General features: G+C 64.3%; 45 protein-coding genes (1 of these 45 running past the window's edge). 14 read left to right on the forward strand and 31 right to left on the reverse strand.

Going from position 1 to position 57,671, the window contains the following annotated elements:
• Nucleotides 1–109 precede the first annotated feature (109 nt).
• Nucleotides 110–2,293, forward strand: coding sequence for an acyltransferase family protein (locus tag N2K98_RS12080; RefSeq protein WP_255865156.1), 2,184 nt, complete (start codon nucleotides 110–112; stop codon nucleotides 2,291–2,293).
• Between the two features lie 39 nt (nucleotides 2,294–2,332).
• Here N2K98_RS12080 and prfB read toward each other — a convergent pair whose 3' ends face one another.
• A complete protein-coding gene (gene prfB, locus N2K98_RS12085) occupies nucleotides 2,333–3,451 on the reverse strand; it encodes a peptide chain release factor 2 (RefSeq protein WP_255797204.1) in 1,119 nt (372 codons plus the stop codon).
• 175 nt (nucleotides 3,452–3,626) lie between these two features.
• On the opposite strand from prfB, the gene N2K98_RS12090 reads away from it, so the two are divergent.
• Complete coding sequence (locus N2K98_RS12090) at nucleotides 3,627–3,911, forward strand: hypothetical protein (RefSeq protein WP_255865154.1); 285 nt, start codon at nucleotides 3,627–3,629, stop codon at nucleotides 3,909–3,911.
• Nucleotides 3,912–4,091: 180 nt separating this feature from the next.
• Here the strand turns inward: N2K98_RS12090 and N2K98_RS12095 are convergent, their stop codons facing one another.
• The 8 genes from N2K98_RS12095 to N2K98_RS12130 form a co-directional block, all read right to left on the reverse strand.
• Nucleotides 4,092–5,216: a glycosyltransferase gene (locus tag N2K98_RS12095; RefSeq protein ID WP_255865153.1), complete on the reverse strand. Its 1,125-nt coding sequence runs from the start codon at nucleotides 5,214–5,216 to the stop codon at nucleotides 4,092–4,094.
• 270 nt (nucleotides 5,217–5,486) lie between these two features.
• Complete coding sequence (locus tag N2K98_RS12100; protein ID WP_255797201.1) at nucleotides 5,487–5,960, reverse strand: pilus assembly protein TadG-related protein; 474 nt, start codon at nucleotides 5,958–5,960, stop codon at nucleotides 5,487–5,489.
• Nucleotides 5,957–6,412, reverse strand: a complete 456-nt coding sequence (locus N2K98_RS12105; RefSeq protein ID WP_255797200.1) for a hypothetical protein — start codon at nucleotides 6,410–6,412, stop codon at nucleotides 5,957–5,959. The genes N2K98_RS12100 and N2K98_RS12105 overlap by 4 nt, the downstream gene beginning before the upstream one ends.
• Nucleotides 6,396–6,830 carry a TadE/TadG family type IV pilus assembly protein gene (locus N2K98_RS12110; RefSeq protein WP_370646377.1) on the reverse strand — a complete coding sequence of 145 codons (435 nt, stop codon included), beginning with the start codon at nucleotides 6,828–6,830 and terminating at the stop codon, nucleotides 6,396–6,398. Before N2K98_RS12110 ends, N2K98_RS12105 begins: the two co-directional genes overlap by 17 nt.
• Complete coding sequence (locus N2K98_RS12115) at nucleotides 6,827–7,099, reverse strand: hypothetical protein (protein WP_257794403.1); 273 nt, start codon at nucleotides 7,097–7,099, stop codon at nucleotides 6,827–6,829. Before N2K98_RS12115 ends, N2K98_RS12110 begins: the two co-directional genes overlap by 4 nt.
• Nucleotides 7,100–7,180: 81 nt before the next feature.
• Complete coding sequence (locus N2K98_RS12120; protein WP_255797199.1) at nucleotides 7,181–8,077, reverse strand: type II secretion system F family protein; 897 nt, start codon at nucleotides 8,075–8,077, stop codon at nucleotides 7,181–7,183.
• A gap of 38 nt (nucleotides 8,078–8,115) precedes the next feature.
• Nucleotides 8,116–8,973: a type II secretion system F family protein gene (locus N2K98_RS12125; RefSeq protein ID WP_255797198.1), complete on the reverse strand. Its 858-nt coding sequence runs from the start codon at nucleotides 8,971–8,973 to the stop codon at nucleotides 8,116–8,118.
• Nucleotides 8,970–10,196: a CpaF family protein gene (locus tag N2K98_RS12130; protein WP_255797197.1), complete on the reverse strand. Its 1,227-nt coding sequence runs from the start codon at nucleotides 10,194–10,196 to the stop codon at nucleotides 8,970–8,972. The genes N2K98_RS12125 and N2K98_RS12130 overlap by 4 nt, the downstream gene beginning before the upstream one ends.
• Nucleotides 10,197–10,525: 329 nt before the next feature.
• Here N2K98_RS12130 and N2K98_RS12135 point away from each other — a divergent pair, with 329 nt between their 5' ends.
• A complete protein-coding gene (locus N2K98_RS12135; RefSeq protein WP_255865152.1) occupies nucleotides 10,526–13,339 on the forward strand; it encodes a GH25 family lysozyme in 2,814 nt (937 codons plus the stop codon).
• Nucleotides 13,340–13,430: 91 nt separating this feature from the next.
• Here N2K98_RS12135 and N2K98_RS12140 read toward each other — a convergent pair whose 3' ends face one another.
• Nucleotides 13,431–13,922 carry a GtrA family protein gene (locus N2K98_RS12140; RefSeq protein WP_255865151.1) on the reverse strand — a complete coding sequence of 164 codons (492 nt, stop codon included), beginning with the start codon at nucleotides 13,920–13,922 and terminating at the stop codon, nucleotides 13,431–13,433.
• A gap of 137 nt (nucleotides 13,923–14,059) precedes the next feature.
• Here N2K98_RS12140 and N2K98_RS12145 point away from each other — a divergent pair, with 137 nt between their 5' ends.
• Genes N2K98_RS12145 through N2K98_RS12155 form a run of 3 tightly spaced genes read left to right on the forward strand, consistent with a single transcriptional unit; the run spans nucleotide 14,060 to nucleotide 16,787 of the window.
• Nucleotides 14,060–15,640, forward strand: coding sequence for a DUF2142 domain-containing protein (locus N2K98_RS12145; RefSeq protein ID WP_255865150.1), 1,581 nt, complete (start codon nucleotides 14,060–14,062; stop codon nucleotides 15,638–15,640).
• Nucleotides 15,631–16,365, forward strand: a complete 735-nt coding sequence (locus N2K98_RS12150) for a glycosyltransferase family 2 protein (RefSeq protein ID WP_370646375.1) — start codon at nucleotides 15,631–15,633, stop codon at nucleotides 16,363–16,365. The genes N2K98_RS12145 and N2K98_RS12150 overlap by 10 nt, the downstream gene beginning before the upstream one ends.
• A gap of 2 nt (nucleotides 16,366–16,367) precedes the next feature.
• Nucleotides 16,368–16,787 (forward strand): DUF2304 domain-containing protein, encoded by a 420-nt coding sequence (locus N2K98_RS12155; RefSeq protein ID WP_255797192.1) that lies wholly within the window; start codon nucleotides 16,368–16,370, stop codon nucleotides 16,785–16,787.
• A 94-nt stretch (nucleotides 16,788–16,881) separates the two neighbouring features.
• Here the strand turns inward: N2K98_RS12155 and rfbA are convergent, their stop codons facing one another.
• Nucleotides 16,882–17,751 (reverse strand): glucose-1-phosphate thymidylyltransferase RfbA, encoded by an 870-nt coding sequence (gene rfbA, locus N2K98_RS12160; RefSeq protein ID WP_255797191.1) that lies wholly within the window; start codon nucleotides 17,749–17,751, stop codon nucleotides 16,882–16,884.
• Between the two features lie 56 nt (nucleotides 17,752–17,807).
• Here rfbA and rfbB point away from each other — a divergent pair, with 56 nt between their 5' ends.
• Nucleotides 17,808–18,806 (forward strand): dTDP-glucose 4,6-dehydratase, encoded by a 999-nt coding sequence (gene rfbB / locus N2K98_RS12165; protein ID WP_255865149.1) that lies wholly within the window; start codon nucleotides 17,808–17,810, stop codon nucleotides 18,804–18,806.
• On the forward strand, nucleotides 18,803–20,236 hold the full coding sequence (rfbD, locus tag N2K98_RS12170; RefSeq protein ID WP_255865148.1) for a dTDP-4-dehydrorhamnose reductase: 1,434 nt from the start codon (nucleotides 18,803–18,805) through the stop codon (nucleotides 20,234–20,236). The genes rfbB and rfbD overlap by 4 nt, the downstream gene beginning before the upstream one ends.
• 77 nt (nucleotides 20,237–20,313) lie before the next feature.
• Here rfbD and N2K98_RS12175 read toward each other — a convergent pair whose 3' ends face one another.
• The 4 genes from N2K98_RS12175 to N2K98_RS12190 form a co-directional block, all read right to left on the reverse strand.
• Nucleotides 20,314–22,281, reverse strand: a complete 1,968-nt coding sequence (locus N2K98_RS12175; RefSeq protein WP_255865147.1) for a DUF7657 domain-containing protein — start codon at nucleotides 22,279–22,281, stop codon at nucleotides 20,314–20,316.
• Nucleotides 22,282–22,322: 41 nt separating this feature from the next.
• On the reverse strand, nucleotides 22,323–23,180 hold the full coding sequence (locus N2K98_RS12180) for a glycosyltransferase family 2 protein (protein ID WP_255865146.1): 858 nt from the start codon (nucleotides 23,178–23,180) through the stop codon (nucleotides 22,323–22,325).
• Nucleotides 23,177–23,623 carry a GtrA family protein gene (locus N2K98_RS12185; protein WP_255797186.1) on the reverse strand — a complete coding sequence of 149 codons (447 nt, stop codon included), beginning with the start codon at nucleotides 23,621–23,623 and terminating at the stop codon, nucleotides 23,177–23,179. The genes N2K98_RS12180 and N2K98_RS12185 overlap by 4 nt, the downstream gene beginning before the upstream one ends.
• 68 nt (nucleotides 23,624–23,691) lie before the next feature.
• Nucleotides 23,692–25,968 (reverse strand): YfhO family protein, encoded by a 2,277-nt coding sequence (locus N2K98_RS12190; RefSeq protein ID WP_260553703.1) that lies wholly within the window; start codon nucleotides 25,966–25,968, stop codon nucleotides 23,692–23,694.
• 167 nt (nucleotides 25,969–26,135) lie between these two features.
• Here N2K98_RS12190 and N2K98_RS12195 point away from each other — a divergent pair, with 167 nt between their 5' ends.
• Complete coding sequence (locus tag N2K98_RS12195) at nucleotides 26,136–27,176, forward strand: glycosyltransferase family 2 protein (RefSeq protein ID WP_255797184.1); 1,041 nt, start codon at nucleotides 26,136–26,138, stop codon at nucleotides 27,174–27,176.
• Nucleotides 27,177–27,251: 75 nt separating this feature from the next.
• Here the strand turns inward: N2K98_RS12195 and N2K98_RS12200 are convergent, their stop codons facing one another.
• The 5 genes from N2K98_RS12200 to N2K98_RS12220 all read right to left on the reverse strand — a co-directional run bounded on the left by N2K98_RS12200 (nucleotide 27,252) and on the right by N2K98_RS12220 (nucleotide 34,209).
• Nucleotides 27,252–27,977, reverse strand: coding sequence for an ABC transporter ATP-binding protein (locus tag N2K98_RS12200; protein ID WP_255797183.1), 726 nt, complete (start codon nucleotides 27,975–27,977; stop codon nucleotides 27,252–27,254).
• Between the two features lie 3 nt (nucleotides 27,978–27,980).
• Nucleotides 27,981–28,859 carry an ABC transporter permease gene (locus N2K98_RS12205; protein WP_255865166.1) on the reverse strand — a complete coding sequence of 293 codons (879 nt, stop codon included), beginning with the start codon at nucleotides 28,857–28,859 and terminating at the stop codon, nucleotides 27,981–27,983.
• Nucleotides 28,856–30,742 (reverse strand): glycosyltransferase, encoded by a 1,887-nt coding sequence (locus N2K98_RS12210; RefSeq protein ID WP_255797220.1) that lies wholly within the window; start codon nucleotides 30,740–30,742, stop codon nucleotides 28,856–28,858. Before N2K98_RS12210 ends, N2K98_RS12205 begins: the two co-directional genes overlap by 4 nt.
• Before the next feature lie 113 nt (nucleotides 30,743–30,855).
• On the reverse strand, nucleotides 30,856–32,043 hold the full coding sequence (gene glf, locus N2K98_RS12215; protein WP_255797181.1) for a UDP-galactopyranose mutase: 1,188 nt from the start codon (nucleotides 32,041–32,043) through the stop codon (nucleotides 30,856–30,858).
• A 99-nt stretch (nucleotides 32,044–32,142) separates the two neighbouring features.
• On the reverse strand, nucleotides 32,143–34,209 hold the full coding sequence (locus tag N2K98_RS12220) for an acyltransferase family protein (protein ID WP_255865144.1): 2,067 nt from the start codon (nucleotides 34,207–34,209) through the stop codon (nucleotides 32,143–32,145).
• Between the two features lie 187 nt (nucleotides 34,210–34,396).
• On the opposite strand from N2K98_RS12220, the gene N2K98_RS12225 reads away from it, so the two are divergent.
• Nucleotides 34,397–38,419 carry an FtsK/SpoIIIE domain-containing protein gene (locus tag N2K98_RS12225; protein WP_255865143.1) on the forward strand — a complete coding sequence of 1,341 codons (4,023 nt, stop codon included), beginning with the start codon at nucleotides 34,397–34,399 and terminating at the stop codon, nucleotides 38,417–38,419.
• A gap of 76 nt (nucleotides 38,420–38,495) precedes the next feature.
• On the opposite strand, the gene N2K98_RS12230 is transcribed toward N2K98_RS12225, so the two are convergent.
• Nucleotides 38,496–38,918, reverse strand: coding sequence for a hypothetical protein (locus tag N2K98_RS12230; protein ID WP_255797178.1), 423 nt, complete (start codon nucleotides 38,916–38,918; stop codon nucleotides 38,496–38,498).
• Nucleotides 38,919–39,322: 404 nt separating this feature from the next.
• On the opposite strand from N2K98_RS12230, the gene N2K98_RS12235 reads away from it, so the two are divergent.
• Entirely contained in the window at nucleotides 39,323–39,571 is a 249-nt protein-coding gene (locus N2K98_RS12235; RefSeq protein WP_055239553.1) for a WhiB family transcriptional regulator, read from the forward strand.
• 87 nt (nucleotides 39,572–39,658) lie between these two features.
• Here the strand turns inward: N2K98_RS12235 and N2K98_RS12240 are convergent, their stop codons facing one another.
• The 4 genes from N2K98_RS12240 to N2K98_RS12255 form a co-directional block, all read right to left on the reverse strand.
• On the reverse strand, nucleotides 39,659–41,140 hold the full coding sequence (locus N2K98_RS12240; protein ID WP_229949673.1) for a sensor histidine kinase: 1,482 nt from the start codon (nucleotides 41,138–41,140) through the stop codon (nucleotides 39,659–39,661).
• A 12-nt stretch (nucleotides 41,141–41,152) separates the two neighbouring features.
• Nucleotides 41,153–45,994 carry an NAD-glutamate dehydrogenase gene (locus tag N2K98_RS12245; RefSeq protein WP_255865142.1) on the reverse strand — a complete coding sequence of 1,614 codons (4,842 nt, stop codon included), beginning with the start codon at nucleotides 45,992–45,994 and terminating at the stop codon, nucleotides 41,153–41,155.
• Between the two features lie 83 nt (nucleotides 45,995–46,077).
• The gene (locus N2K98_RS12250; protein WP_255865141.1) at nucleotides 46,078–47,382 is read right to left on the reverse strand and encodes an AAA family ATPase; all 1,305 of its coding nucleotides are present in this window, start codon (nucleotides 47,380–47,382) and stop codon (nucleotides 46,078–46,080) included.
• Nucleotides 47,379–48,038 carry an SAF domain-containing protein gene (locus N2K98_RS12255; RefSeq protein ID WP_255865140.1) on the reverse strand — a complete coding sequence of 220 codons (660 nt, stop codon included), beginning with the start codon at nucleotides 48,036–48,038 and terminating at the stop codon, nucleotides 47,379–47,381. The genes N2K98_RS12250 and N2K98_RS12255 overlap by 4 nt, the downstream gene beginning before the upstream one ends.
• Nucleotides 48,039–48,307: 269 nt before the next feature.
• Here N2K98_RS12255 and N2K98_RS12260 point away from each other — a divergent pair, with 269 nt between their 5' ends.
• Entirely contained in the window at nucleotides 48,308–48,541 is a 234-nt protein-coding gene (locus N2K98_RS12260) for a helix-turn-helix domain-containing protein (protein WP_227918361.1), read from the forward strand.
• Between the two features lie 69 nt (nucleotides 48,542–48,610).
• Here the strand turns inward: N2K98_RS12260 and N2K98_RS12265 are convergent, their stop codons facing one another.
• Complete coding sequence (locus N2K98_RS12265; protein WP_255865139.1) at nucleotides 48,611–49,177, reverse strand: hypothetical protein; 567 nt, start codon at nucleotides 49,175–49,177, stop codon at nucleotides 48,611–48,613.
• 206 nt (nucleotides 49,178–49,383) lie between these two features.
• Here N2K98_RS12265 and N2K98_RS12270 point away from each other — a divergent pair, with 206 nt between their 5' ends.
• Together N2K98_RS12270 and N2K98_RS12275 are read left to right on the forward strand one after the other, a co-directional pair.
• Nucleotides 49,384–50,175, forward strand: a complete 792-nt coding sequence (locus N2K98_RS12270) for a LysM peptidoglycan-binding domain-containing protein (protein ID WP_255865138.1) — start codon at nucleotides 49,384–49,386, stop codon at nucleotides 50,173–50,175.
• Between the two features lie 123 nt (nucleotides 50,176–50,298).
• Nucleotides 50,299–50,898 carry an Rv3235 family protein gene (locus N2K98_RS12275; protein ID WP_255797172.1) on the forward strand — a complete coding sequence of 200 codons (600 nt, stop codon included), beginning with the start codon at nucleotides 50,299–50,301 and terminating at the stop codon, nucleotides 50,896–50,898.
• Between the two features lie 20 nt (nucleotides 50,899–50,918).
• Here the strand turns inward: N2K98_RS12275 and secA are convergent, their stop codons facing one another.
• The 5 genes from secA to N2K98_RS12300 form a co-directional block, all read right to left on the reverse strand.
• Nucleotides 50,919–53,669 (reverse strand): preprotein translocase subunit SecA, encoded by a 2,751-nt coding sequence (gene secA, locus N2K98_RS12280; RefSeq protein WP_255865137.1) that lies wholly within the window; start codon nucleotides 53,667–53,669, stop codon nucleotides 50,919–50,921.
• An 89-nt stretch (nucleotides 53,670–53,758) separates the two neighbouring features.
• Entirely contained in the window at nucleotides 53,759–54,973 is a 1,215-nt protein-coding gene (locus tag N2K98_RS12285; protein ID WP_255865136.1) for a winged helix-turn-helix domain-containing protein, read from the reverse strand.
• Nucleotides 54,974–55,007: 34 nt separating this feature from the next.
• The gene (hpf, locus tag N2K98_RS12290; protein WP_229949691.1) at nucleotides 55,008–55,712 is read right to left on the reverse strand and encodes a ribosome hibernation-promoting factor, HPF/YfiA family; all 705 of its coding nucleotides are present in this window, start codon (nucleotides 55,710–55,712) and stop codon (nucleotides 55,008–55,010) included.
• Between the two features lie 126 nt (nucleotides 55,713–55,838).
• Nucleotides 55,839–56,804, reverse strand: coding sequence for a ComF family protein (locus N2K98_RS12295; RefSeq protein WP_255865135.1), 966 nt, complete (start codon nucleotides 56,802–56,804; stop codon nucleotides 55,839–55,841).
• Nucleotides 56,805–56,919: 115 nt separating this feature from the next.
• A protein-coding gene (locus N2K98_RS12300; RefSeq protein ID WP_255865134.1) for an LpqB family beta-propeller domain-containing protein crosses the window boundary here: on the reverse strand, nucleotides 56,920–57,671 show its final stretch. 982 nt of this gene lie beyond the right edge of the window; 752 of the gene's 1,734 nt are visible here — the last part of the coding sequence; its start codon lies off the right edge, out of view; its stop codon occupies nucleotides 56,920–56,922.

The following is a 57,671-nucleotide window of genomic DNA, read 5'->3' on the forward strand; positions in this document are numbered from 1 at the left end:
CACCGGCCTCTCGACTATAGCCAGCTTCCGACGCAGTGAGCCACAACCTAACAGCGCGTGTCGGACTGCACACCGCGTCCACAGGGTGAAGATGCGGTACAGTCCTGCGGTGCCCACAGATTCCGCCGGACTGTCCCCCGATGCCGTCGCCCTTGCGGATATTCGGCGTTCCCCGCGTACATCGACGGATACCCGCGCGTCCCGCCGCGGACGCCGGGTCCTTCGCAGCAGCGGCACCCACCCCGGTTTCCGCCGCGACGTCCAAGGGCTGCGGGCCCTCGCCGTCGTACTGGTGCTTCTTTACCATGTCTGGCCTGAGGCACTGCCGGGGGGCTTTATCGGCGTGGACGTTTTCTTTGTTATTTCCGGCTACCTGATTGTCGGTTCCCTGGTGCGGGAACTGCGCTCCACGTCCACTATCGCGTTGGCGCCCTTTTACGCCCGGCGGATCCGCCGGCTACTTCCCGCAGCTGCAACGGTTGTGCTCTCGACCCTGGGCGCAACAGTGCTGCTCTTCCCGGAGGGGCGCTGGCAGGGCGTTGGCCGGGATGCCGCGGCCGCCAGCTTGAATGTCCAAAACTGGAACCAGGCCTTCAGCACCACCAGCTACGCGGGTGCGACAGCCGCTGTATCTCCGCTGCAGCATTACTGGTCCCTCTCTGTGGAGGAACAGTTCTATCTTGTGGTTCCCGTGCTCCTGCTCGGCGCTGCTGCCGCGGTCCGTGCCATGGGGCTCCGCGCCGGCATACCTGCTGCCGCACTGGCAGTCATCTGCGGTATCTCCGTGTTGTCCTTCATCCACTCGGTCCAGTTCTCGATGTCGGCCCCCGATCTTGCCTATTTCTTTACCACTACCCGAATCTGGGAACTCGGTCTGGGCGGGATCCTGGCCCTCGCGACCGCGGGACGAAGCGTGCAGCTGCGCCTATCCATCGCCAGCGGGTGGGCCGGGATTGTACTGATCAGCGCGGGAGCCATCGGTCTCTCCACCGCGATGCCTTTTCCCGGCTGGGTGGCACTCGTTCCCACGGCTGGAGCTGCGCTGTGCATCCTTGCAGGCAGGGCCGCTGATGCTGCCGTACCGTGGATTTCGTCCGTCTGGTGGCAGTCCCTTCGCCCGGTCACCTATCTAGGCGACATCTCCTACTCCCTGTATCTGTGGCATTGGCCGGTCACCGTCTTCACCGTCCATATTCTCGGGCACGGCCCTGACCTGGTTGCCGGTGCCGCCATCATCTCCACAAGCGTTCTTCTGGCCGCACTGTCCACCCGGTTTATCGAGAAGCCGTTCCGCCGGTTCCAGGGGAAAGCCGGCTCCGTGGGCCGCCACGGCGCTGAGAGGGTGACGCACCGGCCCGTGTATGCACTGGCAGCGGTCCTGATCGCAGTTCCGGTAGCAGTTGCCGCCGTCCCGTATGGGGTTGTCCAGCAGAAAATCAACAACCTGACCAAAGAGTACGATTCCGGTTCCTACCCAGGCGCCACAGCGTTCGATTCCAGCAACCCCGCAGCAGTGCCGGAAGGCCAGCCGCTGCGCCCGGCACCTGCGGCGGCCATGGCCGACATGCCATCGCTGGATGAGGCCTGCACTGTCTACGATCCGGCGGAAACACCCTACGCCGAGTGTATGTTCGGTGACCCCGGCGGAGCCAAAGCAATAGTCCTGGTAGGGGATTCCCATGCTGCCCAATTCATGGCTCCCCTCGACGCCATTGCCCGGGACGGCGGGTACCGGCTTTACGTCCTCACCCGCAACGGATGCCCGTTCAATGCCGAGCCGTTGCACAGCGACACCTATACCTACGCTCTCTGCCCTTCCCAGAACCTTGAGACCGTGAAGGACATCCTCGAGATCGAACCCGAACTCGTAGTCACGTCGGCCATGCGGCCGGCCAGCTACGATCATGCGCTTGGCTGGACCTGGGATTCCCCGCGCAGTGCCGTGGACGGTTATCTGGAGGTGTTGGAGCCGCTGGAGCAGGCCGGCATCCACATCGGCGTCATCGCAGACATCCCCTATCCGACGTTTAGCGTCCCCGACTGTGTGCTGGAAAAAGACAGCATCGACGACTGCAATGTTCAGCGCCCCGACGCAATCGGAGCGACCGACCCCCTGGTCGAGGCAGCCATGCGGCTGAACAACAGCCGGCAGGTGGACCTGACGGACTATTTCTGCGATGACCAGCGATGCCCTGCCGTAGTCGGCAATGTCCTGGCCTACCGGGACAACCACATCACCAATACCTTCGCCCGGACCCTGGTCCTGCCGCTGCGGAAAGGGCTCGGCTTCTAGCCGAACCACCTGCCTGCAGGCAGCGACCGCAGGAGCGGCCTATTTGCGGGCGGAAACGCTGCCGTTCGCACGCCAGCGGATGCCAGCGTCGATGAAGTCGTCAATTTCGCCGTCGAACACCGCGGAGGTGTTGCCTACCTCGTGCTCTGTACGGAGGTCCTTGACCATCTGGTACGGGTTGAGCACGTAGGAGCGCATCTGGTCGCCCCAGGAAGCCTTGACGTCGCCGGCAAAGGCCTTCTTCTCGGCGTCCTCCTGCTCCTTTTTCAACAGCAGCAGGCGGGACTGGAGCACGCGCATGGCGGCGGCGCGGTTCTGCAGCTGCGACTTTTCGTTCTGCATGGAGACGACCGTGCCGGTGGGAAGGTGCGTGAGCCGGACGGCGGAGTCGGTGGTGTTCACGGACTGGCCGCCCGGACCGGAGGAGCGGAAGACGTCCACGCGGATTTCGTTGTCCGGAATGTCGATGTGGTCCGTGGGCGCGATCAGCGGAATGACCTCGACCGCGGCAAACGAGGTCTGCCGGCGGCCCTGGTTGTCGAACGGGCTGATGCGGACCAGACGGTGCGTGCCGGCCTCCACTACCAGGGTGCCGTAGGCGTAGGGCGCCTTGACCTCGAAGGTGGCGGATTTCAGGCCGGCCTCTTCGGCGTAGGAGGTATCCAGGACGGTGGTGGGGTATCCGTGCCGTTCGGCCCAGCGCAGGTACATACGCAGCAGCATCTCGGCGAAGTCGGCTGCATCCACTCCCCCGGCACCGGAACGGATGGTCACCACGGCTTCACGTTCGTCGTATTCACCGGAAAGCAGGGTGACGACTTCCAGCTGGGACAGGGACCTGCGGAGGGACTCCAGTTCCGTCACGGCCTCTGCCTTGGAATCCGCGTCGGCCTCGTCCTGGGCCAGTTCCACCAGGACCTCGAGATCATCGATGCGGGATTCGATGGTCTGAAGGCGTTCCAGCTCCGACTGGCGGTGCGAGAGCTTGGAGGTGATCTTCTGCGCCTCGGAGGGGTCGTCCCAAAGATCGGGGACGCCGGCCATCTCGCTCAGCTCTTCGATGTCCTCTTTGATCTTTGCCACGTCCGAGACCTCTTCAATGGAGGCGAAAGTGGAGCGGAGGGCGCGGATTTCTGCGGGAAAATCTATTTCTGCCATGGTGCTTACAGACTACGCCATGTCCCTGCGCCGCCGCCCGCCGCCGTCGTGCCGGGACGCGCCGGCTCCGGGACGCGCCGGGACGCGCCGGGGCGGATGCGCACGGCGGTGTCCGTGGGCGGCGTTAGATTAAGGGAACGGATATGGAATGTACGCCCTTTCGAAGGAGCCTCTCTTGACCCATCCCGAGCGCGGACGCATGTACACCCTGGACGAACTCAACGACCTTGCCGAGCAGGGCGACCCCTGGGCCATGGGGAAAGTGGACGAGTGGGAGCAGCACTTCTCCAACGAGTACGTGGGCAACATGAAAGACAGGTGCCCCGACGGCGACTGCGAACAGTTCGGCGAGCCGGTGACCATTTGCTACGGCGAGGACGGCCGGATCCTGGACGTGGACCACGGCGGCTGGGGCCACGGTCCGGTCCGTGAGGCGCAGGAGCAGCGGAAGGCTTCGTAGGATTTCACTGCAGCAGCCGGGCCCGCACCTAGGGCCGGTTGGACGAGTTCCTCTTCAGCAGCGTGAACAGACCTACTGCAACGAATATCCCGCCTAGGACAAACAGGACCATCGATCCTATCTCCAACCCGGTTGCGGCGAGCCCGGCAACGAGACCGGAAGCCAGACTTACTCCCAGCATCATCCCACCCCCTCTGCTTTGTACTGCGCAGCCCACAAGTCACGATCTTTGCGGGTGATCTTTTTGCGGATGATCTCTCCCCAGGAAGCGAGAATCCATCCGCCGCGTACGCAGGCCAGGAGCTCAATAGGGACTATAAAAACGACGAGAAGGATGTCCCACTTGTCCTTATACGGGACGCGAACGGCAGTCTTGAGGTTGATGGCTACGAACAGTAAGGGCACCAGCAGTCCCCACCAAGCTAATGTCAAGGAATCCAGGTATAGCGCCAGGGAAATTACCATCACCCAGAGCGCCCGGATTGTGGGTCCGAGCAGATTGAGCATCTGGCTAAGCCAGTCCCTTATGGTCAGGCGGTTGACTCCGAAGCGAAGCAGATCCTGAAGGGTACCTGCCTGCCACTTCATGCGCTGCCCCCACAGGGACTTCAGGTTCTTCATCCCGTCCGTATATGCCCTGATGGTGGTGGATACATAGGTCTTGTATCCCGCTTCCCGAAGTCGGTAGGTCAGCTCGTAGTCCTCCACAGCACTTTCGTACGACCACGGCCCTTCCCTGTCGTCCCTGGCGGCAATCTCCCTCAGGGCCGTACCGGAGAACGCAGACCCGGCGCCTGCCAGGACATTGGTCCACCCCTGGTTCAGCCCCTGTTGGATGTTGTAGGCGTATTCGGATTTCTGCAGTCTGCACCACAAACCGGGCTGCCGGATGGTGAATTTGGAAGTCGATCCCCCGAAGAGACGCTTCCATGATTCCTTCTCCCAGTCTTCAATGGCATTGGGGACAAGCACAGTGTCTGCGTCCATGGACACCACAAGATCGGAGTCACGGCCATACAAATTCCACCCCCTGTTCATGGCCTCGGACTTGCGGTGTTTTAGGCGGGGCAGGTCCATGACGATTACGGGGTACTTCTTTGCTACGTCCACCGTGTGATCAGTGCATCCATTGGCGATGATGACGATCCGGTCCGGCAGCCGGGTCTGCGCGAGAAGAGACTCAATGGTTTGCCCTATGGTTTCCTCCTCGTTGTGTGCCGGTACTAGTACTGTGATATCGATTTTCTCCCCGCGCACGCGGATCAGCTCCCGGGCCTCGCCCTCGACTACCCCTACTGCATCCACCGGCGGTCCTTCGTGTAGGCACGGGACTGACCGGACATGTCGTCTCCCCCGCGCGAATGGTGCAGTCGGTTTATGGCTGCCGCGTCAGATTAGGGTCGCGGGAGGGTGTTGACGAGAGTAAATACGCGCGCCAGTGGAAAGTCGGGTAGCGCTCCCGCGGTGCCGGATGCGGGGACTCAGTAGTCAGCGGCGCCCGCCCGGGTAAGGGAACGGACTGGAGGCACTGGCCGGTCCGCGAGGCGCAGGAGCAGCGGAAGGCTTCGTAGCTTTTTACTGCAGCAGCCGGGCCCGCGCCTCACTCACCGCGGTGACGGGGATTCCGTCCGGCACCAGGAAATTCACGATCGGCGGATGGACCCGCGCCGCCAGCACCACACGTGCCGTCCGGCCGTCCGCCGTGCCGGTCTCTTCCGTTACCGCAAGCTCCGTGAACCGTTCCTCCGCACCCGTTTCGGCAAGATAACTGCGGGCGGCGCGGCGGACGGCGTCGGCTTCCAGCACCGCCGCCGGACCCGCCCCTGCGGCGGCCTCACCCAGCGAGAACGTGTCGGCCGCGGCCACCGCTGCACCGTCAGCGGCTGAGAGCAGCTTCTTCTGCCCGAGATAGACGGACGACGCCGCCATCACCACTGTGACGGTCAGCAGCGCCAGCACGCAGTACCCGATGATGAGTACCCCGACCTGCCCCCGCTCCCCGTCATCCCGCTGCCCGACCGGCGGTCCTTTCCGTAACCCCCGGCTCATCCGAAGCGCTCCACAACCTGCGTGGACTGGGAATCCACCACTACCGGGGACCCGTCGGTCCACGGAAGCCCGGGAAGCGGCACGGCAAACCGGACGCTGACAGTGACGGTCGACCCGGGCGCCAGACATACCTCGGAGCAGCTGATGTCCATCAGCATGCCGTCGGCCTGCAGCCCGAAGTCGCTCAGCGCGAGTTCCGCCGCATCCGCCGCCTGCTGTTCACCAACCACAGTGTCGGGTGCTGCGGCATAGACCTTGGCGGCGGCGTCGGCCGCACCGACCACCGCGAAGGACGCCCCCTGGATCTGGCCAACGGTAACCACCAGATACACCACAGGCACCAGCAGGATCAGACCCAGGAAAATGAACTCGACGACGGCGCTGCCGCCTTCATCCGGTACCTGCCGGGGCTTCCCCGCTTGCCGGGTTCCTCCCTCACCGCCTCGCCGCATGCCCCTTGACCTCGATTCCGTCACCGGGCCCGATGAAACCGATGACCGGCAGCGGCGCCCGCACCGTGATCTCCAACAGGCGTGCGCCGTCCACGGTCTGCTCTGAGTAGCTCACGTCCCCGGCATATTCCTCGCCGAGTGAGTTGCCGATTACGGCGGCCGTGCGCGCCACGCCGTCCGCCGGGGTGCGGTCTGCCAGGGTGCCGTAGCGCGCGCCCGTGGCTGCGGCGTCGATCAGGGTGTTGCGAACGTGCAGCACCAGCGCCAACTGCACCACAGCCATAAACACCAGGCTCACCAGCGCTCCCACCATCACGAAGTCGACGACGGCGGACCCCCGTTCCCGTTCGGGACCGCGGCCGGCAGCACCGGACCGGCACGTCCGGCCGCATCCCCGGCGACCCTGCCACCGGTTTATGGCTGCACCTGTTCTATTGCGGATTCAAACAGCCGCTCGAGGGCCGGCTGCACCAGGAGCAGCAGTCCGGCCACGAGGATCGCGGACATGAGGGTAATCATCACCCACCCGGGTACATCTCCACGCTCCGGATCCCTTGGGTGCGCTGCCGCCTGGAACTGCCGCACCAGCCGAAAGCACCATCCCGCCACCACGGCGAGCGCTGCTTTCCATCTTCGGCCCGCGGTCCGTGTGCCGTCCCCGCGCCTGTTCGCCTTACTACTGGTCATCTCATCTCCATCCCCTCGACATGCTTCCCCTTTGCTTTGCTCCCGGTTTCACTGGTACTCCTCCTGGTTCCTTCTCCTGCCTCACAGCCCCAACCGCAGCAGTGCCAGGCCCGGGAACACCGCAAACAGCACGGTCAACGGGAGGATTCCAAAAACCACGGGCACCATCATGGCTATTTCCTTTTTGCCTGCGGTCTCCATCAGGTCCCGCTTCGCACCGTCCCGTACGTCCTGCGCCTGTGCACGCATAACATCCGCCAGTGGTGTTCCGCGGTCGACGGCAACGGTGACTCCGTCGACGAACCGGGTCAACGGCGCCAGGCGGATCCGGTCGGAGAACTCCTGCAGGGCTGTGGTGAGCGGGTGTCCTGAGCGGGTCAGGGCAAGGACACGGTTGAACTCGTCCGCCAATTCACCCTGCGCAGCGGCGGAAACGCGTTCCAGCGCTCCGACGGCGCTTTCCCCGGCGCTGACGGCTAGCGCCATCATTTCCGCCAGGCTGGGGAATTCCGCCAGGATGCGGCTGTTGCGCCGTTCAATCTGCCGGGTCAGCAGGTAATCCCGCAGCAGGAATCCCGTAACGGCACAGGCACACGTACCCAAGGCCACCGAGACAAGTCCCATGCGACCGCTGCCGATGAGAAGGGCGCCCACTGCTCCCCCGGCCAGGAACCCGGAACCGGCAAACAAGACCTGCTCTGCCCGGTAATCCGAAACGGACTTGTTCCCGCCGGCCTGCTGCAGCCGCAGCCCGAGGGCCCGGTTGGCCGGAGAGAACCGGGCCATCCGGCGTACGGCGTCGTGGAGCAACGGACGCAGGATCCGCTCCAGCGGGCCGAAAGGCGTGATGTCCGGGGCGGATAGCAGGAGCCCCGACGCGGGGCGCACCGAACGCAGCTGTGGTTCCACCCGAGCAGCGAATGTACTCTGCCGCAGCAGCGGCAGCCGGTGCAGGACCAGCAGCAGTCCAGTGCCCATCAGGGCTCCAGCCAGTACCGCTGCGGCTATCCCGGGCGTCACCGCAGTACCCGCACATCTTCGGGCAGGGCGCCTATCCGCAGCATCAGCCGGTAGCAAAGGACGGAGATGCCGATTCCCGCGACCAGGACCGTCGCGCCGGCAGCGGAGTTGTAGGCTGCAGCTGTCTCCGGGCGCGCCGCCAGCAGCAGCAACACCGCCCAGGGAGCGGCCACGGCCAGCCTCGCCGCGTTGACGGTCCAGGACTGCCGGGCCAGCAGCTCGCTCCGGGTCCGCGCATTCTCGCGCAGAAAACCGGCCAGCGTGCCGAGGAGCCGGCCCAGATCGGTGCCGCCCACCTGGCGGGTTATCCGCAGGGCTTCAATGATGCGGTCCGCCACCGGATCCGCCAGGTTGTCCTTGAGCCGGGTCAGCGAATCCTCGAAGTTGCCGCCGGACCGATAGTCGGCGGCAAATGTCCGGAAGTATCCCCGCAGCTCCTCCGGGCCGTTCCCGGCCAATTGGATGAGTGCCTCCGGAAGCGACAGGCCAGCACGGATTGCGGAGCGCAGGTGGTCGACGACGTCGGGCCACAGTTCCGCCAGCGAGGCCCTCCTGCGGCGTGCCTGCATCCGCACCAACGCGTAAGGCAGCCCCGCCCCGAAAAGCGCGAAGCAGGCTGCGATGGGTAACGACAGCGTCAGGATGAAAAACAGGAGAAGGACAAAAACGCCCGTGACAGCACAAGCCGCGAGGAGTCCGGCAGCCCTGACCCGTTCGATGCCGGCCTGCCGCAGCAGATCGTCCAGGTATCCGGTTCGACGGCGCCGGGACGGGGTATGGGCTGCCGGGATCCAGCAGGACTGCCACAGCAGCAACAATCCCATGCCCAAGGTCAACCCCGCTGCGGCGCTCATGCTGCCGCCCCGAGCAAGGCGGCGATGTTCACGCCGGCAGAGGCGAACTTGTCGGCCGACGGCATGGCCGAAGCCGTCACGGCCAGCTTGCCGTCCACCGGACCGAATACCGGGGACGACTCGATGATCCCGCCTTCCACCCGCCGTCCCAGGGCCAGGATTTCGGTGACCTCGCGTCGTCCTGTACCGGTTCTGGAGCAGTGAACCACCAGGTCGATACAGGAGGCCACCGTTGGAACCACGAAGGCACTGGAAATATTGTTTCCCGCCAGCAGGGGCAGCGTGCACAGCTTGGTTACCGCGTCCCGTGCACTGTTCGCGTGGATGGTGCACATGCCGGGCAAACCCGCGTTAAGCGCAATCAGCATGTCCAGGCTCTCCGCTTCACGGACCTCCCCCACGATCAGCCGGTCGGGGCGCATCCGCAATGCTTCCTTCACGAGCCTGCGCAGCGGGATTTCGCCCTGTCCCTCCAGGTTCGGCTGACGGCACTGCAGCCCCACCACATCCCGCAGTGGGAGCTGGAGTTCGAAGATTTCCTCGACCGTAACCACCCGTTCCCTCGGTCCGATAGACGCAGCGAGACAGTTGAGCATGGTGGTTTTCCCCGCCTGCGTGGCGCCGGAGACGAGGATGTTCAACCCGGCAGCCACGGCGGCGCCGAGAAAGCGGGCGGCTGCCGGAGTCAGCGTGCCCAGCTCCACAAGGTGATCAAGGCGGCGGGCACGGGCCACGAACTTGCGGATATTCACTGCCCAGTGCCGCCTGGTCACGTCGGGGATGGCAACGTGCAGACGGGACCCGTCCGGTAAGGCCGCGTCTACGAACGGGGAGGAAAGATCAAGCCGCCGGCCGGAGGACTTCAGCATCCGTTCCACCAGAAGCCGCACCTGCTCGGAAGTCAGCGTCAGGGAAGTCAGCTCGGACCGGCCGTCCCGTGCGAGATAAACCTCGGAGGGCGAGTTGATCCACACTTCTTCGACCGTGGGATCATCCAGCAGCGGCTGGAGCGCACCGAAGCCTGCTACGGCGTCGAACACCTGCCGGCGAACGGATTCCGGCCGGCCCAGCGGCGGCAGGGTCCCCAGCAGGGAGCGCTCGTCGTAGTCGGAGACGGCAGCATCCACGAGCCGCCGAACCTCCGCGGACTGTTCCTGCGGATCCAGCCCGCGCACACGGATGAGCTCGCGTACCTCGTCTTCGACTATCCGCGCTGCATCCATCGGCATCCCCCGCGATCACCGGGCCATGGCCCGGTACGAGACTGGTTGCGGCCCTCCTCGGGGCCTACGGGCCACACAGTAAGGGCACGGATGCCAGGGCGCGAGCGTAGTTTCGCTGCCTTGTGGATAACCCGCCCAGGCACGGTTTGGGCACTGCTGACCACCCTCTGGGCTACCTGTTCGGCGCCGCTGCGGGGGTATTCGCCCAAAACAGGTACCCGCCGCGGCATGCAGTTTGCGGCGTTGCTCACAGTGGGTGCTATGGCGGTCGGATAGTCTTCATTCTGACCCGGCACCGTTCGCTGGGCGCGAAACACCCTGGAGATATCGTGAACAGACAATCACTCTTCCGCTGGCTGGGGGGTGCGGTTCTGGGCGGTGCTCTGGTGTGCGGTAGCCTGCCGGCTGCCGCCCTGACCACCACGCCCGACCCCGACGGACCGCCTACACCCGCAGCCCCCGAGATCCCCGCATCCCCCGCAACAGCGGAAGAAACCGGCCCCGCTCCCGTTGAGGCAGACCCTGGCGCTCAGGAAGCCGATCATGAGCAGCCCGGCGCCGAGGACACCGCTCCGGCCCCCCAGCCGGCCGCGACGGCGGAGAAGAAGGCTGCCGATCCGGCTCAGGATAGGGCCGAGGAATCCGCAGATCCCCCGGCTGATGCCGTAGGACCACTCGGCGCCCGGATGGGTCAGGGCCTTGAACGCCTGATGGCCACCGGCGATCCGCAGGTGCCCACGGACGAAGAAATCCGCGAGCGCCGGGACGCGGAAGCCGACCCGGAGACACCGGCGGACGTACCTGATCTGGGTACCCCTGCCAAGCTCGACGAAGCGGAGGCGTCCACCGCCACCCCCGCGGAAACGCCGCAGGCCTCCCCCGGCAGTTCCAACGGCGCAGCTTCCCTTTCCCCGGCAGCTACGTGGATGCCGGCGGGAATCCAAGGTCTGGACGTCAGCAGCCACCAGGGCAACGTTGACTGGCAGCGTGCCTGGAACCAGGGCGGCCGTTTCGCCTATGTCAAGGCCACCGAAGGGACGTATTACAAGAATCCGTTCTACGGCCAGCAGTACAACGGTTCCAAGAACACCGGCATGCTACGCGGTGCCTACCACTTCGCTATCCCCACCCCCGGGTCCGCCCGGGCGGAGGCCAACTTCTTCGTGGACAACGGCGGCGGCTGGTCCGCTGACGGCAACACCCTGCCTCCGCTGCTGGATATTGAGTACAACCCCTATCCTGAGCTCGGCAACACCTGCTACAACATGTCAGCCGGGCAGATGGTTTCCTGGATCCGGGAATTCTCCAACACCATCCAGGCCCGCACCGGCCGTCTCCCGATGATCTACACCACCACCGACTGGTGGAGTACCTGCACGGGGAACACTTCAGCGTTTGCGGACCATCCGCTCCACATAGCCAACTACAGCACCACAGGCGCCGGCCCTATGCCGGCAGGCTGGGGCACTTACAACGTCTGGCAGTACAGCAGCACCGGCCCCTTTGTGGGCGATTCCAATGTCTGGAACGGTTCGACTGCGGACCTGGCCCGGTTCGCGATGAGCGGACCGGCACCGGACCGGACCCGCCGGGTTATCAGTCCCGGGGACTTCAACGGTGACCGCAGGCCTGACCTGCTGACCCGGCGCGCGGACGGCACCTTGTGGTTCCATGCCGGCACCGGCAACGGATCCTTTGGCGCCCCGCGGCAGATCGGCTCCGGCTGGGAGGTCTACAACAGCCTTGTTGCCGTGGGCGACTACGACGGCGACGGCCGCAACGACATCGTCGCGCGCCACGTCAACGGCAGCCTCTACCGCTACTCCGGCACCGGTGTCGTGGATAGCCGGAACGAGGGCTACCGTCCCGCCGTCCAGATCGGCAACGGCGGATGGGGAGACTTCAACCGCCTGATCGGGGTCGGCGATGCCAACAGTGACGGGCGCACCGATCTGCTGGCCACCCGCGCGGACGGTTCCTCCCTGCTCTATCAGGGCACCGGCACCGGACAGCATGGCCCGGCCTTTGGAGCAGGCTCCGATTGGTGGCGTTTCTCCGAACTGGTGGGAGCACGGGACTTCAACGGTGACGGCCGGGTGGATGTGGTGGCCCGCAGCTCCGACGGCAACCTTTGGCTCCGTGCGGGCAACGGCGGCGGTTCCTTCGCCCCGGGCTTCTCCATCGGTACCGGTTGGGACATTTACTCCACGGTCCTTGGAGGCAGCGATTTCAACGGCGACGGCAAGGCGGACCTTATCGGCCAGCGTCAGGACTCCAGCATCTGGTTCTATCCCGGCACAGGTTCCACGCAGGAAGGATATGGTCCGGCCGCACGGGTCGGCACGGTGAACTGGGCTGCAGACCGGTTGGTGGTCCCCACGGCGGACTTCAACTCCGACGGCACACCGGATCTGTTGACCGTGGCCCGTGACGGATTCTTGTGGTTCCACCCGGGCAAGTCCTCCGGAGGCTACGGTTCGGCCCGCAACATCGGCTCCGGCTGGCAGATTTACGAGGAAATCACCGCCGTAGGCGATTTCAACGGCGACCGCCGCAATGACCTCCTGGCCCGCAAACCGGACGGCAGCCTCTGGTTCTACGCCGGTACCGGCAAGGTCACCTCCGCTGATGAGGGCTATGACAGGGCGGTTAAGGTCGGCAGCGGCTGGAACACTTATCGGCAGGTGCTCGGGGCCGGTGATCTCAATTCCGACGGCAAACCTGACCTGCTGGCACGCGACGGTGCCGGCGATCTGTGGCGCTACTACGGGACCGGTTCGGTCTCAGGACGCAACGAGGGCTACAGCAGCGGTACCCGGATCGGCTCAGGCGGGTGGGATGGTTTCACCACCCTCCTCGGTCCCGGTGATTATGACGGCGACGGCCGTTCAGACGTCCTCGCCACTACAGCGGACGGCCGGTTGCTGCTGTACCGCGGCAGCGGGACCGGCTTGCTCGGCGTTATGGAAACAGTCGGCACCGGCTGGAACGCGTATTCCCCGCTGCTCGTCACTTCGCCGTCGGCGTCAGGCGCGTTCCGTCTGGGCGGCGTCGCAAACGGAGTGCTGTGGGAGTACCGCGGCACCGGGATGGCCGCACAGGGTTACCGGACAGCAACCCCGACCGGTAGCCTTCCGGGCTAGCTAACACCGCGAGCGTCCCAAAAGCACGAGACCTCCCGGCCCTGCGGCAAGTCCGCCGGACCGGGAGGTCTTCTGCTTTATTTCCTCGGATTCAGGCGACGCGGGGGGCCTTGTTCTGTGCGAACACAAAGTGTTTGTAAAGAAAGTAATTCCAGACGGTCATCATGGCCGTCGATGCGACTTTGCCAAGCATGTAGCTGCTGCCTACCGCCTCAAATCCGGAAACTATCAGGCTGGCGGCAACTGTATTGAAGAGCACCAGGGCCACGTATTTGACGAAGCTGGTTCCACGGGCGCCGGACCCGGCAAAAGTGAAGAAACGCGACAGGAAATAGTTGGCCGCAAAACTGGTGAGGAAGGCGATGGGCGTGGCCAGCCAGAGCTCCACACCAAAGTATTCGTGCAGGAGGACCAGCAGGAAAAAGTCCACGGCGAAGGAAACCCCGCCGACCAACAGGTACCTGCCGGCCGGGCCGAGGATGAGGTTCCGTAGCCGGGAAGCGGGCGAGGTTATCCTGCCGCGGTACGGCTCCGGATGCGGTGAGACGGGCGGGCGTAGCCCAAGATCCTTGTCATTGGACATATACGGACTCAGCTCCTGGGGCTAACGGCGGGACCTGCCGGCGGGGAATGAGTTCCTCGTTCCGAACGATCAGTAGCGGACCCGAACGCCCAATGCTCCTATAGCGCACGGGCAGGGTCGGATACGATGTTAGCACCATGGCCATAACTGACGTACGACGAACCCCCATTACCAAGCTCCAAAACCGCTGGTCTTTTCGCGGGTTTGCCGCAGCCTTCGGGTTGTTTTTCGCCCTAGGGTCAATCTGGTCCTTCGCTTCTCCTGTGTCCTCGTATCCCGATGAGCTGGCACATGTCATCAAAGCGGCTGCAGTCGTCAACGGTCAGTGGCACGGCCAGGATAGCGGCGGGCAGGGCGAAGAAGCAGTGGTTGACGTACCCGCGTACCTGCAGGACTACCCCAAGCCGCCTTGCTTTGCTTTCACCCCCAAGGTAACCGCTGACTGCACTCCGGAAATCGGTACTGCGACCAACGATGTTCAGTTAACAACATCAGCGGGAAATTACAACCCCCTTTACTACTCGATTGTCGGGCTGCCCTCTTTGGTCCTTGCCGGAGACACAGCGTGGTATGCCATGCGGCTCATCAGTGTCGCCCTGACATCGCTCTTCGCCGCGGCATCGGTGTCCTCGATCCTGTCCCTTCGGCGTTTCAGGACCACTCTGGCCGCGTTTGCCGTGTCCTGCACGCCGATGGTGCTCTACCTGACCGGCGGCCTGAATCCGCAGTCGCTTGAGATTGCGGCCACCACGGCGGTCTTTACCGCAACGTTGGCAGTCATGGAGCGAAGTAGGAACCGGGAAAATATCCGCCCCTACCTGGTGCTGCTGACCGTTTCTGCCGTAGTTCTTGCCAACACCCGTGCCGTATCCCTGGTCTGGCTGGCCCTGGCTGTCATCGCCGCAGTGCTGCTGGGCGGTGCCGGCAACCTCAAGATGCTGCTCGCAGACCGCGGGGTACGCATGGCCGGGTACATCTGTGCCGCCGGCTCCGCCGTTGGACTTTTGTGGCTCCTGACCGCCCAGACCTTTCAAAGCCTGACCGGAAGCGGCGAACAGATCAGCAAGGGCCAGGCGTTCCTCACTATGCTTGACCGCACGTTCGACTACGCCACGGCCTACATAGGCATGTTCGGTTGGCTGGACACGCCTGCCCCGAACGGTGTCTACGCTTTCTGGGGCTTCCTGATGGTGGGCCTCGCGGTGGCTGCTGCCTGTGTCCGTCCGGCTTCCCGCCTCGCCGGCCCCGCACTGCTTCTGGCGGCAATAGTGCTTCTGCCCCCGGTCATGCAGTCCGCGGTGATCGGGGACGTGGGCTATATCTGGCAGGGACGCTACATTCTGCCGCTCGTGGTGCCGTTCCTCCTGGCCTGCGGCTACGCCCTTCGTGACGTTGAACTGTCCCGTACGCCCTTCTTTGCACGACTGAGGGCACTGCTCTTCTGGCTCGCCGCCGGTGCGCAGGTGTATGCGTTCGTGTATGTGCTCCGGCGCTACACCGTGGGGCTCGCCAGAGACGCAAACTGGCTGCCGATGCTCCAGGGGCCGCTTTGGCAACCGCCCGCCGGGTGGATAACATGGGCTGTTGCTTATGCTGCGGCCCTCGCCGTTGCAGTGGTGCTGCTCCTCCGGACTCTCCGCGCACAGTCCTCCGGGCACCCGCAGGACCCAGAAGCCGCTAACAAAGATAAGGAATCAGAGACACTTCCATGTTCATGACGGAACCACCCCGAGTACTCGTGATCATGCCGGCCTGGAACGAGGGTGAGACCGTCGGGGACACCGTCCGGGAAGTCCTCGCCCAGGGCAAAGGCTACGACGTATTGGTGGTCGACGACGGCTCGTCCGACGACACCGCACGTCTGGCAGGTGAAGCCGGGGCCACTGTGTTGAAGCTTCCGTTCAATCTCGGCGTCGGCGGCGCCATGCGCGCCGGCTTCAAGTATGCCAAGACCCACGGCTACCAGACTGTCATCCAGGTCGACTCCGACGGCCAGCACGACCCGCGAGACATCGAACGTGTTGTCCAGGGACTGCAGCACGCCGATATTTCCATCGGCGCACGTTTTGCCGAGGAGGGCGACTACAAGGTTACGGGCCCGCGCAAATGGGCCATGTCCTTTCTGGCTGCCGTGATTTCCCGACTCGCCAAGACCAAGCTGACGGACGTGACCTCCGGTTTCCGGGCGGGAAACGTCCGGGCCATCAACCAGTACATTGACCATTATCCGGCAGAGTACCTCGGGGACACCATCGATTCCCTGGTGGTGGCCATCCGGTCAGGATGCGCCGTCGCCCAGGTGCCCGTGACCATGAGGGTTCGACAGGGCGGCGTCCCGAGCCACAACCCGGCAAAATCCGCTGTATACCTGCTTCGTTCCGTATTTGCCCTGTTCCTTGCGCTTACCCGCCGCAAGTCCCAGGTTCCGTCAGATAAGGCATAATTATGGCTGTTTTCGCTGCGTTTGTTTTCTCCCTTGTCATGTTTGTGCTGGTGCTGGAAATGCTCCGGCGCAAAAAGCTGCGGGAAAAGTATGCGGTTCTGTGGCTCCTGGTCGGAGGCGGGTCGCTGATTCTTGCAGGGTGGCCGCAGCTACTGGCACTCGTGGCCGGCTGGCTCGGCGTCCAGGTTCCCTCCAACCTGCTGTTTGCCATGAGCATCGTGCTGTTGATAGGAGTGGCCCTCCACCTGTCGTGGGAGCTTTCCGTCGTCGAAGACGAGACGCGTATCCTTGCCGAAGAAGTAGCCATTCTGAACACGGCGCTCAAACAGCTCCAGGGAGAAGTCCGTTCCCCGAAAGACCCAGGACAAAGCGGCACCGGTACCGGGCACCCGGTCCCTCCCGCAGCCGGAGACCGGCTCTGATCAGGCAGTAAACAGGAAGGGCCCGGATCGACGATCCGGGCCCTTCCTGTTTACTGCCTGGCGAAGCGTCACGCTCAGAGCTGCGCTGGGCCTCTTAGCGACCCTGGTCGAGTATGTTCAGCAGATACTGCCCGTAGCCGCTCTTGACGAGGGCCTCAGCACGGACACGCAGTCCTTCATCAGAGAGGAAACCCATCCGCCAGGCGGTCTCCTCGGGTGCTCCGATTTTTAGGCCCTGTCGGCTCTCGACCGTGCGGACAAAGTTGGAGGCGTCATTGAGCGAATCGAAGGTGCCGGTATCCAGCCACGCGGTGCCCCGCGGCAGGACTTCCACGTGCAGGCGCTGCTGTTCCAGGTACACCCTGTTGATGTCGGTAATCTCCAGCTCACCGCGCGGAGACGGCTTCAGCTCCCTGGCTATATCGACGACGTCGTTACCGTAAAAGTAAAGCCCCGGAACGGCGTAGCTGCTCTTCGGCTGCTCCGGCTTCTCCTCCAGGGACACCGCACGGCCGTCGGCGTCGAACTCCACAACACCGTAGGCCCGCGGATCGCCCACCCAGTAGCCGAAGATGGAGCCGCCGTCGACGTCGGCAAACCGCCGCAGCTGCGTGCCCATTCCCTGGCCGTAGAATATGTTGTCGCCCAGCACGAGGGCCACGCTGTCGTCGCCAATGTGCTCCGCCCCGATAATGAAGGCCTGCGCCAGACCGTCCGGTTCCGGCTGCCGGGCGTAGGTCAGGTTCACGCCGAACTGGGATCCGTCGCCGAGCAGGCGCTGGAACTGCTCGGCGTCATGCGGAGTGGTGATAATCAGGATGTCGCGGATTCCGGCCAGGATCAGCGTGGACAGCGGATAGTAAATCATCGGCTTGTCGTAGACCGGCACCAGCTGCTTGCTGATGCCTAGGGTGATGGGGTGAAGCCTGGATCCGGTCCCGCCGGCGAGTATGATTCCGCGCATACGGCTATCTTCGCCGGTGACGGAGACGGGGCGCAAATCCGGTAACCTTGGGGACTATGAAGCGGATACTTGTCACCGGCGGCGCCGGGTTCATCGGATCAAATTTCGTTCACTATGCACTCGCCGAAACAGACGCTCATATAACGGTTATCGACAAGCTTACCTATGCGGGAAACCTCGATTCCCTGGCGGGCCTCCCCTCCGACCGGTTCGAATTTGTCCACGGCGATATCACCGATGAGCCCCTCGTGGAAAAGCTTACCGAGGCCTCGGACGCGGTAGTCCATTATGCGGCGGAATCGCACAACGACAATTCCCTGCATGATCCCCGGCCTTTTCTGGACACGAATATCATCGGCACGTACACGCTGATTCAAGCCGCACGGAAATTCAATAAGCGTTTCCACCACATATCCACGGACGAGGTATACGGCGACCTGGCTATTGACGACCCCGCCCGCTTCACCGAAAACACCCCGTACAACCCCTCCAGCCCGTATTCCTCCACCAAGGCGGGGTCCGACCTGCTGGTGCGCGCGTGGGTCCGTTCCTTTGGCCTCCAGGCAACCATCAGCAACTGCTCCAATAACTACGGCCCTTACCAGCATGTGGAGAAGTTCATTCCGCGCCAGATCACTAACGTGATTGACGGCGTCCGCCCAAAGCTCTACGGGGCGGGTGAAAACGTCCGCGACTGGATCCATGCCGACGACCACTCTTCCGCGGTCCTGACCATCCTGGAACACGGACGCATCGGCGAGACGTACCTGATCGGCGCCGACGGAGAAAAGACCAACAAGGAAGTCGTTGAGCTGATCCTCGAGCGCATGGGAAGGGACCGGGACGATTTTGAACACGTGACCGACCGGCCGGGACATGATCTGCGGTACGCCATCGATTCCACAAAGCTCCGAACCGAGCTGGGATGGAAGCCGCGTTTCTCATCCTTCGAAACCGGACTCGACAACACCATCAAGTGGTACATGGACAACGAGTCCTGGTGGCGCCCCCGCAAGGCGGAAACCGAGAGCCGCTACCTGGAGCAGGGCCAGTGACGCCTGCTGACGAAGCGCCCGGCATCTTCGCCAAGGCGCTGGCCGCGCATCCCACGCCCATTCCCGGCGTCGTCGTATTTGACCTTCCGGTGCACGGCGACAACCGCGGGTGGTTCAAGGAAAACTGGCAGCGCAGCAAGATGGCGGCACTGGGCCTTCCCGACTTTGGTCCCGTGCAGAACAACATTTCCTTCAACGAGACTGCCGGCACCACCCGCGGCATCCATGCAGAGCCGTGGGATAAGTACATCTCCGTAGCGACTGGCCGCGTTTTCGGCGCCTGGGTGGATCTGCGGGAAGGCCCGACATTCGGCCGCACGTTCCACCACGTCCTGGATCCCTCGCAGGCGATATTTATCCCGCGGGGCGTGGGCAATGCTTTCCAGACGCTGGAAGACGGGACTGCGTACACCTATCTGGTCAACGACCATTGGAGCGCCGACGCTCAGGAAAAATACACCTTCCTGAACCTCGCGGATCCCACCGCGGCTATCCCCTGGCCCATCCCCCTCGACTCCGCAGAGACCTCAGCCAAGGACAAGGCCCATCCGTTCCTCCCTGAGGTCGCCCCCATGCCAGCCAAGCGCGTGCTTGTCCTGGGCGCTGGCGGCCAGCTCGGTACGGCCCTGCGGTTTCTTTTCGCTGACCGCGGCGATACCGTATTCGCCGCACGGGCCGACTTCGATCTGGCTGACCCTGCTGCCTACGACGCCGTCCGCTGGCAGGATTACGAAGTCGTCATCAACGCCGCCGCCTATACTGCCGTTGACGCCGCAGAAACACCATCCGGGCGCAGGGACGCGTGGAACATCAACACGTCCGCCGTGTCCCGGCTGGCGCGGATAGCAGCAGAGCACCGGATCACGCTGGTCCATGTTTCCACCGATTACGTTTTCGACGGAACTTCGGCCAACTACCGCGAGGACGACCAGGTCTGCCCCTTGGGCGTGTACGGCCAGACCAAGGCGGCAGGTGACGCCGCAGCGGCCACCGCGCCGCGCCATTACATCATCCGCACCAGCTGGGTGATCGGAGAGGGACATAATTTCGTCCGCACGATGGCGTCGCTGGCGTCCAAGGGCGTCGCCCCGTCTGTGGTCAATGACCAGATCGGTCGGCTCACGTTCGCCGAGGATATCGCTGCCGGCATCCGGCACCTGCTGGATACGCGCGCACCTTTCGGCACCTACAACCTCACCAATGACGGCGAGCCCGGTTCGTGGGCCGACGTCGCGGCCGCGGTCTACCGGCTGGCCGGCGCCGACCCTGCAGCCGTGACCGGGGTGAGCACCGAGGAATACTTCGCGTCCAAGCCCGATGCCGCTCCCCGCCCGCGTAACAGCGTCCTGGATCTGGCCAAGATCAAAGCCACCGGTTTCAGCCCCCGCGATGCCGGCCAAGCCCTCGCCGCCTACCTCAACGGCGAGTAGCTGGGACGAACTGATAGAAACAGGGATGCCCCGCCGCTGCAGCGGCGGGGCATCCCTGTTTCCGTAGCGCGTCCGGCTCAGTCCTGGAGTACCCGGTAGGTGTATACCGGACTGCCCGACCACTGCAGGGTGCGCTCGGCTTGGAGACAGTCAACCTGCAGTTCTGTGGTCGAGGCAATATGCCCCAGCTCCGGCATGGCGTCCGCAAGGACACAGGGGTCAACCTGGACAAAGGTCACGTCAAACCCGTTGGTAGTGATGTTCGTTTCCGCTCCCGGCGCCCAGTTGAAGGGAACATAGCCCCCGCCGCGGTTCCAGGCTTCTTCGAACTCATTGTCCGGATCCAGGCGTTGCCACATCTCCATGTCAGGCCCTGAGCGCTGCAGCCCGGACAGGGTAGGCACGCCGTTTGCCAGGCTCACGGTGTCGAAGGAACCCAGGTTTGACGCCCAGAAGGTGCCGTTGTCCCGCGCTTCGGTCCCTGCTTCATAAAGGACTTTCGCTGTTTCCGATTCGCGCAGGTCCCCGAGACCGAACACCAGCGGGTTGGCCCGGTAAACCGGAAGCGCCGCAAGCACCACCGCGAGGGCCACGGGCCAGCTGCGGTGCGGATACCGCGTCACGCAGAGAACCACCACGGCGACGGCAGCCCCGGCAACAGGAATGACGAGAAAGCGCATGTCCGGCAGATACTGTGCCTGCATCTGGGACGCTGCATACGCCGTTACGGCTCCGGAGATGAGGGCAGCCACAACGGCGGTTTTCCAGCGCCGGCCGTCCACCATGGAAAGGAGCAGGCAGACGGCAATGACTCCAAGCACGCCCACCACCTGGGCGGACCGCACCGAAGGCACCAGGTTCAACAGGGGAATTTTCTCGCCCAGGCTTCCCAGGTCCACCAGGCACCAGCCCAGCCACACCAAACCGAACGCCAGGACAGTCCATGCCGCTATGCCGCGGCGCACGGAAGGAACAAGCCTGCTGCCGGCCAGCAGCACCGCAATCCAGATGAAGGCTACGGCGAAAGAGGTCGACAGTTCGCTGGCGTTGGCCTGCACGGGCACGGAACCGTTTTGCAGCGGCGACAGTGCCGGAGCACCGAACAGCAGGGCGAAAGGCTGTGCCTCGGCGGAGGATCGGCGGGAACCCGGGTAAACCGTGCTGAACAGGGCGTTGAGTCCCTCCGAGTTCTCCACCAGGATGCCGATTCCGAAGATGACCGCCGTGACTCCAGTGAGCAGGACCGGACGGATACGGGTCCACAACGAGCCGGCACGGGTCAGGATCCATAGGGTGGAAGCCACCAGCACCGGCAATCCGAGCACCAGCGACCACGGTGTGTAAAAGGATGGCATCCCCGCGATGAGTATTCCGCCGGCCAATCCTGCCAGTGCGGCCACAAGGCGCTGGCCGCGGTTGAAGCGGTGGTACGCCGTGATCATCAGGCTCGACCCAGTCAGGGTATAGGCGATCAGGGCCACTGGCATCATGGACCACCAGGCGACACACGGCGAGAGTGCGATTAATCCGGCAGCCAGCCATCCCATCCGCCTCGTGCCGCCTACCTGCTCGAACCACTTCGGCATCATCAGCAACAGGAGGAGGACAGGAAGCCACCAGTGAGCAGCAAAGACGTTCGCGTCCGGCAGGAATCCAGCCAACTTGAGCAGCCCTGAATCAAAGAACACGAAGGATTCGAAGAAACCGCCAGAGGTAAACCGGTGGACAAGGTCTGCCCTTGCACCCATGGCGCTCAGCGTGGGGGCACCGCCCGTGGCCATGACTGACAAGGCGATCGGCGAATAGGCGTTGTACTCATCCGAGCGGATCCCGCTGGAGAGCCCTAGCTGTGTACCGAGGGGATTCTCCGGATCCTGCCGCAGGTGCCCCATCCCGATGGAGGACGTCGTGGCGCCCAAAAGCACCATAACGGCGTAGGCGGCCACCACGGCAACCCGGAGGGCGTTGTCACCGGTTCGGAGCCATTGGAGGACAGGCTGCAGCACAGCACCGGCCCGATCGGCGGCACGTGTTGTCTTCAACATTGGTTATGTGACCATTCCGCGGGCACGGCCCGCTGTGTGACTTAGGTAGTGCTGGCTACGACGTTTTCCTTGCCCATACGGCGACGCAGCCCCAGGTAAACCAGCCGGCGGGCGTAGGCGTTGGCAAGTGCGAGGGCATTGCCCCGGCGAACGTCGGCTGGTGAGACAGCCTCGGGATGCGCGGCCAGGATCGCCCGGTGCAGGCCGGCAGCCTGTTCAGCCTGTGCCTTGGCCAGCCGGACGCTCCACTGGCTCGCGCTGATCCTGAAGCTGGCGAGTGTCTGGGGAACGGCCACACAGTCACCGGAGCGCAGCACGCGCACGTACGCGGTCTCATCGATCATGTAAGGGAAGGTGTCGTCCCACCAGCCGTCGGCCAGGACATCGCGCCGAAGCAGGACTGCGGCGGGTTCACCGAAGATATTGGTGCCGCTGCGTACGGTCGCGCGAACGGCGTCCCGTCCGCTGACCAGGCCCTCGAGGCCGGCCAGTCCACGTGAGGCGATGACCGGTGCTCCGTGCGCGTCAACCACCGCACGCTTGCTCGCCACCATCACTGCGCTGGGATGTTCCTGCGCAGCCGCCATCTGGATTTCGAGGGCTTCGGGTGCAATGAGGTCATCGCCGCAGACCAGCTTGATCCACTCGCCCTCGGCATGCTGGCTCACACGGTTCCAGTTCGCTTTGGCGCCCCCGCCGTGCGGCGTGGGGCTGAGCACCCGGATCCGGGGGTCACCGGCGAAGGACTGGATGATTTCCGACGTACCGTCAATTGAGCTGTGGTCAGCGATGACGACTTCGAAGTCCGGGTAAGTCTGTGCCGTCACGGACTCCAGTGTCGCGGCCAGATAGGCGGCGTTGTTGTAGGCCGGAATGACGATGGAAACGCGGGGACTCATGCTTCGTCCTCTTTCTTGGAACCGGCACTTGGCACGGGTCCGGGTTCCGGGGATGGTTTGCGCCTAAACGAAAAGTACTTATGGCCGAAGTAGTTGATGAAGACCGTGGCGCAGGTGATGACAATCTGGGCCGGGATGCGGGGCGCGCCCAGCATGTCCGAGGCGACGAAAAGCAGCACCATGTTCACCAGCAAAGCGGTGAGGTTTACCGTCGCAAACCGCCCCAGGTCCGCCAGGACGTGGCCTGACACCCGGAACACCAGCTTCCGGTAGACAAAGAAGACCGCCACGAGGGATATCAGCCAGGCGGTTCCCAGCACAACAAAGGACGGAACATGCCTCCCGAAGAGCAGGTCCAGCCCGATGAAGAGAAGGGTGCTGAAGACGGTATTCGCGCCGCCGACCAGCAGGAAGGCGACCTTTTCCGTCTTCAGGAGCCGCATCAACGGGCCCGGCGGGCCGGAAAACACCCCGTGTGGGCCCTCGGGAAACGGTGTCTCGTCCTCGGCTTTCACAACACCACCGGCCCGTCCGCGTTTGGTTCCACGGCCCGGTTCCTTCGGCGCAGGGACTGCATCAGGTGCAGCACCGACCAAAGCACTCCCAGCCCGATGGCGGACCAGATAAGTACCACCAGGACGGGCCATGCCGGCGGTTCGAAAGTAATGCGGATATCCTGTCCTTCGCTTCCGGCAGGAACATCCACAGTCAGCAGGTAACCCCGCAGCGGATCCGCGATGCTGGCACCCTCCGCGTCGTAGCCGGGCCAGGCCAATCGGCTGGTGACTACTTCAGCGCCGCCGTCGGGCACTTCGTCCACGTGCAGAACCAGCTCCTGGCTGGTGTCCGAAACAGTTGATACCCGTGTTCCCGGAGTGGCCCAGACAGCCTCGCCGTTGTTCTCCAGGGGCTCGGCACGGACCCAGGTCACGAAGTCGCCGGTGCGCTCCACCTCGTTCCAACCTTCGGGAACCATGCGCGCCTTCAACGCTTCCCCGGAGGTGTCCGCCGGGTCACGCAGGATTTGGACAGTGTCGATGGAGAGCAGGTCCACCAGCAGTTCACCGGTTTCCTCATCCACTGTGAAGAGGCTGTCCGCGGCGTTCTGGCAGGTCCAGCCGTGGCTGGTCATGCAAAGGTCTTCGGAGTACTTGGCGAACATGATGGGGCTGTACAGATTGTGTGTGGGGATATCGCTCAGGTACCAGGCATTCGATGCGAGGGTATCGGCCCAAATGGCGGGACCAAGCCGGTCCGGCTCGCCCACCACGAATGTCATGCCTTCGGCCTCGGCAAGGGGTTCGTCGTAGGCTTCGGGCGACTCCGGGAAATGGAAATCAGGCAGCGGAGTTGAGGGGAAGTAATGCTTCTGGCCTACAGCCGCCACCAGGGATACAAGAATGATTCCTGCGGCGGCAGCACGTACTCCCCACGTCCGTACCAGCGGATGCGGAGCGTAGAGCACGACGACGGCGCAGATCAGTCCTACCGCTGCAACCGCCCCGAGGACGAAGTGGATCCTGCTGATATTCGGGTTCTGGCTCCAGGCGAGGTACATCCCTGCTGCATATAGGACCGACACGGCCGCGATACGGCCGCCGGTCAGCTGGCGGACGCGGAAGCGCGAAAGCAGGACCGCCAGCAGGACCAGGGCGGTGAGGGAAACGTACGGGACGAGCCGGATGGGGAAACGCAGCGGTCCGAGGTCGCTCGGAGCCAGCGTGAGCATCAGTGAGATGACACCTACCGTGACCAGTCCTGCCAAGGCCGGCCAGGACCCGCGGATCCGGCGACCACTGACCAGGCCCACCAACGGAAGGAACCAGGCTATGTACAGGACGGGCACCGGGGCGAACGCTCCCCACCAGCCGCTGACCTGCGGCAGGGCGCTGCCGACAGCGGCACTTGCCAGGCCCGTAAGGTCCGTTCCCAGGAATCCGCTGTTGCCGATGTCCGAAGCCCGGGCAGTCACGCCCGCGGTGAGGACGCCGGGTAGGTAGACCGTCAGGGCCACCATGCCAAGGATCACGCCTGAAACGACGAGCGGGACGGCACGGGCCGGGGTGCGCCGGACAAACACTTCGATCAGCAGCGCCAGGAAGACAATCACCAGCATGATGGTGCCGTGGACGTAGCCCACGGTGATCAGCAGGTAGGAGAAGATCAGTGCGGGTGCGGGGTTGCGGCTTTCCGTTATGAGGCGCCGCAGTCCCCACCAGGCCCAGGGAAGAAGTGCGAAGACCATCAGGCCCGTAACCCAGGAGGATCCGTCAAAGTATGTGGTGAATCCCGTGAGGGTCACGGCGACGCCGGCGACGGCGGCCCAAGGCGCCGTGGACCGGTAGCTGCGCGCCAGGAGGAATGTGCCCAGCGCCAGGACCAGCATCAGCGCGATCTTCAGGATGGTTGAGAAGAGAACGGCGTCCGTAATCACAGTGGACATCAACCCGATGAGCATGATCAGCGGGTTCCAGAGCCCCCACTGCCCTTCGGCAGCGTAGTTGCCGGCAGCCCAGGCCTCATCGCTGAACAGCCACCATTCACCGCGGCGGAGGCTTTCCCCGATCTCCACCCAGATTCCGTAGGCACCGGCCTGCGTGTCATCGTAGAAGTAGAAGCGTGGATTCGGGATCAGCGGGATCAGGGAGCCGATAAACGTGGCTGCGACAGTGACCAGGCCCCACAGGAGCGTTTCTTTGCGCCCTTCCTGCGACGGCCCGTCCGGCGTCTGCGTGTCACTGGGTTCGAGGAGCGTACCGCTCTCTCGCCGTTGGCTCACTGTCGTCATAAAATTGCGGTCCGTTCTACGCATACGTGCCTCATCAGAGGTAGCCCTCAGGAAGGCCTTGGCAATTGTAGCCCATGCGGCTGCGGAGCCCGGGTTGGGTGAAGCAGGCTATCGCAGTGAACGTTGGTATGCTCGCTAGGTGTTTATAGCCTACTAGGAGTCCTGTCTTGAGCCATAAAGTGCTGTCTGTAGTTGTACCTATGTACGACGAGGAGGCCGTCCTGCATCAGCTGGTTGCACGGTTGCGTCCCGTGTTGGACGGACTGGACGTCCCCTACGAAGTGGTAGCTGTTGATGACGGCAGCAAGGACGCCACGGCACAACTGGTGCAGCAGATCCGGGCTGAATGGCCGGAGCTCCGGCTGGTCCGCCTGATGCGCAACAGCGGCCACCAGGCAGCTATCACTGCGGGAATGGCCGGCGCCGTGGGTGACTATGTAGTCACCATCGATGCCGATCTGCAGGATCCTCCCGAGGCCATCGAGGAAATGCTCAAGAAGGCCCGGACCGAGAATGTGGACGTGGTCTACGGCGTCCGTAGCGACCGTTCCACCGATTCTGTTTTCAAACGGCAGACCGCCGCAATGTACTACTGGCTGATGCGGCGGGTCGCGGGTCCGCACGTACCGTCCAATGCGGGTGACTTCAGGCTCGTGAGCCGCAGGGTCCTGGACGCTATCAACAAACTGCCCGAAGAGGGCCGGGTTTACCGGCTGATCATCCCCTGGTTCGGTTTCCCGAGCACCAACGTCTACTACGAGCGGGACAAGCGCGCGGCTGGAACGTCCAAGTATCCTCTGGGCAAGATGATCCTGCTGACCACGGAGAGCATCGTAACCTTCTCCGGCGGTCCCCTCCGCTTTGCCACTTGGCTCGGCGTCCTCAGCGCCATGCTGTGTGTCTTGGTGGGCATTTTTGTCGTAGTCGGCGTGTTCACGGGACAGACAGTACCGGGCTGGGCGTCCACCGTCCTGGTGGTAGGCGGCATCGGGGCCATCCAACTGTTCTGCCTGGGCATTCTCGGTGAATATATCGGCCGGATCTTCGCGGGCACGCTCCGCCGCCCGCTTTACCTGGTGGGCTATGACAGCATGCTGGACACCGATACCGTTCCCGGTGCTTCCACTCCTGACACGGGCGGTACATCAGGCACGGCCGGCGGCACCGGTGTCATCGGCAGTGATGCGTCCGGAAAGACGGCACAGTAACCGCCGACACGGCAAAAAGGGGATCCGCCGTTTTGCGGCGGATCCCCTTTTTACTGCCTGTTTCCGGTCGACAGGTTACTCACGCAGACGGGCAACGGCGTCGTCCACGGGGCCATCCATAACGACCTGCCCGTGTTCAAGCACGACGCCGCGTTTGCAGATTCTTGAGACCAGGTCCAGGTCGTGGCTGACAACAACCAGTGTCTTACCCTCCCCGGCCAGTTCCTTAATCTTGTCGATGCACTTTTTCTGAAACGGTTCATCGCCGACGGCGAGGATCTCGTCCACGAGGAAAATGTCAGGGTCGGTATGGACCGCCACGGAAAACGCCAACCGGAGATACATGCCGGAGGAATAGAACTTCACCTCGGTGTCGATGAACTGGCCGATTTCCGAGAATGCGACGATGGAGTCGAACTTTTCGTCGATCTCCGCCTCCGTCATGCCCAGAATCGCACCATTCAGGTAGACATTGTCCCGTCCGCTGAGGTCATGGTGGAATCCTGCCCCAACCTCGATCAGGCCGGCCACCCGGCCCCGGGTGCCCACAGTGCCCGTATCGGGACGCATAACCCCCGAGATGTGCTTGAGCAGCGTGGACTTGCCGGACCCGTTCAGGCCCAGCAGGGCAACTGTCTCGCCCTGTTCGACCTCGAGCGAGACACCCTTGAGCGCGTGGAATTTCTCGGAGAGGTCGCCCTTGCGGCCCTTGACCAGCCAGACAAACGCTTCCTTCATGGAGCGGGTGTGCCGCAGGACGAACTGCTTGTTTACATTGCGTACTTCAATGGCATTTGCCACGGTTCACAGCTCCTGTGCGAAACGGCCTTCAAGGCGACGGAAGACGAGTTGGCCGACCAGCAGGACCGCTGCCGAAATAACCAGGGCGATGGGTATCCACAGGGACAACAGGTGAGGCGGGATCGCCTCGGCACCGTCCGTTGTGGGAAGCCAGAAGGCGAAGTGGAACGCTTCCACGCCAACGGTGATCGGGTTCAGCTGGTAGAGGTTGAAAAACGTCTCCCCCAGCTTTTCCCGCACCATGATCCACGAATACAACACCGGCGACGCCCAGGTTGCGATCATCAGCAGCATGTCTACCAGGTTCTCCGCATCACGGAAGTAGACGTTCACCGCACCGAACAACAGCCCCAGCCCCGTGGCCAGCAAAGCCACGATGACGAACCCGGCCACTGCGGACGCCAGCTGCAGCAGCGACGGATTCCATCCGTTGAACAGGCACGCCACGATCAGGATCAGCATCTGGGGTAAAAAGTGCACACCCGAGACCCATACGGAGGCCACCGGAAATAGCTGCCGCGGCAGGTATATCTTTTTGATCAGCCCGCCGTTGCCCACAATGGAGCGCGACGCATTGCCCAGGGCTTCCGTGAAGAAGTTGATGAGGACTATGCCGGAGAAGAGATAGATGGCGTAGTTCGGCAGGCCGCCCGTGTTGCTTGGGCTTTGCTCAAGATTGAGGAAGATGCCGAGCGCGATGTAGAAGACGACGAACTGCACGCCGGGCTTCACATAGGACCAGAGCAGTCCCAGGATGGAGCCGCGGTAACGGACCTTCAGTTCCTTGGAGACGAGCAGCTTGAGCAGGAAGCGGGACCGGAGGATATCCGCCAATCCCGCTCCCCGCCCGGGAGTTTCGAGTGCGCCGGTGGACAAGCTTATTTACTCTCTTCCGAATGCTCGGCAAAGGTTTTCTTCCAGGCTTCGAAGGAAGTGATTTCCGGAAGGGCCTCGCGGTACTGGTCGCTGAGCTTCTGCCAATTCTTCAGGATCTCGGCGTTGAGCCGCACGGCCTCGGCAAGGAGGACCCTCAGCTGCTTCGGATCACGCTTATACCAGGAGGCACCTGTGCCTTCGGCGTTGGACACCACAGCGCTGTCGTACTGGGACATCCGCCACCACTTATTGTCCTGGTGCGCAATGTAGGCCTGCGGGTGCTCCAAGCTGGTTGCCGGAACCTTCTTCGTCAGCTGCTTGACCACCGTCTTGGCGGCCCACGGGATGAGGGACGCATAGGAGGGGGCGGAGAAGCCCTGCCCGTGCCGCGGCGGCTTGTGCATCACGGGGGCGGGGAAGGCCTCCGGATCCGGCTGGAACTGGGAGTCGCTGAAGTTCTTGGTCATGGCGCGGATCTCGGGCAGCTTGGTGGGCAGGATTCCGTGCAGGTGCTCCGGGCCCTTCAAAAGGTCCCGGAGGGCCATGACGCGTCCCTGTGCAGTGAAGTACTGCATGGAGATCAAGTGTTTGAGGTCAATGTAACCGGTCTCCCGGACTACGCGGCCGCCGTGCTCGTAAGGGCTGTGGATCAGGGCAGCGATCATGCGGTTGCGGGTGTGGAAGTACGCCTGCCAGCCGACGAGGTCGTCCTTATCGATCCACGAGACGTGCCAGACGGCGGAACCGGGCATCGAAACCGTGGGGTACCCCGCGCTCTTAGCGCGCAGCCCGTACTCGGCGTCGTCCCACTTGATGAAGACCGGCAGGGAAAGACCGATGTCCCGGATCACCTGGGTCGGGATCAGGCACATCCACCAGCCGTTGTAGTCCACGTCCACGCGGCGGTGCAGCCAGGGGGTGTGCCGCAGGTTCGACCGCACGAAATCATGCCCAAGGGTCATTTGCTCGTGCGGCTGGTCCGGCTGGAACCGGTACGGGTTCACAGTCTCGCCGAAGGTGTGCAGCACGGTGCGGTTGTACAGGTCGAACATGTGGCCGCCCACGATCGTGGGGGTCTTGCACCGGTCCGCGAAGGTTAGAAGGCGGGAGATGCTCTCGGGTTCCATTACGACGTCGTCGTCAAGGAGCAGGACGTAGTCGCTGCCGCTTTCCACGGCCTCGTACATGCCCCGCGCAAAACCGCCGGACCCACCCAGGTTGGCTTGGTTGATGATGCGGAGCTTTCCGCCGAGCATTGCTTCGACTTCGGCGAAGCCTTCAGCCTCGGCAACCTTCTCGGTGCCCTGGTCAACGATCAGGACTTCCTTGACGGACTCCAGAGCCTCGGGATGCTCACCGAGGATGCGGAGGTTGTTGATGCAGAACGAGGTCTTGTTCAAGGTAGTGATTTCGAGCGTCACTGTGCCTGGCTTAACCGGTTCACCCGGCGCCTGCCATTCGGCTTCTTCCAGGATCAGCGGCTCGGAACCGGCGACGAGGTCGAACCAGTACCAGCCGCCGTCGCCGAAGGGCTTCAGGCTCAACTCGAAGGTACTGGTGCTGGGTGCGTCCACCCGCTGCGTCTGTACGTGCTGCAGCGACCCGCGCGCGTTGGATTTGTAGACGCTCACTGCACCCGTACCAGTGGTCCGGACGCTCAGTCGGACGGTTTCCAAGTTGGTCCATCGGCGCCAGTAGCTCGCGGGGAACGCATTGAAGTATGTTCCGAAGGAGACCCGCTCGCCTGGACGGACGGACGTGGCACGGCGTGAGAGGAAGTCTTCAGCATGGGCTTCCTTCCCGGGTGCGGAACTCTGTGCCCCGGCATCGGCCCGGGCATCACCGTTCATGGTAGAGAGCTGCACGCCGATCGCGCTGCCGGTGTCCATGTACAGCGGAATGGTGTCCAGCTGGTCCAGGGAAGGGAGGATGACCCGCTGCAGGGGCGACCAGGTTTCATGCGGTTCTTCGGCATGGGGCGTGCGTTCTACGATTGCGTTGCTCACGCGTCTACTCCTCCGCTTTCCAGCTTTGCGCCGCCTGTGAAGTGCGGCTTGATCTTATTGTCATACATCGACAAGGCGGAGCCGATTGCCATGTGCATGTCCAGGTACTTGTAGGTGCCAAGGCGTCCGCCGAAGAGCACGGATTTTTCGCCCTTGGCCAAGTCGCGGTAAGCCAGTAGTTTGGCTCGGTCCTCAGCTGTGTTCACCGGGTAGTAGGGTTCGTCCCCCTTCTCCGCGAAACGGGAGAACTCACGCATGATCACCGTGGCATCCTTGGTGTAGTCGCGTTCGGGGTGGAAGTGGCGGAACTCGTGGATCCGGGTGAAGGGAACGTCCTCGTCGGGGTAGTTCATTACCGAAGTACCTTGGAAGTCCTCGATCGGAAGTACTTCCTCTTCGAGGTCGATGGTCCGCCAGGACAGGTCACCCTCCGCGTAATCGAAGTAGCGGTCGACAGGTCCGGTGTAGATGACCGGGACCTGGCCCAGGCTGTTGTTGCGGGAAAACTCGTGGCCGTCATCGAAGAAATCAGTCTTCAGGTGCACCTGGATGTTGGGATGGTCTGCCATCCGCTCGATCCAGGCCGTGTAGCCGTCTACCGGCAGGCCCTCGTACTTGTCATTGAAATACCGGTTGTCATAGTTGTAGCGGACGGGCAGGCGGCTAATGATCTCCGCAGGCAGGTTTTTGGGGTCCGTCTGCCACTGCTTGCCGGTGTAGTACTTGATGAAGGCTTCGTAGAGGGGGCGCCCGATGAGCTGGATACCCTTGTCGTTGAGGTTGGCGGGGTCGGTTCCGGCCAATTCGCCGGCCTGCTCCTGAATGAGTGCCTTGGCTTCCGCCGGGCCCATCGAGGACCGGAAGAACTGGTTGATCGTGCCCAGGTTGATGGGCATGGAGTACACCTCGCCCTTGTGGCTGGTGTAGACCTTGTGAACGTAATCAGTGAACTCCGTGAATCGGTTGACGTACTCCCATACCCGTTCATTCGAGGTGTGGAACAGGTGGGCGCCGTAGCGGTGCACTTCAATGCCGGTCTGCGCATCGTTCTCGCTATATGCGTTGCCGCCAATGTGGTGGCGACGATCGATGACTGCGACCTTCAGGCCCAGTTCCTTTGCAGCGCGCTCGGCTACGGTCAGGCCGAAAAAGCCCGCCCCGACGACGACGAGGTCAACGTTCACATTTACTCCTGTATATTTCCGGTACCGCCCAGGCGGGTACGCACCCGACGGTCAAGGTTATCCGAGATTTCGGGAAGGGGCATGCCCGACCGTGCCTGATCACCATCCGACGGCTTTCAGGAATCTCTCGGCGAACTGGGGTGCCATGCTTTCAACGTACGTCCTGGACAGGTGATTATCGTCCAAATACACCCGCACATTACCGATGACTGCGGGGCAGGTCCCGTTGGGACAGACGAGGTCATCAATGTCGATGGTTCCCATTTCCGGGACCACACTGCCGATAGCCTGAATAGAACTGAAGTCCGTATTCCGCACGCTCTCATAGGGCGGATTGCACTCTGCTGAGTCGATGCCGTGGGTTTCCGGGCACTGAGCCATATCAAACGTGTACCGCGGAGTGTCCCGCACACCAACCAGCTTGATCCCCTGCGACACGATGTCCTGTGCCACGGAGCCAAAACCACCCGGGAGGAGTTCATACGGGGGGCCTGCGATGGAGTAAGTGGCCGTAGTCAGGACGGCGTCGGGCTTCAGCTCCGAGATGTACTCCATGGCCTGCTCGTTACGTTCGTTGCATTCCTGGGAATAGGTTTCCCGGGAGGATTCCAGCTGGCAGCCGCCCTTGACCAGGGCAATCAAGGCCCAGTTGCGTTCTGCTGCCAAAGGCGCCAGGCCGGCCACAAGCTGCTGAACGTGGCTGTTGCCCACTGCAACGATCGTCCGTTCCGGATTTTCCTGACTGACAATGCCCGAACAGCCATACCCCTGGAGCATCTCTGCGTCTGTGGCGTATCGACCGGTGCAGCCCTCCTCGAGACTGACATAGTCACCCCCGACTACATCAGCAGTCGGCAGCACCGTTGCGTCCTCATCCCCCAGGTAAAAGAAGCCTGGGTCCAGGGCCGCCGCGCCCGGGTTATTCCGATCCGCACCGGCCAGCAGCCTCTCGCCCTGCACCCGGAGCGCGGTCTGCGCCGAAAAAACGGGAACAGCAACTACCGCGGCGCAGACGGCAATGGCCACAACCCCGTTTAACGTACTGCGCTGCACCCAATCCATGGTCCGCAAGGGACGCTCGACCAACCTCGTCGTCAGGTAGGCGAGCGTAAGCGAGACGATGATGATTGCGGCGCCGGACAACGGGCCTGCGGACGTCCGGTCCCGGAAGATCAGGTAAATGACCAGTACAGGCCAGTGCCAGAGATACAGGGCATAGGACATGTCCCCCATCCGAACCAACGGACCCCACGACAGGAACCGGTCCGCACCGAAACGACTGCCGGTCTGTCCGGCAACAATCACCAGTGCTGCCGCCACCAACGGCCAAAGGGCTACAAAACCCGGGAAGGCACCCTGAACATCGAGGAGGAAGCCGCAGCTAAGGATCGCGGCGAGTCCAAGCCAGCCGGCCGCGATCCGGAGTCCTTTACCCGGTTTCAGGTAGGGAAGGGCCAGCGCAAGCAAGGTGCCGAAGGCGAACTCCCATAGGCGCGTCCGGGTATCGAAGTAGGCGTGTGCCTGGTTCGTGTACGTTTCATGAACCGAGAACGCCAAGGAGACTGCAAAGACCGTTCCGAAGACGTACAGGACAATCCTTCGGAACGGTTTCCGTCCTGCCCTGGCCAGCACGGCAGAAAGCGCAAATAATATCGGCCACAGAATGAAGACCTGCCCTTGGACCGAGAGCGACCAGAAATGCTGGAGCGGACTCGCTCCGCTGTGGTCCGCAGCGTAGTAATCCACCGAGTCCGCCGCCAGTGCCCAGTTTTGGAAGTAAAGCAGGGACGACCAGGACTGGGAAAGGATTTCGGTCCACCGGCTCCGGGGGACGAACAACGCCGTGGCGATGAGGGTTCCCACGAGCACGACCGAGACGGCGGGCAGCAGTCTTTTGAAGACGTGGATCCAGTACTGCCCCAATCTCAGGGGCCGCCCATCTTCCACCTTCCGGATGAAGGACAGTGAAAGCAGGAAGGCAGAAATCAGAAGGAAGACGTCAACACCACCGGAGACCCTGTCGAACCAGATGTGATAGCTGGCCACCATGAGCACTGCAACCGCCCGAAGACCCTGTACCTCGGGTCGATAGCCGGCTTTCGCTGCCTTGCCCGTTGCGGAACGCAGCTCCTCGCTTCTCTGGGGAGCAGAAAACTGATTAGTCACGCGTGCCTTTCTGGACAAAAATTCCCTTGTATTCTACGGGCGGCAGCATGACCTTCCCTCCACAGGCACAGGGGCAGGGCGGACTATAGGCACCCTGCGCCCCGCAGCGGCAGGACCGCGCACAGCCTGCATAGGCTGATCGCTTCAACGCGGAACCGAACGTGCTTGAAGGAAATTTGGAGGGATAGTGCTGCTTCACGTGACCCTTGCCGCGGCACCCGGCCGGCACCTTCCCGATACGCCGGAGCACAGCAACAATCGCCCCCTGGTGATAAAACTCACAGATAATCCGACCGGACGCGGCGTCGCCGCCCTGCTCAAGGAGCGTTACGGACAGGGCCTCTACACGGTCCACGGAACCAGGGTGGAGGATCTGACCCCTGGCACTGCCCCGTTGGTCGACGGGGCAGTGATTCTGTCTTCCCCCACCTCGGCGCAAGGACCTCCCGTCGGTGCGTCCGGCGTTGGTGCCGCCACGCTGCTTCTAGCGGTCTGCACGGGGCCGGACGCCGGAAACATCATCTGCCTGCAGCGGGGTACCTACACCATCGGCCGTCTGGCTGCAGAGGCGGCCGGATACGGCCCCAGGATCGGCATCGCAGACCCGGCCCTCTCCCGGCACCACGCGCAGCTTGTGGTCGGGGCGGAGTCCGTGACCATCCGGGATTCGGGATCGGCCAACGGCACGTGGGTTGATGGCCGCCGCATCCGCACGGCCGCCGTGGATACCGGATCAATCATCCGGCTCGGCTACAGCAGCTGCCGTCTGTGTATTCCCGGTGCCCACCGGGAAGACGAGGCCACGGCGGATAACCCCTTCGAGCCGCTGACGGTCCGGTTCGCGGAACAGGGGCAAAAGACCGGACTTCTCCTGACCGGAGCTCTGCTCCCTCTGATCCTCGGAATAGTGCTGGCGCTGGCCACGGGAATGTGGATGTTCCTGGCCTTCAGTGCGGTTTCCGCGGTCACTGCCTTGATCGCGGCCGGCGGATCCCGGCGCCGGCACCGGGAACACGCCGCCGGCGTGGCCGAGGCAGCACGGGAGGACGGCAGGCGCCGCCGGCTGGCTGCACCGGATCCCGGAGCAACTGCCCTGGCCGCGGAACTGGGCCATCTGCCCGGCGGCATCACGGGTGCCCCCGGCGTTTACCCGGTCCGGATCGGAGCCGGGGACCAGCCCGCAAACGTGGCAGCGGTACCCGCACCACCGCGTTTCTCCCCTCCCCAGATCCCGGAAGCACCGGTCATCCTTGCCCTGGGAAAGGACCGGGACATCTGCCTGGAAGGCTCCCCTCAGGACACTGCTGCCGTGGGTAGAACAATTCTCCTGCAGGCAGCCGCAGGGTCCGGGCTGCACATCCTGTGCCTCGGAACAGCGTCCGAACTTGAGCTGGACGCCAGGTTCCTGCCCGGCGTCCGGCTGGCAGCACTGCCCGCTGCTTCCTCCTCGACCGTTGCTGCCGCTGCCGTCCGGCTGCGTGCCCTCCTTGCCGACCTCCCGGCGGAAGCCGCAGAAGGACCCCCCGCCTTGATGCTGTTCATCCACCGCTCCTGGGCGGAGTACGCCGGTCAGTTGCTTCAAGGCCTGCCCGAGTCCCAGCGGGCACATACGAGCATCGTCAGAAGCGGAGGCCCGCCCGCGCCGGTGACCGTGTCACTCCTGGCCGGCCGCGGAACCCTCGTGTCCGGCACCCACACCTTGAGTTTTGTCCCGGACCTGGTCCAGCGTCGAACCTTCGAGCGGCTCAGCCGGGCGCTCGCGGCGCGCCCGCGTCCGGTACCGCACCCCGCCCAGGTCGACGGACCCGGAAAGCTTCCACCCGCAGCGGCTTTCGAAGAGTTCCACGCACCGTCGGAGGAAATGCTTCTGAACGGATGGCTGCACGGGTCCCGGGGCGCCGTCGTCGGGGTGGCGGCGTCAGGTCCGGTAACCCTGGATCTGGACAAGGACGGTCCCCATTTCCTGGTGGCAGGCACTACCGGATCGGGCAAGTCCGAATTCCTGCGCACTTTCGTGGGCTCCCTGGCTGCTTCGCTTCCGCCCACTTCCTTCACCGTCCTGCTCATCGACTTCAAGGGTGGGTCCGGACTCGGCCCCCTCGCGGCGCTGCCGCATTCAGTGGGGCTCCTGACCGATTTTTCCGCCGCAAACGTGGCCCGGGCACTCGTCTCCCTGCGGGCTGAGGTCCGCCGCCGGGAGGCACTCCTGGCCGGCTCGGGAGCGGACAACCTGTCCGCCTACAATTCGGCGCGTTCCCGGAAGGGTGGACTCCCCCGGTTGCTGGTAGTGGTCGACGAGTTCCGAATGCTTGCCGATGAGGTGCCCACTGCGCTGCCCGAGCTGCTTCGGATCGCGGCCATCGGGCGCTCCCTCGGACTGCATCTCCTTTTGGCAACCCAACGGCCGCAGGGAGCCATCACCACCGACATAAGGGCGAACCTGTCCACGAGCATTGCCCTGCGTGTCCAGTCCGCTGCAGAGTCCCGCGACGTCATCAATACCGATTCCGCAGCAGCCATCCCTCCGGACCTTCCGGGACGGGCATTCCTGAGCCGGGGCGGCCGCCCGCCGAACGCATTCCAAAGCCTTTCGACCTCCCTGTGCGGCGGCACCGGCGAAAGCCTGCTGATGGAGCTGCATGAATACCTCGCATCCGCCGGAAGCGGGTCCGCAACGGAGGCCACCGGGGATCCGGACGCCCTGAAGCGGATGGTTTCGGCTATCCGGGCGGCCGCGGACAGCGGGAAGTATCCGGCTCCCTTCAGCCCCGTGCAGCCCCCACTCCCCTCGGCCCTGACCACGGACCTCCTCACCCGCAGCATTGCGGACAGGCCCGAACCCCTGCCTCAGGGGCTCGTACTCGGCCTGCTGGACGAACCTGAAAAACAGCGCCGTCGGCTCCTGGACTGGCACCCCGGCAGGGACTCACATTTGGCGCTGCTCGGTGCCGCCAGGTCGGGGGCGCCGGATTCCCTCGGCCTCGTCGCTGCGAAGCACCTCACCGAACTGCCCGGAAGGCATATATACGTTTTGGACGCGGACGGCAGTCTTGCCTGGCTCGCCGCAGTAGATCAAACCGGTGCCTATGTCGTCCCCCAGGACATCCGGCGTGCTGAAAGGGTACTTGCCTACCTCGCCGCCGAACTCCTGCAGCGCCTGACGCCCACAGTATCGCCGACAGCGCCCCGGGCAACCGGGGTGACCGGCGGGACCACCCCGGGAATGACGCTCATCATCACCGGTTGGGCCCGTTGGTGCGCTTCCTTCCGCTCCGGCCGCGGGATGTCCGGCGAAGATGACCTGGCCGACCTCATCCGGGACGGGGAACGCGCCGACATCTGCGTAGTCCTCGCAGGCGACCGGGAAGTCCTCAATGCCCGTTTCTTTCCACTTGTCCCCAACCGCATGTTCTTCCCGGCGGACGCGAGTGCCGAGACACTGCTGGCCTGGCCCCGGCTTCCACCCATGGATCGGGTAAGGCAGCGGGCGCTGGTACAGGGAAGATGCGGAACCGCCGAAGGCCTGTCAGCGCAGCTGCTCGTTCCGGAGGTACCGCTTCATCCGGAGCAGTGGCTCCCGCTGCCGCCCGGCATTGAGCGGCCCCACCGCATCGAAAGCCTGCCCGCGTTTGTTCTGCCGGAGGCTCTGGGCCCGCCTGCGTCGGCTGACTGGCTGCCCGTGGGGGTATCCGGAGACGAGTTGGAGACCGCCGCAGTTCGGATACCGTCCGGCTCGGTGTACCTCGTCGCGGGTCCGCGCGGCTCGGGCCGGAGTTCTTTCCTACGCCAGCTTCAACGGTCTGCGGACCCCGCACTGGAATGCCGGCTCGTGTCGGGGCCCGAGGAGATGGATCGGGCCGCCGCCATACTGGATCAGCCGGGAAACGAGCTGAGCCGCTTCCTGGTCCTGGTTGACGACGCAGATTTCCTCCCGGCGTCCTTTCACCAAAAACTGGCGGAGTTGCAGAACCGTGGCGCCCGGCTCGTCCTGGTGGCTGCGCCCGGGCATCAACTGACAATGCGCGTCCCGCTGGCCCTGCAGATCCGTTCAGCTCCGCGCGGAGCACTGCTTCGACCCGAAGCCCCGTCAGATGGAGACATCTTTGGAATTCGGATTGAGCCGGGCACCCGCCGTCCGCCCGGGAGATGCTACCTGGTTGCGGGAACGGAGGTATTGGAGGCACAGGCCGCATACGCACCGGCCGGTTGAGGCTTCTCAGGCAGGCGGTGCGGTTAGCCTTCCCACTCCTGGGAGCACGCCGCTGCCCGCGTCCGGGCGACAGTACCTAAAACGTTTTGCCGCCGTCCGTGAGCCTGCTGGTGTGCTCCAGGACCGGCTTCGTGAACAGGAGCAGGAGAACCGCTGAAGCGGGCAGCAGCAATCCGAGGCCGGCCAGGACCAGGCCCGCCTGCAGGGTCGGAACGGCCAGGATCACCACGAAGAGCTGCCAGACCAGGGCTGCCGAGCGGGTCCAACGGTAACCGCGGAAAAAGAAGTGCCCCACTGCCAGCAGCCACACAGCGAGGGCCACGGCGAAGATCAGCGTGAACACGGCACCGCCCATGGACAGCGGCGTGGAAGTCACCAATTGGTAGCCGTACCATGCCGCAAAGCCAAGCAGGCAAAGGGCTTCGAGGACGAGTACGGCGGCGATGGCAAGCACAGCGGGGGCACGGTGCACCGACGGGGGTTTTTGGGGTGTTGACACACTGGCAGAATACCGGACATAGTCTCCTCCGGAGCCACGAAGGAGCTCGGCGGTCTGGCCGACAGCTCTTCACAGCGCCCGCCGAAGGGGCCGGTTCGGCCGGTCCTTTAGTCCCGGTGACCACCGTTCAGACACCGGGGGTAAGACGCAACAATGTCCAGTTGCGTTGCTTCCGGAACTGGAACCGATAACAATTCCCGGTTCACTGCCCACAGGTAATGTGATGCATCCCTCAGGCCTGCGGCCATATTTTCCGCTTGTTACCCCTTGTTTGCTTAGGCCTGACGTGCCACGCTAGAACAAGGGAAATCAGGGGCCGAAACCGGCCCCTTTAGTTTGTAGTTGCTCGTGAATGTTTTCACAAACACGTAGGAGTCAACTTTTCAGAGGAGATAGTGATCAACATGGATTGGCGGAGCCGCGCAGCTTGCCTGGATAAAGATCCGGAGCTTTTCTTTCCCGTGGGCAATACCGGCCCGGCTCTTCTTCAGATTGAAGAAGCCAAGAGTGTCTGTCGCCGCTGCCCGGTGATTGACACCTGCCTGCAGTGGGCAATCGAGACCGGCCAGGACGCCGGCGTATGGGGCGGTATGAGCGAAGACGAACGCCGCGCGTTGAAGCGTCGCGCAGCCCGCGCCCGCCGCGCCTCCTAAGCAGGACTTCCCCGGCGGAAATGATGCCGGTGCTACAAAGGGCCGCTGCCATTGGCAGCGGCCCTTTGTTGTACCGGGAGTATTAGATCAGGTACGCCGGTACTCGGTATCCAGGCCCATCTCGATCCGGACTTCCGTGCCTCCGCTTTCCCCTGCGGACCACTCGATGGTGCCGTCCAGTTCGCTTTGGACCAGGGTCCGGACAATCTGCAGTCCCAGCCCCTCCCGCCGCGGTCCGGGCGGCAGGCCCACGCCGTCGTCGGTCACCGTCACGGTGAGCCGTTCCTCGCGGCCGGCTTCGCCGTGCCGCTGCGCAGCCAGCCCGACGGTGCCGCGACGGCCTGCCAGCCCGTGTTCGACGGCGTTGGTCACGAGTTCGTTGATGACCAGGGCCAGCGGAGTGGCCAGGTCGCTCGGGAGCTCGCCGAAGGATCCTTCGCGGCGGGTCCGCACCTCCTGCGTGGGTGAGGCGACTTCGGCGGACAGCCGGAACTGGCGGTCGATCAGCTCATCAAAGTCCACATTCTGTGTCAGGCCCTGGGACAGGGTCTCGTGCACCAGGGCGATGGTGGACACGCGGCGCATGGCCTGGGCAAGGCCCAGCTTCCCTTCATCGCTCTCCATCCGCCGTGACTGCATCCGCAGCAACGCCGCAACGGTCTGGAGGTTGTTCTTCACCCGGTGGTGGATTTCGCGGATGGTGGCGTCCTTCGACACCAGTTCCATCTCCCGGCGGCGCAGTTCGGAGACATCGCGGCACAGCACCAGGGCACCGAAACGTTCCTTTTCGTCCCGCAGCGGGATGGCGCGCAGGGAGAGGCTGACGCCGCGGGACTCGATTTCGGTCCGCCACGGCATCCGCCCGGTGACCACCAGAGGCAGCGTTTCATCAACCATCCGGCGGTCCTTAAGCAGCGCCGTGGTGATCTCCGCGAGGGAACGCCCCTCGAGCGTTTCCATGTCGCCAAGCCGACGGAAGGCGGAGACTCCGTTAGGACTGGCGTACTGCACAATCCCTTCGGCATCGAGCCGGATCAACCCGTCACCCACGCGGGGAGCACCCCGGCGCGACCCGGTGGGCGTGGCGAAGTCGGGCCAGAGGCCCAGCGTTCCCATTCGCAGCAGGTCGTAGGCACATTGCCGGTAGGTCAGTTCCAGGCGTGAGGGCATCCGCGAGCTGGACAGGTCCATGTGCGAGGTCACCACGGCCAGGGTACGGCCGTTGCGGACGAACGGAATCGCCTCGACCCGCATGGCCGTTTCAGCGGTCCAACTGGTTTCGCTGGACCGCTCAATGTGCTGGCTTCGCCAGGCAGCGTCTACCAGCGGGTGCAGGTCCGCGCGGATGCGTTCGCCGACAAAGTCGCTGTGGAACACCGTATGCGACGTCGACGGGCGGGCATGAGCCAGCGCCACGTAGCCGCCGTCGGGCACGGGGAACCACAGGGCCAGGTCGGCGAACGCGAGATCGGCAACAAGCTGCCAGTCCCCCACCAGCAGGTGCAGCCATTCGGCATCGCCGGGGCCGAAGTCCGCATGGTCCTTGATCGGATCGGTAAAGATTGCCACTGGTACCCCGGACTAGCGGCGGACGATGGAACGAAGCAGGCGAAGGGCGACTGAAAGCGATGCCATGTCGTCCTCCTCCAGGCGGTTCACTTCGCTGAACATCTTGGAGGCGCGCTGCAGGTGGTCGGCGTTCTCCTGCTCCCACGCCTGCAGGCGTTCCGACGGATCCGCACCGGACCGGTCGGGGGTAGCTTCCAGCACGGCCATCGTCATATCCGCCACAGTGGAGTACAGGTCATCGCGCAGGGCTGCGCGGGCAAGCGACTGCCACCTGTCCTCACGGGGCAGCTTCGTGATCCGGTTCAGCAGGTCGTCAATCCCGTACTGGTCGTAAACGGCGTAATACACGGCAGCGACTTCGTCAGCCGGAACTCCGGTTGCCTTGCTGGACCGGGCAACGTCGAGCAGGCCGAACGACTCGAACTGGTCAGCCCAGTACGTCCCCAGTTCCTTCGGGATATCCAGCTCACGGGCCTTCTGCAGCATGGCTTCCACCCGCTCCGCATCGGAGCCGCGCAGGAAACGCGTCAGGTCCGAGAGCAACGGCTGGACGACGGGCCGGAACGCCTCGATATCCTCGGCGATTGTTGTTCCCCGGCCCACGTGGTTGAGGAACCAGCGCACCGCGCGGTCCAGGAGCCGCCGCAGGTCCAGATGCATCATGGACCAGGTCTCCGTCGGGAAGCCGGCGGGAAGGGCGCCGAGTTCCGCCAGGACCTTGTCCATTCCGTAGATCTCCCGCAGCGCGGTGAAGGCGCGGGCCGCCTCCGCTTCGGTCGCTGAGGTTTCCTCGATCACCCGGAAGGCAAAAGTGATGCCGCCGATGTTGATCATGTCGTTGGCGACCACGGTGGAGATGATTTCCCGGCGCAGCGGATGGGTGTCCAGCTGGTCCCCGAAACGCTCGACGATCTGCTTCGGGAAATACCGGCGCAGGGTGCCGGCAAAGTAGGGGTCGTCGGCCAGGTTCGAGCGCGTAAGCGCCTTCGTGAGCTCGATCTTTGCGTACGCCGCAAGCACGGCCAGTTCGGGCGACGTCAGGCCGCCTTCACCCGCGGCAATGCGCGCGTGCAATTCCTCGTTGCCGGGCAGCGCCTCCAGCTCACGGTCAAGGTCCGCATGTTCCTCGAGCCAGTCCATCAGGCGCTCGTAACTCGGGCTGGCTTCCACGACCCGCTGCCGGTCGTTGAGCAGCAGCATGTTCTGGTCGATGTTGTCCTGCAGGACCAGGTGCCCGACTTCGTCCGTCATCGAGTGAAGGAACTCCGCACGTTCCTGCGGATCCAACCGGCCGGCCGCGACCATCCGGTCCACGAAGATCTTGATGTTCACTTCGTGGTCGGAGCAGTCCACGCCTGCGGAGTTGTCGATCGCGTCGGTGTTGAGGATGACTCCGGCGCGGGCCGCTTCGATCCGTCCGCGCTGCGTCATTCCAAGGTTTCCGCCTTCGCCGACAACCTTTACCCGAAGGTCACGGCCGTCCACGCGGATGGCGTCATTGGCTTTGTCTCCGACGTCGGCGGAGGTCTCGGCCGAGGACTTCACATAGGTGCCGATACCGCCGTTGTAGAGCAGGTCCACCGGTGCCGTGAGGATGGCTTTCAACAGCTCGGGCGGGCTCATTTTGGTTGCCGTGTCGGGCAGGCCCAGAACGTTGCGAACTTCCGACGAGAGCGGAATGCTCTTGGACTGGCGCGGGAAAATGCCGCCGCCGGCGCTGATCAAGGACTCGTCATAGTCCGCCCAGGACGAGCGCGGAAGCTCGAAAAGGCGCCGCCGTTCGGCATGGGACCGGGCGGCGTCGGGGTTCGGGTCGAGGAAGATGTGCCGGTGGTCGAAGGCCGCCACCAGCTTGATGTGTTCGGACAAAAGCATGCCGTTGCCGAACACGTCGCCGCTCATGTCGCCGACACCCACCACGGTGAAGTCCTGGCTCTGGGTATCGATACCGAGTTCGCTGAAGTGCCGCTTGACCGATTCCCACGCGCCGCGGGCGGTGATGCCCATGGCCTTGTGGTCGTAGCCCACGGATCCGCCCGAGGCGAAGGCGTCGCCAAGCCAGAAGCCGTAGTCGGCGGAAATGGAGTTGGCGATGTCGGAGAACGACGCCGTGCCCTTGTCCGCGGCCACCACGAGGTAGCTGTCGTCACCGTCGTGGCGGACCACGCGCTCCGGCGGCACTACTTCCTCGCCGGACTCCTTGACCACGAGGTTGTCGGTCAGGTCCAGCATGCCCCGGATGAAGGTGCGGTAGCTGTTCTTGCCCTCTTCCATCCAGGCACCGCGGTCCACGGCGGGATCGGGGAGCTTCTTGGCGTAGAAACCGCCCTTGGCGCCGGTGGGAACGATCACTGCGTTCTTGACCGTCTGGGCCTTGACCAGACCCAGGACTTCGGTGCGGAAGTCCTCGCGCCGGTCAGACCAGCGCAGCCCGCCGCGGGCTACCTCGCCGAAGCGCAGGTGCACGCCTTCCACGCGCGGCGAGTAGACCCAGATTTCGTACTTCGGGCGGGGGAACGGAGCACCGTCAATGGCGCCGGTGTTCAGCTTGAAACTGACGTACGGCTTGTCCTGATAGAAATTGGTGCGCAGCGTGGCATTGATCAGGGTGGCGAAGGTGCGCAGTACGCGGTCGGCGTCGAGCGTCGGCACCTGCTCGAGGCCGGTCTCCAGTGCGGCACCGGCCTGCTCGACGGCGGCCCGCCGCTCGTCCTCTGTCAGGTCCGGATCAAAGCGTCCTTCGAAGAGTGCGATCAGTGCACGGGCGACGTCCGGGTTGGCCAGCAGTGTTCCTGCCACGAAACCGTAGGAGTTCGCGGTGCCGACCTGGCGCATGTACTTTGCGTACGCCCGAAGGACGACTACCTGGCGCCAGCGCAGTCCCTGCCGCAGGATCAGGCGGTCGAAAGCGTCGGATTCCGCAGTCCCGGACAAACCGGCACGGAAGGCTTCGGCCAGCAGGGAACCGGTCTCCATCGGATCGATGCCGGCGGGGTACACGAGGCCCAGGTCGTAAAGGTAGAAGGTCGTGCCGTCGCCGCGCTGGATCTCGAAGGGCCGTTCGTCGAGCACTTCCAGCCCGAGGTTGTGCAGGAACGGCAGGATCTGGGTCAGCGATTTCGGCTCGGTCAGGTAGAGCTTCAACCGGGCGTCCTCGGGACCCTCGCCGTCGGTGCTGGACGGGATGTAGACGAACAGCTCAGGAGCGGTTTCCGGGCGGGCGAGCCTCGCTTCGAAGCGGGCAATGTCCTCCAGGGCATCTTCGACTTCGTAGGCGACCCGGTAGGTGGCCGGGAAGGCGTCAGCCCAGAGCGCGGAGAGCTTTTCTGCCTCCTGGCGGGAGAACTGGGTGCGGACCACCTCTTCGATGCCCTCGCTCCATGAGCGGGTCGCCTGCACGAGGCGTGCCTCAAGTTCAGCGGCATCAACGTCGGTGATTTCCTGGCCGCGGGGAAGGCGGATCCGGAAGAAGAGGCGGGCGAGGGCGGATTCCGTCATCCGTGCTTCGAAGTCAATGGAGTCTGCGTTGAAGGTGGAGCGCAGTTCGTCCTGGATGCGCAGCCGGACCGGCGTTGTGTAGCGGTCGCGTGGCAGGAAGACGATGGCGGACATGAACCGGCCGTAGATGTCCGGCCGGAGGAACAACCGGGTGCGCCGCCGCTCCTGCAGGCGAAGGATGGCCAGGGATGTATCCAGCAGCGTGGAGGGGTCGATCTGGAAGAGTTCGTCGCGCGGGTAGGTTTCCAGGATGGAGAGCAGGTCCTTGCCTGAATGCGAATCGGCCGGGAAACCGCAGGACCGCATCACATCGCGGACCTTGTCCCGGACAATCGGGATGCTGCGCACGGAGCCGGTATAGGCGCCGGTGGCGAAGAGCCCGATGAAACGGCGTTCACCGTTGACGTTGCCGTGCTCGTCGAATCGCTTGACGCCGAGGTAATCGAGGTAGGCAGGCCGGTGCACCGTGGAGCGCGAGTTGGCTTTGGTAATGACCAGGGCGCGCTTTTCCCGTGCCTTTGCGCGGCCTGCGCCGGTCAGGCGCTGGACCCGCCGGGTAGAGTGCAGGCGCAGCAACCCGAGTCCGCTGTCTTCAGTGGGACGGAGGGCATCTTCGCCGTCTTCGGTGATGAGGTCGTATTCCCGGTAGCCCAGGAAGGTGAAGTTACCGTTGTCCAGCCACGTCAGCAGTTCACGTGCCTGCTGCAGGTCCGGGATGTCCCGGGCACCGGGCACCGTTTCGAGGGAACGGGCAATCTCGTGCACCTTCGAGCGCATGGCCGGCCAGTCCGTTACCGCAATCCGCACGTCGCCCAGCACCTTCTGCAGGCCTTCGACCAGTTCGGAGCGCTTGTCCTCGTCGGTGATGCGGGCAACGTCGATGGCTATCCAGGATTCCACCTTGGTGGTGCCGCCGTCCCCGCCCAGCAGGTCGGCCAGGTTCGGCAGGGCGGCAGTGTCGCCGCTCGAGACGCCGGCAGCAGCGGGAACCCGCTGCACCTGCTGCAACTCACCCGTCCGGGGATCGCGGGTGGCCAGGAAAATGGGGTGCACTACCAGCCGGATGGCGGCGTTGCGGCGCACCACCTCTGCCGTAACGGAGTCGACCAGGAAGGGCATGTCATCCGTGACGATGAGGATGACGCTGGTGTCGCCTTGATCCACCAGGTCGACGACGGCGGTTCCTTCGGCGCGGGTCAGCCCCAGTTCCATGTGCTTTTGCGCCCGCTCCCTCAGAACCGACGGCGCGTAGGCCTGCGCATCTTCACGCGCCAGATGCTCGTAGTAGTTCCCGATGAATTCATCCAGGGAAGTGTCCGAACTGAAAAGATCCGCGATGCGGGATCCTGACGACATGTAATACGCCTCCGATAGTACTTACGTCCGGCTGCCCCGTTGCAGCCTCTTCTTATCGAGCCTAGCCGCGAATGCGCCAAAGGTCACTTTGCCCCCGTCCTGCGTGCGCCGCGGCGGCGTCGGGGAACCTGCACGCCTGCCAGCTCCGCTATGGCCGCGCGGAGGACCGACGCCGGCGCGGTCTCCAGCAGTGCGGTCCCGGAGAGCAGGGAGGCATCGGCGGCGTCGTAGTCAGCCGGAAGGAAGGCGGCGATTTCCCCTCCCGGTCCAAACCTTTCCCAGGCTCCGCGCAGCTGGCTTTCGGGCTGCCGTCCCACCGATGAGGCCCGGACCTTGTTCAACACGACCCGCGGCTCGGCGGCAGGGACCGCGGCCGCGAGATCCGACAGGGCCCGGACCAGGCGGGGAATTCCCACGGAGTCGGCGGCACCCACGGCATAGACAGTGTCTGCGGCATCGAGTACCAGCAGGGTGGAGGCGTTGCGGCGCGGGGCTATGGTGTCGAAGCTCAGTTCCTCATCTGTCTCCAGCGAGAATCCGCAGTCCACGACGGTCAGGTCGGCAACCCGGCGTGCCGCATTGAGGACACCCGCGAGCGCTGCGGGGCGCAGTTCCACCCAGCGGTCGGAGCGGGTGATGCCGGTAAGCACCGCCAGCCGCTGCCCCCGCAGGGAAACGCTGACCGAAATCCTGCGCAGGGCGGCGTCGTCGAGCAGCCCTTGATCGGCAAGGCGGCAGGCCTGCGCGACTCCGGCGGATTCGTCGAGGAGGCCGAGGCTGACCGCCACGCTGGAGCCATAGGTATCCGCGTCGATAAGGAGCACCTCCCCGCCCGCAGCGGCCGCTTCGGCCGCCAGGTTGACGGCCAGGGTGGTCCTGCCGGGAGCGCCTGCCGGGCCCCAGACAGCGATGACAGTGCCCCGGCGACCGTCCGGTTCCGCGGCGTCTGCCGGCGCCGGTCCCGTGCTCCCGGCACCAAACGCTGCGGCAGGGTCGGCAAGCGCGTTGCTGCCTGCCGCAGCCGCGCCTTCCACTCCCTGGTCCAATGCCCGTACGGCAGTGGCAATCAATTCGGCGAGCGCGCCCGGGTCGACTCCGCTGGGGGCATTGACTATCCGCATGGCGTCCAGGCGAGCTTGAAGAACAGGATCGTCGGTGAGCGCCACGAGGGCCACGCCGGCAGCCGCCAGCCGTTCCGCCAGTGCCGCGGTAAGCTCCCCGGCTTCGTCGGCGACGACGGCGGCACGCACGATCCCGCTCTGCGACACAGCCACGAGTTCCGTCAGTTCCGTGCACCGCCGGACCACCGTGACAGGTCCCCGGAGGCGTTCCAGCCCGTCGAGGACACCGGCGGTAGCGGCCCCCACCGTAGCGACCGGGATATTCACGAGCCTGATGCGGGGTTGTGGACCACGGTGATCTTGGCCTGGTTCGACAACGCACTCAGCAGCAGCGGGAGGTCCGGATCCTCAACCAGGACCAGGAGCTCCGTGCTGCGGTTCGCGCCCAGGGCGGACTCGGTGACGGCCAGCTCCGATATTTCGGCGGCTTCGATCAGCTGTTTCGGCTCGTCGAACCCGTTGCGGGCATTGGGCATGGCCGCCCAGATGTCCACGCGTGATCCTGCCTCGGTGCTGGCAGGAAGCGGGTCCTCGACCCGCAGGCCGACGGGCTTGCGGTCCAGCGCGTCCCGCTCGACCAGTGCGGACCGGGCCACCAGTTCCCCCTCGCGAAGCGCTGCACCCGCTACGGCGTTCTCCGGCAGGCCCGCGGCAACGGGAAGGTAAAGCTCTTCGGCGTTACCCAGCCGGACCGGTACCGCAACCAGGTCTTCGGTGCCGATAGGCGTCCCCGGAGGAATATCGTGCTTCACGGCATAGACCTCAGTTGTCCGGTCGGCGCTGTCCACCAGCGTCACGACGCCGGCGATGGACCCGAGCACCAGCAGGATCCCCAGCAGGAGCCTCGGGTCCCGCCATGACGGCTTGCGCAGCCGTGCCGCCGCCGGCTCCGCCCCCTGTGTGCGGTGGTCAGTCAGACTCATGCTCCCCCGTTTCCCGCTGCATTCCCTGCTTTCCCCCTTGGCTTTCCCCCATGGCTTTCCGCATGGCTTTCATCATGGCTTTCCCCCGTGCCCCATGCCGGGGCCTCATTCGGCTCATTGTGGGGGAAGCGCAGCGGGAAAGAAACGGTGGTTTTCAGGAAAGTCGAATCTGTGGATAACCCATCAGCGGCATCCTGCTGGTGCCACACTGGTGCTGCTGGTATACAACGGGTGCAAGCCGCAGTGGTGCGGTGCGAAAGGTGAGTGCCGTGGGCGATAAGAGATTCCTGACGCTGGCAGATGTCGCCGAGGTGCTGAACATATCCTCCTCGCAGACTTATGCCCTGGTCCGCAGCGGAGAACTTCCCGCCATTCAGATCGGCGGCAGGGGCCAGTGGCGGGTCGAATCGCAGCAGCTCGAAGACTATATTTCCCGGGCCTACCGGAAGTCCGCGGCGGCAGTCCGGCAGGGCATCCCGGTGGAGGAAAACGCGGGGAGCTGAACAGGCGCAGCTGGTTTCCCCGTCTCCGGTTCAGCTGCATCGCCTTGGGCGGCCGGCGCCGAGGCCCGGTCAGGCCCATCCGTTGTGCTGTTGTGACAGCACAGCTGCGACCGTGGCAGTGGGCAGGACATAGACGCCCGTGACGTTTGCGCTGCGCCGCGGCTGGTCAGACGGGACGACCGCCAGTTCCAGGAAGTCGCTGCCCACCCTGTCGATTGTCCCGTGCAGGGCGCCGTCAGCCGGTGCCCCGGCCGAACGGACGACGACGGCACTGCGGTCCCGGGCAATGCTGCGCAGTGCGGATGTCACCCCCAGCCGGACCTTCCCCGTCGTCGGACTCGCGAACCGGTCCATGCCCCTGACGGCAACCACCTGGGACAACACCGCCAAAGCTGCACCGCGTTCCTGCTCCAGCGACACCCATCCTTCCCCCACATGCCTCAGGGTCCCCCGCAGCATCCCTGCTGTTCCGAGATCGAAGACCAGTTGCTTCCCGCTTTGGCTGCGCAGCCTGTCCTGCAAACTGATTTCGCGCAGTTCCATCCGCACACGGTCTGAAATCTCGGTTTCGGCGGCCAGCCCGGCAGCAGCGGCAAGCTGTGCCTCCATGTCCCTGAACAGGGCGTCCCATCGCATCGCCCAAGGCTAGCGTCCACGAAGCCTGTCAACCACTCTGGACACCGGTCGAACCGAAGTGTAGACACGGGCATCACACAGGCCAGACAGCACCAAAAAACCTTTGGAGCTATCAAAGCGTGCTAACCAAAGCGAAACGAACCAAATAAGCCTAAACGGCTGGATTCCCCAAGCACTCGGCTCTCCTCTCCAGATCGGAGAACGCAATGACCGGATCCACCTCCCGCCCCGGGCCGGCTGCGGATGCCCTTGCAACCGCAGCGGTAGCAGCCCTTGGCCTGCTGCTTTTGTGGTGCGGAACCCGAATGCTGCCGGACGCTGCCGCAGCAGGCTCGGTCTTGTTCTCCCCGGATCCGCTCTCCGAAGCTCCGCTTTCCCGGGCCGCGCTGACGCAGCTGGCCGGGTTCTGCGCCGCCGCCGCGGGCCTGCTGCTCACGCTCTGGTGGGTGCTGGGGTTTATCTGTGCCCTGGCCGGGTGTCTCCTGCACCGCTTCGGCTTCCGGACGGCCGGCATACGGACCCTCTCCCTGGCCCCGGGACCTGCGCGCCGGCTGGCATCAGCTGCTCTGGGGATCTCGCTGGCCGCCGGCACGCTGGGCGCGGCGCCCGGGGCAGTCACAACCGTGGCAGCGGCACCCGGGGAACCTGCACCGGCGTTCACCCCCGCGGGCGTCCCGGCTGGACCGGATGCCGCGCAGACCACTCCTCCGGCGCCGGGGTCCGCTGATCCTGCCGTTTCTCCGCTTTGGCGTCCTTCTCCCCCGCAGCCTGCGGCCGGCGGCCTACTCACGGGTGTACCCCGACCGGACGGGCGCGAAGTAGTGGTTGCAGCCGGAGACACCCTGTGGTCCCTGGCCGCTTCGCAACTGGGACCGCAGGCCACGGACGCAGAGACTGCCGCCCTCTGGCCCCGCTGGTACGAACTGAATCGGGAGGTTATTGGTCCGGATCCCGGCCTGATCCATCCTGGCCAGGTTCTGGCCGTCCCCCCTCCTTGAGCCTCTCCCCGCTGTCCCCCAGCCTGTCCGCCAGCCTTGTCCCGCCAGCCGACGGTTCTCCCCTGCACCGGCCCGCCGCCGGAACCACCAACCGCACCGCCCCGCGCTAGGAAAGGACGCACCATGACCAGCGTGATATTCCTTCCCGCTCCCGATGCCCCGGCCGGACCGGCACAACGGGGCCAAACGGGCCCTGACGGCGATGCGGGTCCCATCGCTGTCTACCTGGCCCCGTCACAGGAGCTGCTTCCGGCTCCGGTTCCGGCCAAGCCGCGCGAACGTTACGGTGTCCGCGGGGAAACGGGCCCGCTGGCCCGTCCCGCCGCCGGAGCAGTCAACTGGACATCGAACCCCGCCGACGATGCGCGGGTGAAAGCCATCTGCCAATCCGTGGCACTTGCCGCGCTGGAAGTCCTCGGCGGTGTCCGCCCGCTGCAGCAGATGGCCCGCTGGCTCGATCCCGAAAACTACGAACGGCTGCAGCTGCGCACCAACCTCGTCCGCGGGCTGCAGCGCAACCCCCAGGGGCGGTCCAGGACGGCGCCCGATCCGCAGCTGCTGCACCGCAGCATACGCATCCGTTCCTGCCGCCTCTGCCCGGTGTCGGAAGGAATCTACGAGGCCACGGTCGTGGCACTGGAACACGAAAGAGCCCGCGCCGTCGCGCTGAGGGTTCAGCTGCGGCGCGGGCTCTGGAAGGTCACTGCCCTGGAGATCGGATAACCGGCCCCGGTAAAGCGGGTTTACTTACGGCGCTTGGCCTTCTTCGCGGCGGGCTTGCTGCCGGCCGCCGGCGCGGTCTGGGTGTCCTGCTTGTCCCGGGACGTCCGTTCCACCCTGGTCTCCACCCCGCCCTGGCTGTTCGGAGCGGTGAACTGCAGGCTTGCCGGCTGCTGCGGAGCTTCGAGTCCCGCCGCCTTGATGACAGGGGTACCGACGACGCCGCGGGCGTCCTTGACTCCCTGCAACGCGTTCGCTGCCGGGGCAGCGGGTTCGCTGACCTGCACGTCCGCGTTGAAGAGGTAGCCAACGCTTTCCTCGCGGATGGCCTCCATCATGGTCTGGAACATCACGAATCCTTCACGCTGGTATTCCACCAGCGGATCGCGCTGGGCCATGGCCCGCAGCCCGATGCCCTCCTTGAGGTAATCCATCTCGTAGAGGTGCTCCTGCCACTTGCGGCCGATGACGGAGAGCACCACGCGGCGCTCCAGTTCACGCATGGTCGCCGAGCCCAGGGAATCCTCGCGTGCCTGGTAGGCAAGTTTCGCGTCGGAAAGGATCTCGCTGTGCAGGAAGTCGCGGGACAGCCGGGACCGGCCCCCGGCTTCTTCAACCACTTCGTCGATGGTCAGGCTGATCGGGTAGAGCGTCTTGAGGTTGGTCCACAGCTGCTCGAGGTCCCAGTCATCTCCGTGACCCTCGGCAGTTGCCTCGTTGACCATCGCCGTAACGACGTCCTCCAGGAAGAAGCTGATCTTCTCCTGCAGGTCGTCGCCTTCCAGGATCCGACGCCGGTCGCCGTAGATCGCTTCACGCTGGCGGTTCAGGACGTCGTCGTACTTCAGGACGTTCTTGCGCTGTTCGGCGTTGCGGCCCTCGACCTGTCCCTGCGCGTTCTGGATCGCCTTGGAGACCAGCTTGGACTCCAGCGCCACGTCGTCGGGCATGGACGAGCTGTTCATGATCCGTTCGGCAGCACCGGAGTTGAACAGCCGCATCAGGTCGTCGGTGAGCGAGAGGTAGAACCGGGATTCGCCCGGATCGCCCTGGCGTCCGGACCGTCCGCGGAGCTGGTTGTCGATGCGCCGGGACTCATGGCGTTCGGTGCCGAGGACGTAAAGCCCTCCGAGTTCGACTACTTCCTGCTGCTCGGCGGCAACGGCGGTCCGTGCCTTCTCCAGCGCATCCGGCCAGGCGGCCTCGTAGTCCTCGGGGTTTTCGTTCGGGTCCAGTCCGCGCCGTTCCAGTTCTGCAATCGCATTGAACTCGGCGTTGCCGCCCAGCATAATGTCGGTGCCGCGGCCGGCCATGTTGGTGGCCACCGTGACGGCTCCCTTGCGGCCGGCCTGGGCGACGATGGCGGCTTCACGTGCATGGTTCTTCGCGTTCAGCACTTCGTGCCGGATGCCTGCCTTGGCCAGCTGCTTGGAAAGGTACTCGCTCTTCTCCACGCTGGTGGTGCCGACCAGCACGGGCTGGCCGGACGCGTGGCGCTCGGCAATGTCCTTCACGACGGCGTCGAACTTTGCCACTTCGTTCTTGTAGATCAGGTCCGCCTGGTCGATGCGGGCCATGGGCTTGTTCGTGGGAATGGGCACCACGCCAAGCTTGTACGTGCTCATGAACTCGGCGGCTTCGGTTTCGGCCGTACCGGTCATGCCGGCGAGCTTTTCGTAGAGGCGGAAGTAGTTCTGCAGGGTGACCGTGGCCAGGGTCTGGTTCTCGGCCTTGATTACCACCCCTTCCTTCGCCTCGATTGCCTGGTGCATGCCTTCGTTGTACCGGCGTCCGGCCAGGATGCGGCCGGTGTGCTCGTCGACGATCATGACTTCGCCGTTGAGGACCACGTAGTCCTTGTCCCGCTTGAAGAGTTCCTTGGCCTTGATGGCGTTGTTCAGGAAGCCGATCAGCGGCGTGTTTGCTGCTTCGTACAGGTTGGAGATACCGAGGTAGTCCTCGACCTTCTCGATGCCCGGCTCAAGGATGCCGACGGTGCGCTTCTTCTCGTCCACTTCATAGTCGGTGTCCAGCTTCAGCCGCTGGACGACCTTGGAGAACTCGGTGTACCACCGGTTCACGTCGCCGCTGGCCGCACCGGAAATGATCAGCGGGGTACGGGCTTCGTCGATCAGGATGGAGTCAACTTCGTCGACAATGGCAAAGTGGTGGCCGCGCTGGACCAGCTCGGCGGCACTCCAGGCCATGTTGTCGCGCAGGTAGTCGAACCCGAACTCGTTGTTGGTTCCGTAAGTGATGTCGGCGGCATACTGTTCGCGCCGGGTCGCGGGGTCCTGGTTGGAGAGGATGCAGCCGCTGGTCATGCCGAGGAAGCGGAAAACACGCCCCATCAGGTCCGACTGGTACTCCGCCAGGTAGTCATTCACCGTAACGATATGGACGCCGCGTCCGGTCAGCGCATTCAGGTAGGCCGGGGCCGTTGCCACCAGGGTCTTGCCTTCACCGGTTTTCATTTCGGCAATGTTGCCCAGGTGCAGGGCAGCGCCGCCCATCAGCTGGACGTCGAAGTGCCGCATGCCGAGCGTCCGCCCGGCAGCCTCACGGACAGCGGCAAACGCTTCGGGAAGGAGATCGTCGAGGGACTCACCGCCGTTGTAGCGCTCCTTGAGGCGATCCGTTTCACCCCTGAGCTCGGCATCGGTCATGCCCTTGAACTCATCCTCGAGCACGTTGATCGCGTCGGCGTAGTTACGCAGTGTCTTCAGCGTCTTCTTGTCGCCGGTACGAAGAACTCGTTCGAGTAGTGATGCCACTGATTTGCTCCCAATCTAGTTGCCGAAATCTGGCGTCCTCAGTCTACGTGAGAGACGTACCGTGAAGGTCCGTGTTTCCCTATTGACCTTTATTCCCTGCATACTGCCAGCTTCAGGGCGGGAGCCAGGTCTCCCACGGGTTTCACCATTATCTGCCCGAGCCCCAGCCACTGTGCCATGAGCCGCAGCTCTGCAGCGAGTTGACGCGCCGTCTGCGGCGGTGCTCCCGGTTCCGAAAAGGCTGCCTGAACAAGCAGCATACCCGCGCCGCGGTCCGCTTTGAGGTCCACTCTGGCCACCAGTTCCTCTCCCAGCAGGAACGGCAGCACATAATAGCCGAACCTGCGGGCCTGAGGCGGGGTATAGATTTCTATCCGGTAGTGGAAAGCAAACAGCTCCTCGAGCCGCCGCCGCTCGAAGATGAGCGAATCGAACGGACTCAGCAGCGCCTGGCCTGATACGGACCTCGGAATCACCGCTTCCGCGTGCAGGTAGGCGGGCTGCCGCCAGCCCGCGACTTCCACGCGCTCGAGGATGCCTTTCCCGGCAAGGACCTCCGCAGCAATAGCCGTCTCGCGCTGCTGCAGACGGAAATAATCGGCAAGCCCCCGGACCGTCGCGACGCCGTGTGCCCGGCCTGCAACCTCGGTCAGGCGCAGCACTGCCTGCTCGGGATCGGATTGTTCCAGCGCCGCTGCGCCTGCGGGATGGACCAGCGCAGTCGGGGCATATAACCGCTCGAACTGCGGGGTCCGCCCTGCGGATCCGATCTGTCCGGAGGCGAACAGATCCTCCAGCACGCGCTTGGCGGCATTCCAGTTCCATCCCCAGTGGGAAGTATCCCGCACAGCGCTGTGACCGAGGAGGTCCATTACCTGTCGGGAGGTCAAAGGCCTGCCCGCGGCATGCAGAAGTCCGAGAATACGTTGACGAAGATCCTCGGCGGCTGCGGGAGGCAGGGAATGGGCGGTCATCCAGGTCCGCCGTTGGACGGCGCGGAGATCCGCAAAGAGCTCGGGCCGGACGAAGCTTGCCTCGTGGGCCCAGTATTCGACCATGCGCCGCGGCCGCCGGGTCCCCAGGCGGTCCAGGATTGCCTGGTCGTAGGGGCCGAGCCGGGAAAACAACGGGAGGTAATGGCTGCGGGCAAGCACATTCACCGAGTCGATCTGCAGCAAGGCAAGCCGCTCAAAGGTACGGCCCACCTGCCTTGCGCTAACAAGGCCGGCGGGCCGTTCCCGAGCCAGTCCCTGCGCCGCCAGTGCCGTACGGCGGGCCTGTCGGAGCGAGAGCCGGGTTTTCATCCCCTCATCCTAGGGGAGCCGTCCGGCTGGACGGTCAGGCAGTGGCGCGGTAGCCGCGGGTTTCCTCCCGTGGCTCTTCCGTACCTTCCGCGCACTTGGAGTCCAAGGTGATGACCCCGTAGGTCCAGCCGCGGCGGCGGTACACCACCGAAGGTGCGCCGGTTGCGGAATCAACAAACAGGTAGAAGTCGTGGCCGACCAGCTCCATATTGTCCACGGCGTCGTCAAGGCTCATGGGGGCACCCGGGAAAACCTTGCGCCGGATCAATACGGGGCAGTCGCCGGTGGCGTCTTCCTCTGCCGCGTCCTGGGCGTTCTCTTCGTTGGCCTGTTCCTCTGCGGCGGCCGCGACCTGCGCGTAGAGCGGCTCGGAGGTGCTCACGGGACCAAGATCAGCGGTGGCAACCCGAACCGGGATCGGTGCGTGGCGCCCGTGGTGCACCTTGCGCCTGTCACTTGCCCGACGCAGCCGTTCCAGCAGCTTCCCGTACGCGAGGTCGAACGCCGCGAACTTGTCTCCGGATGTCGCCTCGGCACGAACAACGGGACCGCGGCCGGTGACCGTGATTTCCACGGTGAGGGCGCTGTCTGCGTCCCGGACGTTGCCCTGCTTCGTGACCCTGGCCTCCACCCGCTGGACTTTGTCGCCGAGCGCCTCCACTTTGCCGATTTTCTCTTCGGCGTACTCGCGGAACCGGTCTGATACTGCAACGTTACGTCCGCTGATCATGAATTCCATGGTGCCCTCCAATAGATTTCGGTGACACAACAACGGCCGCTGTCAGTTGCCTTCGCGACCGTTGCCGCAGGATAACCCCGCTACTTGAAGCTATCCATACTCAACACGTTAGATCACCGTCGAGCTTTATTCACGTCTCGCGATTCCGTTTCCGGCGCCCGTGGAACGGACCCCCGGAACGGCAGGGTCTGTGGGAGTTGTGTTACGTTCCGGGGCTGGTGTGGCTGCAATAACCGCCGCACCAAGGACCCGGGCACCCGCCCGGCGCAGTGCCCGCACCGTCTCCGCAATAGTGGCTCCCGTGGTCAATACGTCATCAATCACCAGGCAGTTGACGCCCGCAAGTCCTCCCGGCATACCGGCGGTCATGGTGTTCCGGACGTTGCGTCGCCGCGCGTTGCGGCCGAGTCCCTTTTGCGGGCCGGATGCGCCGGCAGGCCCTCCCCCGTGGTTCCACCGCCGCAGCAGTGCGCCCGCCGTGCCGTACCCCGTTGGTATGGATACAAGGGAAACCACGGCGCAGCCGGCAGGCAACAACCGCCGGCGCCGGAGCCTCCTCAGCAGCAGCGCCAGCGGAAAATAGCCGCGTTTCCGAAGCGAGCCGCCGGTGCCTGGCACCGGGACCAGCACCAGTGGAACGTCCCCCTCCCTTCGGCGTACATCCGTTACCGCTGCCTGCAGGACGTCCGCCAGAACCGGTGCCAGGAACCCGGCCAGGTCGGTGTGCCCCCGGTTCTTAAAAGCAAGGACTGTCCGCGCGAGCCCGCCCGAGTACACGCCTGCCGCCAGGACCGGCAACGGGACAAAGAGGTCAGGGTCCGCGCCGGTCGGGTCCGCGCCTGTCGGGTCCGCGCCTGGGACTCCCGGTTCTGCGGCGGGAAGCGCCCCGGCACCTTCCTGCGCAGGATACGGATGCAGCGTGCCGCGCCGGATCCTCGCCGTGCATACCCTGCACAGAGAATGGTCCGGCGCCCCGCAGGCCACGCAGGAGACAGGTGCCAGCCCGGCAGCCAAACCGGACAGCGCAGCGGCGATCCCCTGCCCCGCCGGTGAGTAAAGCATCCGGTCCAGCCGGCGATTCGGCATATCCATCCGTCTACGATGGGGCCCGACCGGAACCGGGGGCGCAGCACAATCGCCGCCAGGGAACATCAAACCGGACGAATAGCGCATTCAGGCCGCTGTGGAGGAAAACAGGGGTGCTGCATCACCCCGGGAAAGCCGGGTCCCGGATTCCTTCCGTCCGGAGCGTCCAACTGCTCCCCACCTTGTTGAAGATGCCCTCCGAGGTCTGGATGAAAGTGTCCTCAGCGCCGTTTCCCGCGCTGAGGCCCGTGATCCCTTCCTTCGCGGAAAGCAGATCCGGATCACGCCTGGTGCTGAGGATTACCGGCACGGCTTCCTCCGCACCGGACTGGACGGCAACCACTGTGTCTTCCGAAGCCCACTTGACCCGGTTCACGGCCCCCGCTTCCGGCGGCACCTGTTGGACCATCGGAGCCGTGAGGGAGACGGGAACGCCTTCGGCTGACCGGACGACGCCGGCAATCATCACCTCGCTGCGTCCGTCCCGGTTCGCCGCCACCAGGGCCCGGGTGCCGTCGCGGGAAATCCGCAGTTCCGTCACGGTCTGCCCCTCCAGCCACGGCGCAGAAAGGACGGCCGCGGAACTCCGGTCTCCCCCGGGCGGTACCGCGAGAACCTGGGATCCGGTATCCGTGGGCTGGGAAGTCCAGACCCACCGGCGGGGATCCACGCTGGGCGCCGTAAACCTTTCGGCCTCGGCCACCACTGAAACGTCCTGTCCCGTTCCCGTCACCAGCAGCGTGTCCTCCTGGCTGTTCAGGAAGGCGATGACCGATCCATCCACAGACATGGCCGGATGCCGGGGGCCGTATTCCGCCACTGACGGAATATCCCCGATCGGTTCGGGACCGTCCGCGTAGTAGGCCAGTTCGT

This window comes from Arthrobacter jinronghuae (assembly GCF_025244825.1).
Lineage (GTDB): Bacteria > Actinomycetota > Actinomycetes > Actinomycetales > Micrococcaceae > Arthrobacter_B > Arthrobacter_B jinronghuae.

What these genes read in the sequence shown, in the direction of transcription:
- N2K98_RS12255 (WP_255865140.1), bottom strand. Translation starts at nt 48,038, where the DNA reads ATGAGTCTGACTGACCACCGCACACAGGGGGCGGAGCCGGCGGCGGCA.
- N2K98_RS12210 (WP_255797220.1), bottom strand. Translation starts at nt 30,742, where the DNA reads ATGGACACCGGCAGCGCGATCGGCGTGCAGCTCTCTACCATGAACGGT.
- N2K98_RS12125 (WP_255797198.1), bottom strand. Translation starts at nt 8,973, where the DNA reads ATGAGCGCCGCAGCGGGGTTGACCTTGGGCATGGGATTGTTGCTGCTG.
- N2K98_RS12130 (WP_255797197.1), bottom strand. Translation starts at nt 10,196, where the DNA reads ATGGATGCAGCGCGGATAGTCGAAGACGAGGTACGCGAGCTCATCCGT.
- N2K98_RS12285 (WP_255865136.1), bottom strand. Translation starts at nt 54,973, where the DNA reads ATGAAAACCCGGCTCTCGCTCCGACAGGCCCGCCGTACGGCACTGGCG.
- rfbA (WP_255797191.1), bottom strand. Translation starts at nt 17,751, where the DNA reads ATGCGCGGAATCATACTCGCCGGCGGGACCGGATCCAGGCTTCACCCC.
- N2K98_RS12180 (WP_255865146.1), bottom strand. Translation starts at nt 23,180, where the DNA reads ATGAGTCCCCGCGTTTCCATCGTCATTCCGGCCTACAACAACGCCGCC.
- N2K98_RS12265 (WP_255865139.1), bottom strand. Translation starts at nt 49,177, where the DNA reads ATGCGATGGGACGCCCTGTTCAGGGACATGGAGGCACAGCTTGCCGCT.
- N2K98_RS12270 (WP_255865138.1), top strand. Translation starts at nt 49,384, where the DNA reads ATGACCGGATCCACCTCCCGCCCCGGGCCGGCTGCGGATGCCCTTGCA.
- N2K98_RS12100 (WP_255797201.1), bottom strand. Translation starts at nt 5,960, where the DNA reads ATGAGCCGGGGGTTACGGAAAGGACCGCCGGTCGGGCAGCGGGATGAC.
- N2K98_RS12235 (WP_055239553.1), top strand. Translation starts at nt 39,323, where the DNA reads ATGGATTGGCGGAGCCGCGCAGCTTGCCTGGATAAAGATCCGGAGCTT.
- N2K98_RS12115 (WP_257794403.1), bottom strand. Translation starts at nt 7,099, where the DNA reads ATGACCAGTAGTAAGGCGAACAGGCGCGGGGACGGCACACGGACCGCG.
- rfbB (WP_255865149.1), top strand. Translation starts at nt 17,808, where the DNA reads ATGAAGCGGATACTTGTCACCGGCGGCGCCGGGTTCATCGGATCAAAT.
- prfB (WP_255797204.1), bottom strand. Translation starts at nt 3,451, where the DNA reads ATGGCAGAAATAGATTTTCCCGCAGAAATCCGCGCCCTCCGCTCCACT.
- hpf (WP_229949691.1), bottom strand. Translation starts at nt 55,712, where the DNA reads ATGGAATTCATGATCAGCGGACGTAACGTTGCAGTATCAGACCGGTTC.
- N2K98_RS12150 (WP_370646375.1), top strand. Translation starts at nt 15,631, where the DNA reads ATGTTCATGACGGAACCACCCCGAGTACTCGTGATCATGCCGGCCTGG.
- N2K98_RS12155 (WP_255797192.1), top strand. Translation starts at nt 16,368, where the DNA reads ATGGCTGTTTTCGCTGCGTTTGTTTTCTCCCTTGTCATGTTTGTGCTG.
- N2K98_RS12185 (WP_255797186.1), bottom strand. Translation starts at nt 23,623, where the DNA reads ATGCGGCTCCTGAAGACGGAAAAGGTCGCCTTCCTGCTGGTCGGCGGC.
- N2K98_RS12120 (WP_255797199.1), bottom strand. Translation starts at nt 8,077, where the DNA reads ATGGGCACTGGACTGCTGCTGGTCCTGCACCGGCTGCCGCTGCTGCGG.
- N2K98_RS12190 (WP_260553703.1), bottom strand. Translation starts at nt 25,968, where the DNA reads ATGACGACAGTGAGCCAACGGCGAGAGAGCGGTACGCTCCTCGAACCC.
- N2K98_RS12295 (WP_255865135.1), bottom strand. Translation starts at nt 56,804, where the DNA reads ATGGATATGCCGAATCGCCGGCTGGACCGGATGCTTTACTCACCGGCG.
- N2K98_RS12140 (WP_255865151.1), bottom strand. Translation starts at nt 13,922, where the DNA reads ATGTCCAATGACAAGGATCTTGGGCTACGCCCGCCCGTCTCACCGCAT.
- N2K98_RS12275 (WP_255797172.1), top strand. Translation starts at nt 50,299, where the DNA reads ATGACCAGCGTGATATTCCTTCCCGCTCCCGATGCCCCGGCCGGACCG.
- N2K98_RS12145 (WP_255865150.1), top strand. Translation starts at nt 14,060, where the DNA reads ATGGCCATAACTGACGTACGACGAACCCCCATTACCAAGCTCCAAAAC.
- N2K98_RS12105 (WP_255797200.1), bottom strand. Translation starts at nt 6,412, where the DNA reads ATGCGGCGAGGCGGTGAGGGAGGAACCCGGCAAGCGGGGAAGCCCCGG.
- N2K98_RS12245 (WP_255865142.1), bottom strand. Translation starts at nt 45,994, where the DNA reads ATGTCGTCAGGATCCCGCATCGCGGATCTTTTCAGTTCGGACACTTCC.
- N2K98_RS12175 (WP_255865147.1), bottom strand. Translation starts at nt 22,281, where the DNA reads ATGTTGAAGACAACACGTGCCGCCGATCGGGCCGGTGCTGTGCTGCAG.